52 protein-coding genes and 1 riboswitch (1 of these 53 running past the window's edge) are annotated in these 57,262 nt (G+C 71.6%); of the genes, 30 read left to right on the top strand and 22 right to left on the bottom strand.

The window, feature by feature from the left end; all coding sequences use genetic code 11:
- Positions 1-730, top strand: the 3' portion of a protein-coding gene (tyrS, locus tag H1D24_RS22185; protein WP_181659380.1) for a tyrosine--tRNA ligase. Its footprint begins 539 nt before the window's first position; 730 of the gene's 1,269 nt are visible here — the last part of the coding sequence; the start codon falls outside the window, past its left edge; the stop codon is at positions 728-730.
- Positions 731-888: 158 nt separating this feature from the next.
- Here tyrS and H1D24_RS22180 read toward each other — a convergent pair whose 3' ends face one another.
- Entirely contained in the window at positions 889-1,161 is a 273-nt protein-coding gene (locus tag H1D24_RS22180) for a GlsB/YeaQ/YmgE family stress response membrane protein (protein WP_181659379.1), read from the bottom strand.
- 245 nt (positions 1,162-1,406) lie between these two features.
- Here H1D24_RS22180 and H1D24_RS22175 point away from each other — a divergent pair, with 245 nt between their 5' ends.
- The gene (locus H1D24_RS22175) at positions 1,407-1,838 is read left to right on the top strand and encodes a DUF3099 domain-containing protein (RefSeq protein WP_181659378.1); all 432 of its coding nucleotides are present in this window, start codon (positions 1,407-1,409) and stop codon (positions 1,836-1,838) included.
- A 280-nt stretch (positions 1,839-2,118) separates the two neighbouring features.
- On the top strand, positions 2,119-2,385 hold the full coding sequence (locus tag H1D24_RS22170; protein ID WP_181659377.1) for a hypothetical protein: 267 nt from the start codon (positions 2,119-2,121) through the stop codon (positions 2,383-2,385).
- A 63-nt stretch (positions 2,386-2,448) separates the two neighbouring features.
- Here the strand turns inward: H1D24_RS22170 and moaA are convergent, their stop codons facing one another.
- The 3 genes from moaA to H1D24_RS22155 all read right to left on the bottom strand — a co-directional run bounded on the left by moaA (position 2,449) and on the right by H1D24_RS22155 (position 5,708).
- A complete protein-coding gene (gene moaA, locus H1D24_RS22165; RefSeq protein ID WP_181659376.1) occupies positions 2,449-3,438 on the bottom strand; it encodes a GTP 3',8-cyclase MoaA in 990 nt (329 codons plus the stop codon).
- A 261-nt stretch (positions 3,439-3,699) separates the two neighbouring features.
- Positions 3,700-5,343, bottom strand: coding sequence for a monocarboxylic acid transporter (locus H1D24_RS22160; protein WP_181659375.1), 1,644 nt, complete (start codon positions 5,341-5,343; stop codon positions 3,700-3,702).
- On the bottom strand, positions 5,340-5,708 hold the full coding sequence (locus tag H1D24_RS22155; protein ID WP_181659374.1) for a DUF485 domain-containing protein: 369 nt from the start codon (positions 5,706-5,708) through the stop codon (positions 5,340-5,342). Before H1D24_RS22155 ends, H1D24_RS22160 begins: the two co-directional genes overlap by 4 nt.
- A 358-nt stretch (positions 5,709-6,066) precedes the next feature.
- Here H1D24_RS22155 and H1D24_RS22150 point away from each other — a divergent pair, with 358 nt between their 5' ends.
- From H1D24_RS22150 to H1D24_RS22140, 3 genes are all read left to right on the top strand, one after another.
- Positions 6,067-7,623 (top strand): S8 family peptidase, encoded by a 1,557-nt coding sequence (locus H1D24_RS22150; RefSeq protein ID WP_181659373.1) that lies wholly within the window; start codon positions 6,067-6,069, stop codon positions 7,621-7,623.
- A gap of 80 nt (positions 7,624-7,703) precedes the next feature.
- Positions 7,704-9,185 carry a CoA transferase gene (locus tag H1D24_RS22145; RefSeq protein WP_181659372.1) on the top strand — a complete coding sequence of 494 codons (1,482 nt, stop codon included), beginning with the start codon at positions 7,704-7,706 and terminating at the stop codon, positions 9,183-9,185.
- A gap of 320 nt (positions 9,186-9,505) precedes the next feature.
- Positions 9,506-10,480, top strand: a complete 975-nt coding sequence (locus H1D24_RS22140) for a CopD family protein (RefSeq protein WP_181659371.1) — start codon at positions 9,506-9,508, stop codon at positions 10,478-10,480.
- On the opposite strand, the gene H1D24_RS22135 is transcribed toward H1D24_RS22140, so the two are convergent.
- The 6 genes from H1D24_RS22135 to H1D24_RS22110 all read right to left on the bottom strand — a co-directional run bounded on the left by H1D24_RS22135 (position 10,449) and on the right by H1D24_RS22110 (position 16,835).
- A complete protein-coding gene (locus tag H1D24_RS22135) occupies positions 10,449-11,255 on the bottom strand; it encodes a lysoplasmalogenase (RefSeq protein WP_181659370.1) in 807 nt (268 codons plus the stop codon). The two genes, H1D24_RS22140 and H1D24_RS22135, sit on opposite strands and share 32 nt — an antisense overlap.
- Positions 11,252-12,151 (bottom strand): sterol desaturase family protein, encoded by a 900-nt coding sequence (locus H1D24_RS22130; protein ID WP_181659369.1) that lies wholly within the window; start codon positions 12,149-12,151, stop codon positions 11,252-11,254. Before H1D24_RS22130 ends, H1D24_RS22135 begins: the two co-directional genes overlap by 4 nt.
- 314 nt (positions 12,152-12,465) lie before the next feature.
- Positions 12,466-13,701: an amidohydrolase family protein gene (locus tag H1D24_RS22125; RefSeq protein ID WP_181659423.1), complete on the bottom strand. Its 1,236-nt coding sequence runs from the start codon at positions 13,699-13,701 to the stop codon at positions 12,466-12,468.
- A gap of 74 nt (positions 13,702-13,775) precedes the next feature.
- Positions 13,776-15,125 (bottom strand): amidohydrolase family protein, encoded by a 1,350-nt coding sequence (locus H1D24_RS22120; RefSeq protein ID WP_258564230.1) that lies wholly within the window; start codon positions 15,123-15,125, stop codon positions 13,776-13,778.
- A 13-nt stretch (positions 15,126-15,138) separates the two neighbouring features.
- A complete protein-coding gene (locus tag H1D24_RS22115) occupies positions 15,139-16,023 on the bottom strand; it encodes an SDR family NAD(P)-dependent oxidoreductase (RefSeq protein WP_181659368.1) in 885 nt (294 codons plus the stop codon).
- Positions 16,023-16,835: an acetoacetate decarboxylase family protein gene (locus tag H1D24_RS22110; protein ID WP_181659367.1), complete on the bottom strand. Its 813-nt coding sequence runs from the start codon at positions 16,833-16,835 to the stop codon at positions 16,023-16,025. Before H1D24_RS22110 ends, H1D24_RS22115 begins: the two co-directional genes overlap by 1 nt.
- 184 nt (positions 16,836-17,019) lie before the next feature.
- On the opposite strand from H1D24_RS22110, the gene H1D24_RS22105 reads away from it, so the two are divergent.
- From H1D24_RS22105 to H1D24_RS22080, 6 genes are all read left to right on the top strand, one after another.
- A complete protein-coding gene (locus H1D24_RS22105) occupies positions 17,020-17,673 on the top strand; it encodes a TetR/AcrR family transcriptional regulator (protein WP_181659366.1) in 654 nt (217 codons plus the stop codon).
- A 165-nt stretch (positions 17,674-17,838) separates the two neighbouring features.
- Positions 17,839-18,825 carry a DEDDh family exonuclease gene (locus tag H1D24_RS22100; protein WP_181659365.1) on the top strand — a complete coding sequence of 329 codons (987 nt, stop codon included), beginning with the start codon at positions 17,839-17,841 and terminating at the stop codon, positions 18,823-18,825.
- Positions 18,826-18,907: 82 nt separating this feature from the next.
- Positions 18,908-19,141: a metallothionein gene (locus H1D24_RS22095; RefSeq protein WP_181659364.1), complete on the top strand. Its 234-nt coding sequence runs from the start codon at positions 18,908-18,910 to the stop codon at positions 19,139-19,141.
- A gap of 77 nt (positions 19,142-19,218) precedes the next feature.
- The gene (locus tag H1D24_RS22090; protein WP_181659363.1) at positions 19,219-20,010 is read left to right on the top strand and encodes an SURF1 family cytochrome oxidase biogenesis protein; all 792 of its coding nucleotides are present in this window, start codon (positions 19,219-19,221) and stop codon (positions 20,008-20,010) included.
- A gap of 238 nt (positions 20,011-20,248) precedes the next feature.
- Positions 20,249-22,036, top strand: coding sequence for a glycoside hydrolase family 15 protein (locus H1D24_RS22085; protein WP_181659362.1), 1,788 nt, complete (start codon positions 20,249-20,251; stop codon positions 22,034-22,036).
- Between the two features lie 4 nt (positions 22,037-22,040).
- Positions 22,041-22,796 carry an SDR family oxidoreductase gene (locus tag H1D24_RS22080; RefSeq protein ID WP_181659361.1) on the top strand — a complete coding sequence of 252 codons (756 nt, stop codon included), beginning with the start codon at positions 22,041-22,043 and terminating at the stop codon, positions 22,794-22,796.
- A gap of 86 nt (positions 22,797-22,882) precedes the next feature.
- Here H1D24_RS22080 and amaP read toward each other — a convergent pair whose 3' ends face one another.
- The 5 genes from amaP to H1D24_RS22055 form a co-directional block, all read right to left on the bottom strand.
- Positions 22,883-23,470, bottom strand: a complete 588-nt coding sequence (amaP, locus tag H1D24_RS22075) for an alkaline shock response membrane anchor protein AmaP (protein ID WP_181659360.1) — start codon at positions 23,468-23,470, stop codon at positions 22,883-22,885.
- A complete protein-coding gene (locus tag H1D24_RS22070; RefSeq protein WP_181659359.1) occupies positions 23,467-24,165 on the bottom strand; it encodes a DUF6286 domain-containing protein in 699 nt (232 codons plus the stop codon). Before H1D24_RS22070 ends, amaP begins: the two co-directional genes overlap by 4 nt.
- Positions 24,162-24,533 carry an Asp23/Gls24 family envelope stress response protein gene (locus H1D24_RS22065; protein ID WP_181659358.1) on the bottom strand — a complete coding sequence of 124 codons (372 nt, stop codon included), beginning with the start codon at positions 24,531-24,533 and terminating at the stop codon, positions 24,162-24,164. Before H1D24_RS22065 ends, H1D24_RS22070 begins: the two co-directional genes overlap by 4 nt.
- A complete protein-coding gene (locus tag H1D24_RS22060; RefSeq protein ID WP_181659357.1) occupies positions 24,530-24,715 on the bottom strand; it encodes a hypothetical protein in 186 nt (61 codons plus the stop codon). Before H1D24_RS22060 ends, H1D24_RS22065 begins: the two co-directional genes overlap by 4 nt.
- A gap of 90 nt (positions 24,716-24,805) precedes the next feature.
- A complete protein-coding gene (locus tag H1D24_RS22055; RefSeq protein WP_181659356.1) occupies positions 24,806-25,297 on the bottom strand; it encodes an Asp23/Gls24 family envelope stress response protein in 492 nt (163 codons plus the stop codon).
- Between the two features lie 103 nt (positions 25,298-25,400).
- Here H1D24_RS22055 and H1D24_RS44110 point away from each other — a divergent pair, with 103 nt between their 5' ends.
- Positions 25,401-26,531 (top strand): hypothetical protein, encoded by a 1,131-nt coding sequence (locus tag H1D24_RS44110; RefSeq protein ID WP_181659355.1) that lies wholly within the window; start codon positions 25,401-25,403, stop codon positions 26,529-26,531.
- A gap of 259 nt (positions 26,532-26,790) precedes the next feature.
- Here H1D24_RS44110 and H1D24_RS22045 read toward each other — a convergent pair whose 3' ends face one another.
- The 4 genes from H1D24_RS22045 to H1D24_RS22030 form a co-directional block, all read right to left on the bottom strand.
- Entirely contained in the window at positions 26,791-27,582 is a 792-nt protein-coding gene (locus H1D24_RS22045) for an enoyl-CoA hydratase/isomerase family protein (RefSeq protein ID WP_181659354.1), read from the bottom strand.
- Positions 27,583-27,747: 165 nt separating this feature from the next.
- Positions 27,748-27,969, bottom strand: coding sequence for a helix-turn-helix domain-containing protein (locus H1D24_RS22040; protein WP_018533414.1), 222 nt, complete (start codon positions 27,967-27,969; stop codon positions 27,748-27,750).
- Positions 27,970-28,408: 439 nt separating this feature from the next.
- On the bottom strand, positions 28,409-30,007 hold the full coding sequence (locus H1D24_RS22035; RefSeq protein ID WP_181659353.1) for an ABC-F family ATP-binding cassette domain-containing protein: 1,599 nt from the start codon (positions 30,005-30,007) through the stop codon (positions 28,409-28,411).
- A 130-nt stretch (positions 30,008-30,137) separates the two neighbouring features.
- Positions 30,138-30,887: a hypothetical protein gene (locus H1D24_RS22030; protein WP_181659352.1), complete on the bottom strand. Its 750-nt coding sequence runs from the start codon at positions 30,885-30,887 to the stop codon at positions 30,138-30,140.
- Between the two features lie 500 nt (positions 30,888-31,387).
- On the opposite strand from H1D24_RS22030, the gene H1D24_RS22025 reads away from it, so the two are divergent.
- Positions 31,388-31,807, top strand: coding sequence for a VOC family protein (locus H1D24_RS22025; protein ID WP_181659351.1), 420 nt, complete (start codon positions 31,388-31,390; stop codon positions 31,805-31,807).
- 25 nt (positions 31,808-31,832) lie between these two features.
- On the opposite strand, the gene H1D24_RS22020 is transcribed toward H1D24_RS22025, so the two are convergent.
- The 3 genes from H1D24_RS22020 to H1D24_RS22010 form a co-directional block, all read right to left on the bottom strand.
- Complete coding sequence (locus tag H1D24_RS22020) at positions 31,833-33,269, bottom strand: hypothetical protein (RefSeq protein ID WP_258564240.1); 1,437 nt, start codon at positions 33,267-33,269, stop codon at positions 31,833-31,835.
- A 652-nt stretch (positions 33,270-33,921) separates the two neighbouring features.
- Positions 33,922-35,049, bottom strand: a complete 1,128-nt coding sequence (locus H1D24_RS22015) for an alpha/beta hydrolase (protein ID WP_181659349.1) — start codon at positions 35,047-35,049, stop codon at positions 33,922-33,924.
- 163 nt (positions 35,050-35,212) lie between these two features.
- On the bottom strand, positions 35,213-35,998 hold the full coding sequence (locus tag H1D24_RS22010) for a class II aldolase/adducin family protein (protein WP_258564229.1): 786 nt from the start codon (positions 35,996-35,998) through the stop codon (positions 35,213-35,215).
- A gap of 270 nt (positions 35,999-36,268) precedes the next feature.
- Between H1D24_RS22010 and H1D24_RS22005 the strand changes: the two genes are divergently transcribed.
- The 16 genes from H1D24_RS22005 (at position 36,269) to cobC (ending at position 56,921) form a co-directional block, all read left to right on the top strand.
- Positions 36,269-37,006, top strand: coding sequence for a lysozyme (locus H1D24_RS22005; protein WP_181659348.1), 738 nt, complete (start codon positions 36,269-36,271; stop codon positions 37,004-37,006).
- A 201-nt stretch (positions 37,007-37,207) separates the two neighbouring features.
- A complete protein-coding gene (locus H1D24_RS22000; protein ID WP_181659347.1) occupies positions 37,208-38,449 on the top strand; it encodes an inorganic phosphate transporter in 1,242 nt (413 codons plus the stop codon).
- 12 nt (positions 38,450-38,461) lie between these two features.
- Positions 38,462-38,683, top strand: a complete 222-nt coding sequence (locus H1D24_RS21995) for a hypothetical protein (RefSeq protein ID WP_181659346.1) — start codon at positions 38,462-38,464, stop codon at positions 38,681-38,683.
- A gap of 189 nt (positions 38,684-38,872) precedes the next feature.
- A riboswitch (cobalamin riboswitch) is annotated at positions 38,873-39,002 on the top strand.
- A 145-nt stretch (positions 39,003-39,147) separates the two neighbouring features.
- Positions 39,148-40,209, top strand: coding sequence for a cobalamin biosynthesis protein (locus H1D24_RS21990; RefSeq protein WP_181659345.1), 1,062 nt, complete (start codon positions 39,148-39,150; stop codon positions 40,207-40,209).
- Positions 40,206-41,717, top strand: a complete 1,512-nt coding sequence (locus H1D24_RS21985) for a cobyric acid synthase (RefSeq protein WP_181659344.1) — start codon at positions 40,206-40,208, stop codon at positions 41,715-41,717. Before H1D24_RS21990 ends, H1D24_RS21985 begins: the two co-directional genes overlap by 4 nt.
- Positions 41,714-45,391, top strand: a complete 3,678-nt coding sequence (gene cobN / locus H1D24_RS21980) for a cobaltochelatase subunit CobN (RefSeq protein ID WP_181659343.1) — start codon at positions 41,714-41,716, stop codon at positions 45,389-45,391. The genes H1D24_RS21985 and cobN overlap by 4 nt, the downstream gene beginning before the upstream one ends.
- Positions 45,388-47,478, top strand: a complete 2,091-nt coding sequence (locus tag H1D24_RS21975; RefSeq protein WP_181659342.1) for a putative cobaltochelatase — start codon at positions 45,388-45,390, stop codon at positions 47,476-47,478. Before cobN ends, H1D24_RS21975 begins: the two co-directional genes overlap by 4 nt.
- Positions 47,478-48,086, top strand: coding sequence for a cob(I)yrinic acid a,c-diamide adenosyltransferase (gene cobO / locus H1D24_RS21970; protein WP_181659341.1), 609 nt, complete (start codon positions 47,478-47,480; stop codon positions 48,084-48,086). Before H1D24_RS21975 ends, cobO begins: the two co-directional genes overlap by 1 nt.
- A gap of 5 nt (positions 48,087-48,091) precedes the next feature.
- Positions 48,092-49,672: a cobyrinic acid a,c-diamide synthase CobB gene (locus H1D24_RS21965; RefSeq protein WP_181659420.1), complete on the top strand. Its 1,581-nt coding sequence runs from the start codon at positions 48,092-48,094 to the stop codon at positions 49,670-49,672.
- Complete coding sequence (cobI, locus tag H1D24_RS21960) at positions 49,669-50,421, top strand: precorrin-2 C(20)-methyltransferase (protein WP_181659340.1); 753 nt, start codon at positions 49,669-49,671, stop codon at positions 50,419-50,421. The genes H1D24_RS21965 and cobI overlap by 4 nt, the downstream gene beginning before the upstream one ends.
- Positions 50,422-50,489: 68 nt before the next feature.
- On the top strand, positions 50,490-51,323 hold the full coding sequence (gene cobM, locus H1D24_RS21955; RefSeq protein ID WP_181659418.1) for a precorrin-4 C(11)-methyltransferase: 834 nt from the start codon (positions 50,490-50,492) through the stop codon (positions 51,321-51,323).
- A 2-nt stretch (positions 51,324-51,325) separates the two neighbouring features.
- Positions 51,326-52,615, top strand: a complete 1,290-nt coding sequence (gene cbiE / locus H1D24_RS21950) for a precorrin-6y C5,15-methyltransferase (decarboxylating) subunit CbiE (RefSeq protein ID WP_181659419.1) — start codon at positions 51,326-51,328, stop codon at positions 52,613-52,615.
- Positions 52,612-54,333, top strand: coding sequence for a precorrin-3B C(17)-methyltransferase (gene cobJ / locus H1D24_RS21945; protein WP_181659339.1), 1,722 nt, complete (start codon positions 52,612-52,614; stop codon positions 54,331-54,333). Before cbiE ends, cobJ begins: the two co-directional genes overlap by 4 nt.
- Positions 54,330-54,944, top strand: a complete 615-nt coding sequence (locus tag H1D24_RS21940) for a precorrin-8X methylmutase (protein WP_181659338.1) — start codon at positions 54,330-54,332, stop codon at positions 54,942-54,944. Before cobJ ends, H1D24_RS21940 begins: the two co-directional genes overlap by 4 nt.
- Positions 54,941-55,879, top strand: coding sequence for a sirohydrochlorin chelatase (locus H1D24_RS21935; RefSeq protein ID WP_181659337.1), 939 nt, complete (start codon positions 54,941-54,943; stop codon positions 55,877-55,879). Before H1D24_RS21940 ends, H1D24_RS21935 begins: the two co-directional genes overlap by 4 nt.
- Positions 55,854-56,921 (top strand): Rv2231c family histidinol phosphate aminotransferase CobC, encoded by a 1,068-nt coding sequence (gene cobC / locus H1D24_RS21930; protein WP_181659336.1) that lies wholly within the window; start codon positions 55,854-55,856, stop codon positions 56,919-56,921. The genes H1D24_RS21935 and cobC overlap by 26 nt, the downstream gene beginning before the upstream one ends.
- The last annotated feature ends 341 nt before the right edge of the window (positions 56,922-57,262 follow it).

The following is a 57,262-nucleotide window of genomic DNA, read 5'->3' as shown; positions in this document are numbered from 1 at the left end:
GCTGTACCGGCGCTACGGCTGCACGCTGCAGCAGGGCGGCAGCGACCAGTGGGGCAACCTGACCGCCGGTCTGGACCTGATCCACCGCCTGGAGCCGCACGCCAGTGTCCATGCGCTGGCTACGCCGCTGATGACCAAGGCGGACGGCACCAAGTTCGGCAAGACCGAGGGCGGCGCCATCTGGCTCGACCCGGAGATGACCACGCCGTACGCGTTCTACCAGTTCTGGTTGAACGTGGACGACCGGGACATCTCGACGTACATGCGCATCCTCAGCTTCAAGAGCCGTGAGGAGCTCGAGGAGCTGGAGAAGGTCACGCAGGAGCGCCCGCAGGCGCGCACGGCCCAGCGCGCGCTGGCCGAGGAGCTGACGACGCTCGTGCACGGCGCCGACCAGACGGCGGCGGTCATCGCGGCGTCCAAGGCCCTCTTCGGCCAGGGTGAGCTGGGCGAGCTGGACGAGGCCACGCTGAGCGCGGCCCTCGCCGAGGTGCCGCACGCGAAGGTCGCCGAGCTCGGCCCGGTCGTGGACCTGCTCGCGGAGACCGGCCTCGCGCCGAGCAAGTCCGCCGCGCGCCGCACGGTCAAGGAGGGCGGGGCGTACGTGAACAATGTCAAGGTCGTCGGCGAGGACGCCGTACCGGCGGCCGAGGACCTGCTGCACGGCCGCTGGCTCGTGCTGCGCCGGGGCAAGAAGAACCTGGCGGCTGTCGAGGTCGCGGCAGGCTGATCATCCGTGTGTCGCCCGGGCACTCGTCCGGGCGGCGCACGGGCAAGCATGCCGAGCATGAGCAAGCATGCCGAAGGGGGCGGTTCCGCCATCACGCGGAGCCGCCCCCTTCCGTTCGCAGGTTCAGAGGTCTGTGCGCAGGTTCAGCAGTCGGTATCTCACGCTCTCCGTCTGCCTCGGACCGACAGGTACAGCATGTCGCCGAGTCCTACGATCACCAGCGCCGCGACAAGTTGCAGCGCGTGTCGGCCCCAGTCGATGCCCCTGGTCTCGGCGATACCGAAGGACGACGCCAGCGCGTTACCGATGACGGCGCCGATGATGCCGAAGACAGTCGTCAGCCACAGTGGGCTGTGCTGCTTGCCGGGGAGGATCGCCTTGGCCAGCAGACCGAGTACAAAACCAACGATAATCGCCCACAACCAGCCCATGACTGCCTCCTAGTACGGCTTGACGCGAGCTTGATCCCAGTCTCGGGCCGTCGGCCATACGGCGCATGTCGGCGACGCCCGTACGACGGACGGCGCAGTGGGTACGCCCAGGTCGGACGGGGGCCTGGTGTCGAACCCGGCGCAGCCGCGGCGTACCGTGGGGGGTGTTCGGACCGGGCTCCTGCCGGATCGGTCAGGTTCGGGCCGGGGGAGAGTCCGACACGGCAGTCAGGTGGTGGAACACGATGCGGAAGCACAGCGGGGGCGAGGTCTTCCGGATCACAGCGGCCAGGCAGGGCCTCGAGGCCGATGTACGGGCGCGCCAGCGCCGCTACGTCATCTCGATGTCGGTCCGCACGGTCTCGGTGATCCTCGCCGCGGTGCTGTGGAACGTGGAGCGGCATGTCGCCATCGTGGCGCTTGTGCTCGGTGCTGTTCTCCCCTATATCTCCGTCGTGATCGCCAACGCCGGGCGGGAGAACGCCCCTTCGCTTCCGTCGTCTCTCATCATGGCGCCCACCCGGCCGATGATCGAGCCGCCGCAGCGAGACGGCGGCTCCGCGGAATCCGTCCCGGAAGACGTCGCCGACACAGGCGACACCGCCGCCGAAGCCTCCACCGGAGTCGCCGGGGACAGACGCGACCGGTCCGGCGACGAGGTGCCGGACCAGAGCTGATCACCAGAATTCCGCAAAGCTCAAGAAAAGCTCAGATCAATCATGACGTTCCGCTGCCAGTCGCCGGGTCCTCCGTGACATACTTCCTACGCGCTCCGCATCCCCCGTCGGAGCGACGGACCGACGCCGGGCAGCTCCCCCCGTGGCTGCTCGGCGTCGCCTTTTGTCCCCCCTCCTTTTGACCCGCCGGTCAGCGAGCCGGACAAGGGCATCCGTATCCCATGACCGCAGCTGGGGGCACCGCCCAGGGGTAGCTGGGGGGAGCGTTAGGGTCGGGGGCGTGAACGTCCCCGACTTCTCCTTCCCGCTCCCCTCCTCGCCGGAGTCCCCGATCTGCTCCGCCAAGGGCTGCCGCGCCGCCGCGGTATGGGTCCTCGCCTGGAACAACCCGAAGCTTCATGCGCCGGAGCGCCGCAAGACCTGGCTTGCGTGCGAGGAGCACCGCGAGCATCTGTCGAAGTTCCTCGGGGTGCGCGGTTTCCTCAAGGACGTGGTGAAGCTCGAGGAGTGGGAAGCGCCGGAGGACACGGAGGAACAGGGCGGCTGAGGCGCACTGTCCGGCACCGCGCAGGCCGAGCAGGGCTGCGGTGGCCGGCCCGGGTCAGCCCGGTCAGCCGCCGATCGCCGACATCGGCCGCTCCGGTTGCAGGAACGACGGGTCGTCGAGCCCCGAGCCCGCCTTCTTGCCCCACATCGCCAGCTTCCATATGCGGGCGATCTCCTCGTCGGAGGCGTCTGCGCGGAGCGCTCCGCGCAGGTCCGTCTCCTCGGTGGCGAACAGGCACGTGCGGACCTGGCCGTCGGCGGTGAGCCGGGTGCGGTCGCAGGCCGCGCAGAACGGACGGGTGACGGAGGCGATGACGCCGACGCGGTGCGGGCCGCCGTCGACGATCCAGCGCTCGGCAGGTGCCGAGCCGCGCTCCTCGGCGCCTTCGGGGGTGAGCTCGAAGCGCGTCCGCAGCGACTGCAGGATGTCCCCCGCGGTGATCATGCCCTCGCGCTTCCAGCCGTGCTGGGCGTCCAGCGGCATCTGCTCGATGAACCGCAGCTCGTAGTCGTTCTCGACGGCCCAGGCGAGCAGCTCCGGGGCCTCGTCGTCGTTGAGCCCGGGCATCAGCACCGTGTTGACCTTGACCGGATCGAGGCCGGCCGCGCGGGCGGCCTCAAGACCCGCAACGACGTCGTGGTGGCGGTCGCGGCGGGTGAGGGTCTTGAAGACGTCCGGGCGGAGGGTGTCCAGCGAGACGTTGACCCGGTCCAGGCCCGCCTCCTTCAGGGCCTTCGCCGTGCGACCCAGGCCGATGCCGTTCGTCGTGAGGGACATCTGGGGGCGCGGCTCCAGGCGTGCGACCTGGTCGACGATGCCGACGAGGCCGGGGCGCAGCAGGGGCTCCCCGCCGGTGAAGCGGACCTCGGTGATGCCGAGCCGGGTGACGGCGATACGGATGAGGCGGACGATCTCGTCGTCCGTGAGCAGGGTGGACTTCGACAGCCACTGCAGGCCCTCTTCCGGCATGCAGTAGGCGCAGCGCAGATTGCACCGGTCGGTCAACGACACGCGAAGGTCGGTGGCCACTCGGCCATAGGTGTCGATGAGCACGTCGGCCCCCTCCCTGGTCCGGATCACTCAGTCACTTGCGAGCCTACGCGACGTGACTGACATCGACACCGGCCTGATCCGACGAGACTCCGGCCGGATCTCATGAGAAACCGGCCTGATCCCACAAGAAACGGCACGGCCGCGCCGTAGAACCCATCACGGGATCCACGACGCGGCCGTACGCAGGCTCCGCACGGCCGCTGGCGCGAGGGGTGAGGCGGCCGCGTGGAGCTGTGCGGGGCAATTCGGCAGCGCTCGGGCTCAGTGCGCCCCGGTGCCCGTCAGGGATCGCACCTCCAGCTCGGCGTACTTCGCGGAGTCCGCCGCCTCCTTGGACAGGACGGTGCCCAGCCAGCCCAGCAGGAAGCCCACCGGGATCGAGATGATGCCGGGGTTCTCCAGCGGGAACCAGTGGAAGTCGGCGTCGGGGAACATCGACGTGGGCTTGCCCGAGACCACCGGTGAGAAGAGCACCAGCACGACGGCCGTGGTCAGACCTCCGTAGATCGACCACAGGGCGCCCTGGGTGGTGAACCGCTTCCAGAAGAGGCTGTACAGGATCGTCGGCAGGTTGGCGGACGCGGCGACCGCGAAGGCGAGGGCGACAAGGCCGGCCACGTTCAGGTCGCGGGCGAGCGCGCCCAGGCCGATGGAGACGACACCGATCGCGACCGTCGCGTAGCGGGCGGCGTTGACCTCCTCCTTCTCGGTGGCCTGGCCCTTCCTGATCACGTTCGCGTAGATGTCGTGGGCGAACGACGAGGACGAGGCCAGCGTCAGACCGGCGACCACCGCGAGGATCGTGGCGAACGCGACCGCCGAGATGGTGGCCAGCAGGATCGCGCCCCACGCCGAGTCCACGCCGCCGAGGTGGAGGGCGAGAAGAGGGGCCGCCGTGTTGCCCGCCTTGTTGGAGGCGATGATCTCGTCCGGCTTGATCAGGGCCGCCGCGCCGAAGCCGAGCGCGATGGTCATCAGGTAGAAGCCGCCGATGATGCCGATCGCCCAGATCACGGACTTACGCGCCGCCTTGGCGGTCGGCACCGTGTAGAAGCGGATCAGGATGTGCGGCAGGCCCGCCGTGCCCAGGACCAGCGCGATGCCCAGCGAGAGGAAGTCCAGCTTGGACGTGGCCGTGGCGCCGTACTTGAGGCCGGGCTCCAGGAAGGCCGCGCCCTTGCCGCTGTTCTCGGCGGCCGAGCCGAGCAGGTCGGAGACGTTGAAGTTGAACTTGAGGAGCACCAGGAACGTGATGAGCAGGGTGCCGCCGATGAGGAGGACGGCCTTGACCATCTGGACCCATGTGGTGCCCTTCATGCCGCCGATGGTGACGTACACGATCATCAGGACGCCGACCAGCGCGACGATGGCCACCTTGCCCGCGTCGCTGGTGATGCCGAGCAGCAGCGATACGAGAACGCCGGCGCCCGCCATCTGGGCCAGCAGGTAGAAGATCGAGACGACGATCGTGGAGGTGCCGGCGGCGGTGCGCACCGGGCGCTGGCGCATCCGGTAGGCGAGCACGTCGCCCATGGTGTAGCGGCCGGAGTTGCGCAGCGGCTCGGCGACCAGCAGCAGCGCCACCAGCCAGGCGACGAGGAAGCCGATCGAGTAGAGGAAGCCGTCGTAGCCGAAGAGGGCGATGGCGCCGGCGATGCCGAGGAACGACGCTGCGGACATGTAGTCGCCGGAGACGGCCAGTCCGTTCTGGAAGCCGGTGAACTGGCGGCCCCCCGCGTAGAAGTCGGCGGCATCCTTTGTCTGCCGTCCCGCCCACACGGTGATGAAGAGGGTCGCGACGACGAAGAGCGCGAACAGGGTGATGATCAGCGGCCGGTGCTCGCTCGCCTCACCGGCGGCCAGCGGGACCTGTGCGAGCTGGACCTGTGCGACTGCGGAGTTCATGCGCCGCCCTCCATCCGGGACTTGATGGCCTCGGCCTGCGGGTCGAGCTTGGCCGCGGCGTGGCGGGCGTACCACCAGGCGATCAGGAATGTGGTGAGGAACTGGGCGAGACCGAGCACGAAGGCGACGTTGATGTTGCCGAAGAGCTTGGTGCCCATGAAGCCGCCCGCGTAGTTGGACAGCAGGACGTACAACAGGTACCAGGTGATGAACGCGACGGTGAGCGGGAAGGCGAAGGAGCGGTACGAGCGGCGCAGTTCGCCGAACTCCGCACTCTCCTGCACCTCGATGAAGTCCTCCGTCGAGGGTGTTGCGGGACTGGTCGCCTGGCCGCCCTTGGAAGGCGGCGGAGCATCGGTAGCCACGGAGTCTCCTCGCGATGCGGGTGCGGTGGTGTTCTGGGACATGGACGCATTCGGGGCTATATGTACTGTTTTTACGTTCTTGCCGGATTGTGATCCGGCGTTATGTGGATCAGGACCGAGTTGCGGACATGCGTCCGCGGCCCGGAACGTGATCCGGCCAGGGGTTCGATGGTGCTGGCGCCCCCTGTCCAACGTCACGGCGGCGCGCACGGCTCGGTTCAACGGTCTTTATTTCTTTCGGAACTCGTTGCTGGCCAGGGATGACGGGATATAGCTTCACCCTGAACCACCGTCATGTACCTGCCCGAGCGGCATCCGCGTTCGGGCAGTTCACGTTTCCGGATGATGTGGAGACCCCATGGCTCATCTGCCTTCCAGACGCACCGGACGCCCAGGACGGCGAAAAGCCGCTCTGGCCGTGCCGATCGGCATCGCACTGACGGCGTCCCTCTCGCTGATGCCGGGCGTCGCGACGGCCGCAGCGCCCGACACCCCGACTGCCGCGGCCGCGGAGAGCTCGACCTATCCGTACGTCGTCAACACCTCGACCGATCACAAGACGATCGAGTCGGTGAAGAAGGCGATCACGAAGGCCGGCGGCTCGATCGTCATCGCGTACGAGAAGATCGGCGTCATCGTCGTCCACTCGTCCAACCCGGACTTCGGCAAGCAGATTCGTGCGGTGCGCGGGGTGCAGTCGGCGGGGGCGACGCGGACGGCGCCGCTCACGGCGGCGGGAACCACGGAGGCCGGTGCCCCTCAGTACATATCGGCGGCCGATGCGGCCAAGGCCAAGGCGCAGGCCGCGGACGCAGACGCGGACGCCGAGCCGCTCGAGGCCGAGCAGTGGGATCTCCGGGCGATCGGCGCCGACAAGGCAGCGAAGATCAACCCGGGCAGCAAGGACGTCACCGTCGCCGTGATCGACACCGGCGTCGACGACACCCACCCGGATCTCGCCCCGAACTTCTCCGCGTCGCAGTCCGCGGACTGCGTGAGCGGCAAGCCCGACACCACGTACGGCTCCTGGCGTCCTGTGGACGCCGACCACTACCACGGCACGCATGTGGCGGGCGAGATCGCCGCAGCCCGCAACGGCGTCGGCGTTGCGGGCGTCGCACCCGGCGTCAAGGTCGCGGGCATCACGGTGGCCCAGCCGGACGAGAACCAGCTGTTCTTCGCGGAGAGCGTCGTCTGCGCCTTCGTGTTCGCCGCCGACCACGGCGTCGAGATCACCAACAACAGCTACTACATGGACCCGTGGCTGTACAACTGCATGGACGACCCCGACCAGCGGGCTCTCGTCGACGCGGTCAACCGGGCCCAGATGTACGCCCAGAAGAAGGGCACACTGCACCTCGCCTCGGCGGGCAACTCCAACCACGACCTCGCCTCGGACGCGATCGTCGACGAGTCCAGCCCCGACGACTCGACGCCGGTGACCCGCACCATCGACCCGAGCGAGTGCTTCGACGTGCCGACGCAGCTGCCGGGCGTAGTCACGGTCAGCGCCACGGGCGTCCAGAACCTCAAGTCGTACTACTCCACCTACGGCAAGGGCGTCATCGACATCGCCGCGCCGGGTGGCGACCGGTACCAGATCCCGGACACCCCGTCGAAGAACGGCCGCATCCTCTCCACGATGCCGAACGGCGAGTACGCCTATCTGCAGGGCACCTCGATGGCGTCGCCGCACGCCGCCGGTGTCGCCGCGCTGCTCAAGTCGACGCACCCCAACGCCACCCCGTCGCAGCTCCAGTGGCTGCTCAAGGCGCAGGCCGACAACCCGGGCTGCCCGACCGAGCCGTACGACCCGGACGGCAACGGCGTCGTGGACTCCACCTGCGAGGGTGGCGACCGTGTGAACGGCTTCTACGGCTTCGGGATCGTCAACGCTCTGAAGGCCGTCAAGTAACAGGAGCCGGCGAGGGAGTTGAGGGCCGTTCGGGGGGTGCCCCGGACGGCCCTCGCTGCTGTGTGCGGGATAGTGCACGCATGACGCAGTCACCTTTGGACGGGCCGGACGGGCTGGACGGCTTGGGCGGTACGCGGACGGCGTGGGCCGCGCTCGGCGGGGACCCGGCTCTGCTCGACCGTGTGTCGTACGTCGTCCGCGAGGGGGCGTTGCCTGCGCGGCTGCCGGTCGTCGAGCTGGCCCGCGCCTGCGTCGGGGCATGCGCGCTGGCCGCCGCCGAGCTCGCCGCGCGCCGTACCGGGCGACCCGTACCTGAGGTGCGGGTCGACGACGGCGCGGTGGCCACGGCGTTCGTGAGCGAGCGGCATCTGCTCGTGGACGGCAGGGCGCCGGTCAACTTCGCACCGTTGTCGCGCTTCTGGCGGACGGCGGACGGGTGGGTGCGGACGCACGCGAACTATCCGCATCACCGGGCGCGGTTGCTCACCGCGCTGGGGCTGGAGGAAGGCGACGGCGAGAGCGTCGGCGATGCCTCGGTCGAGCGGGTGGCTGCGGCTCTCGCGGAGCGGCGGGCCACGGAAGTGGAGGACGCCGCATACGCGGCCGAGGGCCTTGCCGTCGCGCTGCGCACCCCCGAGCAATGGTCCGCGCATCCGCAGGGCGTCGCCGTGGCCGGGCAGCCGTTGCTCAGCCGGGAGCAGATTGGGCCGCCGGACTCCTCCGCGAACCGTGGGCCAGGGCCCCGTCGGCTGCCGGAGCTCTCCGGAGATCCACTGCTGCCTGCGGCCGGACTGCGCGTCCTCGACCTCACTCGCGTCATCGCGGGCCCGGTGGGCACCCGCACACTCGCCCTGCTGGGCGCCGACGTACTGCGCGTGGATCCCCCACATCTGCCCGAACTCCCGGACCAGCACGCGGACACCGGCTTCGGTAAGCGCTCCAGCACACTTGATCTGACCGCGCACGCCGACCGCCGCACGTTCGAGGAGCTGCTCGCCGAGGCCGATGTCGTCGTCACCGGCTACCGGCCCGGCGGGCTGGCCCGGCTCGGGCTCACACCGGAGGCACTGGCCGGCCGCCGACCGGGCGTTGTGGTCGCCCAGGTGTCGGCCTGGGGTGACTACGGGCCGTGGGGCGAACGGCGGGGCTTCGACAGCCTGGTGCAGGTCGCCTCGGGCATCGCGGCCGTCGAGGGGTCCGTCGAGCGGCCGGGGGCGCTGCCCGCCCAGGCGCTGGACCACGGCACCGGCTATCTGCTGGCCACGGCGGTGCTCCGCTCGCTCACCGAGCAGCTGGACGGAGGCGGCGCCACGCTCGTCCGGCTGGCCCTCGCTCAGACGGCGCACTGGCTGGTGCACCGGATCGCCGCCGACGAGGCGGGGCAGGACACCGCCGTGGAAGCCGTGTACGACCCGGAGAACCCCACCCCGTGGCTCGCCGTCACGCAGGGCCCACTGGGGCGGCTGCGGCATGCGCTGCCGCCGGTCTGCTTCCGCGGCGGCCCGGACAACTGGGCACACGCGCCGAGCCCTTGGGGCGAGGACGCTCCCAAGTGGCGCTGATCTCCGAACCACCAAAGCGCCGAGGTCCGCCGACGTTACCGGAATGCTCCGAACCAGTTGTCCTGCCGGAGTTGCCCCGGTCGACGGCCACTGGCGAAGCTCTTGCGGTGAGTTCCATACGACCGGACGCCGGCCCCAACGGCGAAAGACCTGTCCGAGAGGCACCCGCGCCCGCCTCTGTCCCTCCCGCCTCTGTCCCTCCCGCCTCTGTCCCTCCCGCCTCTGTCCCTCCCGCCTCTGTCCCTCCCGCCTCTGTCCCTCCCGCCTCTGTCCCTCCCGCCTCTGTCCCTGCTGCGTCCGTTCCTGCTCCCGCCGCTCTCGTGCGGCGGGAGGCCGCAGGGCGAGCCGTCGCGGTGCTCGTTCTCGTGGCCGTCGCGGCGCTCGTGCCGCTTCTCGGCCCGTCGGCAGCCCTGCACGGCACCGGGGAGGCCGCGGCGCCGGGGGTCGGCGGGGTCGGAGTGCTGCGTATGGTCCTGTTCGCCGCCCTGTGTGTGCAGCTCGGTGAGGCGTTCGCCGCATGGCTGGCCCGGCGGGTGCCGGGGGTCTCGCAGGAGCCGTCTCCGCGCAATTGGGCGCCGTACGCGGCGGGTGCGGGATGTGTGGCGGCGCTGGGGCTCGCCTCGGTCGTGTCCACCGGAAACCTGGTGCCGCAGCAGCTCTCCGACATGGACATCGGCGGGCTTTACCAGACCCGTGACGGTGCGGTGGCGCTGCTGGAGTTCAACGCCTTCCTCGTCGCCGGACTGTGCGCACGCTCGCGCCGGCCCGCGACACAGCTGCTGCCGCTGGCCGCGATCATTGTCGCCGAGGCGCTGCGCGCCCACCCCCCGACGGAGGACACCCCGCTCATCGGGGCCGGCCTGACCCTCGTCCATCTCACGTGCGCCGCCCTGTGGGCCGGCGGGCTGCTGCACGTGCTGCGCCGGATGCGGCTGTGGCGTCAGATCGCGCCCCAGGCCGGTGCGGCGCTTCTCGGGCTGTACGCGCGCGTGGCGATCGTTCTGCTCGCCGCGATCACGACGACGGGGCTGTGCAGCACGCTGCGGCGGATGCCGCCCTCCACGGTCCTCGACCAGCTGGTGACGACGGCCTACGGGCGCGCGCTGCTGGCGAAGGTCCTCCTCGTCGCCGTCGTCACCGCCCTCGCACTGGCCGCGAGGCGCCGCCTGGGGCGGTCGACCCCGGCCGACCGGTACAGCGCGTACGTCCCCGCGCGCGTGGAGGTGGCCGTACTGGGCCTGGTGGTGGCCGTGTCGGCGCTGCTCACGGCGTTGCCGTTGCCCATCCGCTGGTAGCGGCCGGGCACCGCCTGCCGTGGGCGTCGAGCACCCCGCGGGTGAGCAGGTACTGGGCCGCGAGATAGGTGCCCATGATCCACAGATCGGGGAGCGGAAGCTGCGGCCACTCGGCAACGCCGGTCGCGATGAGCGTGTCGGACAAGAGGAAGAGCGCTCCCCCGATGCCCGCCGCGAGCCCCAGCCGACCCGCTCCGTACGCCATGGCCGTCAGCAGCAGGCTGTACGCGGCGACGGGCCCGCGCAGCTCCTCCGGCAGATCCGGCCACAGCAGCGTGACGGTGCCGATGAGCACAACGCCGTATGCGACCGGGAGCCAGACGGCACGCGCGCGTGCGGCGCGGTTCGGCTCCGACTCCGGCTCCACCGCCACCTCCAGCCCCCGCTCCGGCTCCGACTCCGGCTCCGGCTCCGGCTCCGGCTCTGAGATCGCAGGCCGTTTGAACGGCACGAGCCTCGCGAAAGGCACGAGCCTCCCGAAAAGCACCAGGTAGCAGACGTGCCCTACCGCGAACGCCGCCATCCCGGCGAGGAACGCCGGATCGGCCTCGAACAGCAGCAGCGTGTCGCCTGCCCACCCGCACAGCAGCGCCCCGACCAGGAGCCGCGGCCCGCCTCGCGCGGCCGCATGGGCGGCGAGCAGCGGCATGAGCAGCGGCTTGACGACGGTGTGGACCGTATCGGCCCCGGCTGCCAGGGCGACGAGATCGGAGACCGCCGCGAGCGCGAAAGCCCACAACAGCGCGCGGGCGGGCCCCTCGCGGCGGCCGTTCACGCAGCGCCCTCCCCGACCGCAGCGCCATCCCCGACCGTCTGCCGCGCTGCTGCGGACGGTACGGGCTCCGCCGGCTGCCACCCCGGTCCGCGGAACACGCGCCCCGCCCGCTCACGCCAACTACCCGCCGTGCGGAGGTCCTTGGCGATGGCGACGTACTCGTGCGTGGCCACGCGCAACGGGTTGTAGGTCGCGATGTTCTTGGTCAGTCCGTAGGCGGGCCGCTCGGTCTCCGGTACGAAGCTGCCGAACAGCCGGTCCCAGACGATCAGGATGCCGCCGAAGTTGCGGTCCAGGTAGCCGCCTTGGGAGGCGTGGTGGACACGGTGGTGCGACGGCGTGTTGAAGACGAACTCGAAGGCGCGGGGCAGCCTGCCGATGCGTTCGGTGTGGATCCAGAACTGGTACACGAGGTTCACCGACGAGCAGAACGCGAGCGCCGCCGGGTGCACGCCGAGCGCGATGACCGGCAGGTAGAAGGGCCAGACCGTCCATGACGTCCAGGGCTGCCGCAGCGCGGTGGTGAGATTGAACCTGCGGCTGGAGTGGTGGACGACGTGGCAGGCCCACAGGATCCGTACGACGTGGTGGCCGCGGTGCGACCAGTAGTAGAAGAAGTCCTGCCCGAGCAGCATCAGCGGGACCGTCCACCACAGCACGGGCACCCGCAGGGGCGTGAGCTCGTACACCGCCGTGTAGATCGCGACGATCGGGATCTTCCACAGGAAGTCGAAGACGAGACTGCCGAGCCCCATCGTGACACTGGTGGCGGCGTCCTTCGCCTCGTATATGGCGGCGTCCTCGTCGGGATGGAGGCGGACACTCACCATCTCGACGACGGTGAGCAGGACGAAGGCCGGTATGGACCACAGCACGGCATCGGGCAGGTTCGGCATGGGTGCACCGTAGAGGCCTGGGCGTGCGGCGGCCAGACCGTGTTACCGACAAGTATTACCGGCGGTACGGCCCACTTCTTGGTGGCTTCGGCCATTGATCTTCAGGCTGATCTCCGGCCGGCCCTCCCGGCACGGAGGCGGTCGTCCTCTCCGGCATGAAGCCGGCCGAGGCGCTCGCCCGGCGCACCCGTGTGGGTCTCGCCGTGCGGAGTACCGCTGCCGGGCGTAGCGTCACTTTCGGGTGCCTGGTCGCTCACCCGGGGAAACTCTCTTGCCCCCGGGTGAGCGATCGGCCATGTACAGGGCCGTCACCTTCACCAGACGCGGACCGATCCCCCGGGTGCGAAAACCGGACTGGTGGCGTCCGCCGGCGGTTCCTTCAGGGGTTCGTCCAGCTCCTCCACGGTCGGGCCGACCCTCGCCGCGATCGGCTGGAGGAGGGCCAGGTCGAAACCGTAGACGCGGGCCGCGTTGCCGCCCACCATCGCCGCGATCTCATCCCGCGGCAGACCCGCGTACGCGATCCGCAGGCCCTCCCTGGAGTACGGATACGTCCCTTCGTCGTGCGGGTAGTCGCTGCCCCACATGATCTTGTCGAGGCCGATGCGGTCGCGCAGCGGTACCTCGTGCGGGCGCATGAAGCTGGCGCCCACGAAGCAGTTCTCGCGCCAGACCTCGCTCGGGCCCTTGCCCATCGAAGCGGCCAGGCCCGCACCGAACTTGGACTCGGCGGTGGACGCGCGCGTGGCCGCCGCCACCAGCCGCCCGTGGTAGTAGTCCAGCATGTCGAGCACGCCCGGGATCCAGCCCGAGCCCTGCTCGGTGAGGACGAGTTTCAGCTCCGGGTGGCGGCGGAACGCTCCGCCGAACACCAGATGCCACAGCGCCCGGTGCGAGAACCACGTCGTCTCCACCATGAAGACGGCGCGCGCGGCAGGTTCGTCGCCGAGCGGTGGTGAGGCGGAGCCGGCGTGGTGGTTGACGGGTACGCCGAGCTCGGCGCAGGTCGCCCAGATCGGGTCGTACGCCGAGGAGTACAGCTCGGGCAGGCCCGATCCCGGCGGGGTGCCGGGCAGGAGCAGACCGCCCTTGAGGCCCGCGGCCGCCGCCCAGCGGATCTCCTTCACCGCCTCGTCGACGTCGCCCAGGAGGATCTGGAAGACGCCCGCGCGGCGGCCTGGCGCCGCCGCGCAGAAGTCGGCGAGCCAGCGGTTGTGGGCGCGCAGGCCCGCCCAGCGCTGGTCGAACTCCTCGCGGGTCGGCGCGGGGGCCATCAGCGATGCGGACGGGAAGAACGGCGGGATGGTGTTGGGGAAGACGACCTCGGCGACGATGCCGTCCTGCTCCAGCTCGTCGAGGCGCCGGTCGGAGTTCCAGTTCTTGTCGGCGGAGTCGGCGAGCAGGTCCTCGTACGGATTGACGTAGGTGGCCGCCCAGGCGTCGAACGCGTCGTGGTGCCGGGACTCCAGGTACGGCTTGTAGTCGAGGAGGTCGGCGCCCGCGTGGCAGTCGGCGGAGATGACCGTGTAGCGGTCGGTCGTGGGCGGCACGGGGGCTCGATCGGTCGTGGCCGTCTCGGGGGCTCGATCGGTCGTGGCTGTCACGGGGTCTCGGTCGGTCGTCGTCACGGGGTCACCCCCAGGGCCGGGAAGTCGTGGTCGGTCAGCCAGTGGCGGCCCACCTCGCGGGAGCGCGCCCAGGACGCCTCGACGGCCGTCTGGTCTGCGGGCTGGCCCAGTTCGGCCGGTGTCGGGCCGATACGGCCGGCCAGCGGCGTCAGCTTCTCCACGTCGAAGCCGAAGACCTCGGCCGCCGCCAGGCCGAGCATCCGGCGGGTCTCCACGACGGGGATGTCGTGGAAGGTTTTCGCGAGCCACGCGCGCGTGTCGGGCCACGTCCCCTCGGGGTGCGGGAAGTCGCTGCCCCACAGGATGTTGTCGACACCGATCTCGTAGCGCTGGGCGAGTTCGCGGCGCTTGGTGTTGGTGGCGCAGATGAAGACCTGCCGGTCCAGGTACTGGTGCGGGGGCCGCTTCAGCTCGGCGAACGGCGAGAGCTTCTTGCCGCCGTGCGCGCCGAGGTAGAGGCGGTCCATGAACCACAGTAGGTTCGGCAGCCACCAGCAGCCCGACTCGGCAACCCCGAACTTCAGCCCGGGATGCCGCTCGAAGACGCCCGACCAGAGCAGGAACCACAGCGGCCGGGCGGGCCACCAGGTCACCTCGCTCACATAGATGCCCAGGTGGTCGCCGTACTCGTGGCGCGGCGCCGCTCCCGAGTGGGTGACCACCGGCATCCCGCAGTCGGCCGCCGCGGCCCATACGGGGTCGTAACGGCGGTTGTGGTAGGGCTCCTTGTCGACCCACATGGAGGGGATCATGAGGGCGCCGAGTCCGGACTCCTTGGCGCGGTGGATCTCGGCGACGACCTTGCCGGGCTCGGCTGTGACCGGCAGCAGGGCCACACCGCAGTGCCGCTCCGGGTTCTCGGAGACGAAGTCGGCGAGCCACCGGTTGTGGGCCTGCGCGCCCGCCATGCCCAGCTCGGGGTCCTGGTCGCCGGAGAGGCCGAGGCCCACGCCGAAGGGGGCGGCGGTCTGGCTGTCGACGGCGTCGGCGTCCGGGAAGACGACCTCCGCCGCCACTCCGTCGCCGTCGAGTTCCTTGAGCCGCTGAGCGGTGTCCCAACCGCCGCGCAGCCCTTCCTCGTTGTCCTGGAACCACTTGTGCGCGAACGCCTCGTTCCGTATGCCGAGGCGTGTCGCCTCCTCGCGGCGCGCGTCCCGGCCCGCGAGAAAGTCGTCGAAGGCACGATGGAAGCGGGCGTCCAGATAGGGCCGGTACTCCTCGGTGGGGAGCCCGGCGTGGCAGTCGGAGGAGATGATCAGGTACGGGTCGTCGGACCGGTCCTGTGCGTCCTGTGCCTGTCGGGCCGGGTCTGCGTTCCCGTACGTGCCTGTGCCCGCGTCGGTCATGGCGGCTCCCTAGTCAGTCCAGGATGAAGCTCTCGAGATACGAGGGGTTGGCGCGGTCGAGCATGGACTGCGACCTCGCCCGGATCTGCTGATCGCTGTGCTCGCTCGCCGGCAGCAGCCAGAAGCGGTCGTCCCTGATGCCGTCGGCCACCAGGTCCGCCACGTCCTCGACCGGCGTGAACCGCACCTCCTGCCCCGCTTCCCGCATCGCCGTCTCCCACTGGTCGAGGCTGCGGTAGGGGGTCCGGCGGGGCTTCTGCTTGGCGTACCGGGCGGGCCGGTTGCGGTGCGACTCCCACAGGCCGGTGCGCAGCATGTGCGGGCCGGGGAAGAGCACGGAGGCCCCCACGCGCGCGTGCTCCGCCTTCAGATGCGCGTACAGCGACTCGGTCATCGTCACGACGGCCGCCTTGGTGACGGCGTACACGGAGGCGGTGGGCAGCGGGGCGATGCCGCCGTCGCCCGATGAGGTGTTGACGACGTGTCCCGGCTCGCCCGCCGCCAGCATGCGCGGCACGAACGCCTGGATGCCGTGGAAGACGCCCCAAACATTGACGGCGAAGGCCCACTTCCAGTCGTTCGGGTCGTGCTCCCACATGCGGCCCTCGGCGCCCGAGCCGACGCCCGCGTTGTTGCACAGCACATGGACGGTGCCGAAGGTCTCGTACGCCGCGTCCGCCAGGGCGACCACCTGCTCGCGCTCGCCGACGTCGACCACGCGCGCGTGCACCTGCGCCCCGTCCTCGCGCAGCCCCGCGGCCGCCTTCTCCAGGGCGCTCTCCTCCACGTCCGCGAGGACCACCTTGAGGCCGTCCGCCGCGAACCGGCGTGCCATGGCCAGCCCGATACCGCTCGCCGCGCCCGTGACGACCGCGACCTGCCCTGCCCTCAGCTCCATCAGGCCCTCCTCCCTTGTGCCGATCCCTCCGGCGGGCCGTCGAGGACCTGCTGCGGATCGTCGTAGCGCTGATGGATGTACGGCAGCAGCGCCTGCGCGCTCACCCGCTCGGCGACCCTGCCCTTCTGGTCGCTGGTCTTCTCGCCGATGGTGATCTCGACCAGCCGGCGTACGGGCAGATCGGCGACGGGGTCGTACATCGACTCACGCAGCACGACGTCGCCCGTGATCTGCTCCAGCCTGCGTACCTTCTCGTTGCGCACGCAGTGCACCAGCACCGGATCGCCCTCGAGACCCGAACCGTCCACCGCGGGAAGGAACTTGAAGTAGAAGTCGGTCTTCTGCGTCGGCTCCGGAACCGGCAGTTCCCCGCTCACCGCGCCGCGCACCTCGACGAACGCGATGCCGTGCCGCGCCAGCGACGCCCGTACGACGAGGCCGTCCCGCTCGACCGTCACCTCGCCCAGCTTCTTCGGCTCGCCGAAGACCTCGCGGCCGCCGATGAGGGCTCGCTCGTGGGTCATCGGCATGACCAGCGGATACCAGCCCTCGGTACCGTCGTGCGCGGCCGCGACGGCGACCGAGCCCGCACCCAGCGGATAGCCGGGCAGCTCGACCTTGCTGATGTTCGCCCGCACCAGAGGGCGCCCGGTGGGCTTGAGGGGCGGCGGCAGCACGGCCGCCACCGCGTCGGGGTCGCTCTCCCAGACGGCCACCACGCCGGTGGACCAGATGTCGGGCAGTGCGGAGTTCGCGGTGCGCGCGGCGGCGATCTCCGCCTCCGTCCGCGCGCCATACCGTACGCGTGCCATGGGGTACCACCCTTCGTCGACTCTGACGTGCCGGGGGCCCGGCGGCTCGGCCGCTGATGTCACCAGTCGGACGGCCGCCTGTAACACAGTTACAGCGACGCGCGATGAAGGTAAAGAGGCGTGCACGCCGACGACTTGGCCTGACGACTTGGCCGACCGGCGCGCCGGGAACTTGGGGGGATTCATGCCGAGACCGTCACTCAGCCGCGACGAGATCCTGGACACCGCCGCGAACCTGGTGAAACAGCATGGCCCGGGCGCCCTGACGATGCGTAAGCTCGCGGCCGAACTCGGCACGGCGGTGACCTCGATCTACTGGCACGTGGGCAACCGCGAGTCCCTCCTCGACGCCCTCGTCGAGCGCACCGTCGCCGACCTCGGCGAGCTCCGCCCCACCGGCGGCACCCCGGCCCAGCGCATCGTCTCCGTGGCCCGCGCCCTGCGCCGTCGGCTGCGCGACCACCCTCACCTCGTGGCGATGGTGCACGAACGCGGTCTGACCGAGCAGATGTTCCTGCCCGCCCAGGAGGTGCTGGTGCGCGAGGTGCACGCGGCGGGCCTCCACGGTCCTCGGGCCGCCGAGGTGGTACGGGCCGTTCAGTTCCATGTCGTCGGCCACGTCCTCGTCGAGCGCAACCGCGAGCGCGCACCCGTGCAGCGGCCCGGCGAGGAGGAGCTGTGGGGTGCGCGCACGGCGGACGGCGATCCTGCGCTGGCACGCGCGCTGGCCGCGCCCATCGACACGGAGAAGGTGTTCACCACGTCCATACGGGCACTGGTGACCGGGCTGCTCGAAGCGCCGCCCCGCGGAGCCGGAACTGGAGCGACCGTCAATTGAGCCGCCACCTAGCGCAAATGAGACAGATCCGGAGAACCAGGGGCGTCCGGGTCCGTCCACAGGCGAGCCGGGTCCGTCAACAGGGCAATGGGATACGCCCCGTCGAGGGCCGCTGGTGACGACCCGTACGAGGGCTGTCAGTCAGGGCCCGTATCCTCAGTGACCATGCTCGAAGACCGCCACCGCACGACCGCAGCGCCCGCGGCACCATGGCCGGCCGCGTATCCGAAGGGGTACGCGGTCGTCGACGTGGAGACCACCGGCCTCGCCCGGGACGACCGGATAGTGTCGGCCGCCGTCTACCGGCTGGATGCGCGCGGCGGGGTCGAGGACCACTGGTACACGACGGTCAATCCCGAGCGCGACCCGGGGCCCGTATGGATCCACGGTCTGACGAGTGACGTGCTGTCGGACTCACCTCTCTTCGGCGACATCGCCGAGGAGTTCGCGGACCGGCTCGCCGACCGCGTCCTCGTCGCGCACAACGCCGCCTTCGACTGGTCGATGATCGCCCGGGAGTACGCGCGCGCTGAGCGCACTGCTCCGGTGCGTCAGCGCCTGTGCACCATCGCGCTCTCCAAGGAGCTGGGCCTGCCCCTGCCCAACTACAAGCTGGAGACGCTGGCCTCGCACTTCGGCGTCGTACAGCAGCGCGCCCACCATGCACTGGACGACGCGCGCGTGCTCGCCGAGGCTTTCCGGCCGAGCCTGCACGCCGCCGCGCGGGACGGGGTGCGGCTGCCGCTGCTGGAGTGCCGGCCGCTCACCGAGTGGGCGGACCGGCCGGCCACGCCCCGGATCGGCCGTCAGGCCTCGTACCAGCCGGGCGGTTGGCGGCCCTCGCGAAAGCGGCCGCCGTGCCCTTATCCCAACCCCGGGCGTTACGAACCAGGCAAGCCACTCAAACAGGGCATGCGTGTGGCGTTCTCGGGCGACACCTCCGTCGAGCGCGAGCTGCTCGAGGACCGGGCGGTCGAGGCCGGGCTGCACGTCGCGACGAGCCTGTCCCGGCTGACCAGCCTGCTCGTCACGAACGACCCGGACTCCGGCACCTCCAAGACCACGAAGGCGAAGCAGTTCGGCACGCCGGTCGTGGACGAGGCCGCCTTCGGGCAGCTCCTCCACGACGTCGCCCCGGCGTCGGACGGCTGATTGCCGGGCGACCGGGTGATTGCCGGGCGACTCGCCTCCGGATGGCTCGCCGCCTCCGCCCCCGCACTCCACGCTGTGGCGCATGGCACGTTGTGAGGTCTGCGGAAACGACTACGGGATGTCGTTCGAGGTGCACGCGCAGGGCGCGGTGCACGTCTTCGACTGCTTCGCGTGCGCCATCCACCGCATGGCGCCCCTCTGTGAACACTGCCGGGTCCAGATCATCGGCCAGGGAGTCGAGGTCGACGGCCACTGGTTCTGCGGGGCGCACTGTTCCCGCGCGGAGGGGAAGGTGGGAATCGTCGACAAGGTGTGAGCCCGCGCCGGGGTACGTGGCCCCCTACGGGAGACCCTCCCGTAGGGGGCCGATCGGTGCCAGGTACCGTCAATGGGGTGTACCGCTTCCTGTTGTCCCGGCAGTGGGTGATCCTCACCCTTGTGACCCTGGCGCTCATCCCCACGATGATCCAGCTGGGCTTCTGGCAGCTGCACCGGCACGAACACCGTGTCGCGCAGAACAAGCTGATCTCCGACGCGCTGTCCGCGCAGCCGGTGCCCGTGGAGCAGCTCACCTCGCCGGGGCACACCGTGCCCCACTCCGAGCTGTACCGGACGGTGACCGCGACCGGGACGTACGACACCGCCCACGAGGTCGTCGTGCGGCGCCGCACCAACTCCGACGACGAGGTCGGCTTCCACGTCCTGACGCCGTTCGTCCTCAAGGACGGCCGGATGCTCCTCGTCAACCGCGGCTGGATCCCCGCGAACGGTCCGCAGACCGCCTTCCCGAAGATCCCCGCGCCCGTGAAGGGCGAGGTCACCGTCACCGGGCGGCTCATGGCCGACGAGACGACCGCCGAGAGCGGCATCAAGAACGTCCAGGGGCTGCCCGACCGGCAGATCATGCTGATCAACAGTGAGCAGGTGGCGAAGAGCCTCGGCGGCGGGCAGGTGCTCGGTGGCTATGTCGCACAGGTGTCGCCCGAGCCCAAGGGGGACAGTCCCGAGCTGATCTCGGAGCCCGACCACAGCAGTATCGGACCGCATATGGCTTATGCGATTCAGTGGTGGCTGTTCGCGGCCGGGGTGCCCGTCGGGTGGGTGGTTCTGGTTCGCCGTGAGCGGCGGGACAGGGCTGAGGCGGCCGCGGAGTCGGCGGAGGCGCCGGAGCCGGCCGCCGTTTAGCTCGTGCGGTTTTCCCCACCCGCCCCTGCCCGCAGCATCCGATATGCGGCTCCGCCGCGTGGCATGGGCTCCGCCCCTGGACCCCGCTGCGGGCTCCGCCCCCAGACCCCCCTGATCGCCCTGACGGGCTCGTCCTCAACATGCCGCCGTGCGGTCGGGGCGCGCTCCAGCCGGGTTCGGTCACCCGGCCAGACGCCCGTTCGGGTTGGCATCGGTCCCCGCCGGGAACCCGCCAGACGTGCACCGACCCATCGAGGACTACGCGTTGATCGGCGACCAGCAGACGTCCGCTCTTGTGAGCAGGGACGGCTCCATCGACTGGCTGTGTCTGCCCCGCTTCGACTCGCCCGCCTGTTTCGCCGCGCTGCTCGGCGACGAGGAGAACGGGCACTGGCGTATCGCGCCGAAGGACGCGGGCCCCTGCACCCGCCGTGCCTACCGCCCGCGCACACTGGTCCTGGACTCGGTCTGGGAGACCGACAGCGGCACGGTCCGCGTCACCGATCTGATGCCGCAGCGCGACCGCTGCCCCGATGTCGTACGCGTCGTCGAGGGCCTCTCCGGCGAGGTCACGATGCGCAGCACCCTCCGGCTGCGCTTCGAGTACGGCTCGGTCATCCCGTGGATGCGCAGGTCCGACGGCCATCGCGTGGCGGTGGCGGGCCCCGACTCGATGTGGCTGCGCAGCGACCCCGAAGTGCGCACCTGGGGCAAGGACTTCGGCACGCACTCGGAGTTCACGGTCGCCGAGGGCGCGAAGGTGGCGTTCGTACTCACCTGGCACCCCTCCCACGAGCCGCGCCCACCGCAGTGCGAGCCGCACAAGGCGCTGGCGGACAGCGTCGAGGACTGGCAGGCCTGGGCGGACCGGTGCCGGTACAAGGGCCCGCACGCGGATGCGGTCGTCCGCTCCCTCATCACCCTCAAGGCCCTCACGTACGCACCGACCGGCGGCATCGTCGCCGCGGCCACCACCTCGCTCCCCGAGGAGATCGGCGGCGTCCGCAACTGGGACTACCGCTACTGCTGGCTGCGCGACTCGACGCTCACCCTGGGGGTGCTGCTGGCGGCCGGCTACCAGGAGGAGGCCAAGGCGTGGCGGGACTGGCTGCTGCGCGCGGTCGCGGGCAGCCCCGGGGACCTGCAGATCATGTACGGCCTGGCAGGCGAGCGCAGGATCCCGGAGTTCGAACTGCCGTGGCTGCCGGGCTATGCGGACTCGGTCCCCGTGCGCATCGGCAATGAAGCGGTGCAGCAGCTGCAGCTCGACGTGTACGGCGAGGTCGTCGACTCGTTCATGCTGGCGCGCCAAGCGGGCCTGCCGGCCATGCCGCACGCGTGGCAGGTGCAGCGCCGCCTGCTGGAGTTCCTGGAGTCCGTCTGGCAGCAGCCCGACTCCGGGCTGTGGGAGGTCCGCGGCCCCCGCCGCCACTTCGTGCACTCCAAGATCATGGTGTGGGTGGCCGCCGACCGGACCGTACGCGCGCTGGAGGCGGACCCGAGGCTGCGTGGTGACATCAACCGCTGGCGCGCGATGCGGGACGCCGTGCACCGCGAGGTGTGCGAGCGCGGCTACGACCCGGACCGGAACACGTTCACGCAGTTCTACGGCTCCCGCGAACTGGACGCCGCGCTGCTGCTCATTCCGCGCGTCGGATTCCTGCCGCCCGAGGACCCTCGGGTGACAGGCACCATCGAGGCGGTACGCAAGGAGCTCAGCCACGACGGTTTTCTGCGCCGCTACAGCACGGATGACCAGACGGACATCGACGGACTGCCCGGCAGCGAGGGCGCGTTCCTCGCCTGCTCCTTCTGGCTTGCGGACGCGCTGCATCTGACGGGGCGCCCGCAGGAGGCCCAGGAGCTGTTCGAACGGCTGGTGGGGCTCTGCAACGATGTGGGCCTGCTCGCGGAGGAGTACGACCCCGTGAACCGCAGGCAGCTCGGGAACTTCCCGCAGGCGTTCAGCCATATCGGCCTGGTGGGGGCCGCTTTCACCCTGTTCGGGACGGAGGAGGCAGGATAGGGCCATGGATCTTGGACTGAAGGACCGTGTCTACGTCGTCACCGGAGCCACCCGGGGCCTGGGCAACGCGGCGGCGCGCGAGCTCGTCGCGGACGGCGCGAAGGTCGTCATCACCGGCCGGGACGAGAAGCGCGTCGCCGATGCCGCCGCCGAACTGGGCCCGAACGCCGTCGGTGTGGCCGCCGACAACGCGGACTCCGCCTCCGCCGGACGCCTCGTGGCGGCCGCGCGCGAGCGCTTCGGGGGCTTCGACGGCGTACTGATCAGCGTCGGCGGACCGGCTCCCGGTTCCGCCGCCGACAACACCGACGAGCAGTGGCAGGCGGCGTTCGAGTCCGTCTTCCTCGGGGCGGTGCGACTGGCCCGGGCGGCCGCGGCGGAGCTCGGCGAGGGCGGCGTCATCGGCTTCGTGCTCTCCGGATCGGTGCACGAGCCGATCCCCGGGCTGACGATCTCCAACGGCCTGCGCCCCGGCCTCGCAGGCTTCGCCAAGTCGCTCGCCAACGAGCTCGGCCCTCGCGGCATCCGCGTCATAGGCCTGCTGCCGTCCCGTATCGACACGGACCGCGTCCGGGAGCTGGACGCCCTCTCCCCCGACCCGGAGGCCGCCCGCGCGGCCAACGAGGCGAACATCCCGCTGCGCCGTTACGGCACCCCGGAGGAGTTCGGCCGCACGGCGGCGTTCCTGCTGTCGCCGGCGGCGTCGTATCTGACGGGGATCATGCTGCCGGTGGACGGCGGAGCCCGGCACGGGTTCTGACACACGCCCCTTTTGAGGCTCGGTTCGCGTCCGGAGCGGCAAAGCCCGGCTCATCGCCACAGTGGTACGGGGTGCCGAGCGGCTTCTCACGTGACCCGCTCCGCGCGGTGCCTGACCGCGCGGAGCTGGACCTCGGCAGGCAGCCGGTCCAGCCCTGCCGAGCCGCGCGCGTGCGCCAGTACCTCGCCGGCCAGCCTCCGCAGCGCCTCTCCGGGCGCGGCGAACGGCTCCAGTACCATCCGCACCCGTGCCTCGGGCGCGTTGCGCCGTCCGGTCAGGGTGGCGTGCGCCCGCTCCACCCCGTCGAGCGCTCCGGCCTCGCTCGCCAGCACGGACTCCAGGGCCTTGCCCCGCAGCAGCGCCCCCTCGCCGTCGCCGGTGTCGACCAGCACCTCGGCCAGCCGGCGCCGACGCAGCTGGACCGACAGCCACCACAGCGCGAGCAGCACCGACACCGCGAGCACGGCAATGACGGTGGGCCACCACCAGCCTTCGTCCCGCCATCTCGTCTGGTCGGCTTCGCTCAGCAGCACGTCGCGCTTCCCGTCGTGGATCCACCACGACGGCGGGGTGACGCCGAGACCGACGGCGAGCACCGAACCACCCAGCACGAGCAGCACGAGACCGGCGAGCCCCAGCAGCACACGGTTGACCGTCCCCAGCACGGCACTCACCCCTTCTTACCGGGCCGGCGGACGTGCACGGAGAGGGCGGGCGCCCGGCCGAGCCCCAGCTCTCTGATGCCGTCCGCGAGTACGGTGTCCAAGTCGCCCCGTACCTCGTCGAGTTCACGGAAGTGCGACACCGCGCGGACGTCGACCTTCCTGCGCCTCACGCGCACCCGCGCCGACTGCACTCCGGAGACCTCCATGGCCCGGTCGCGCAGCACCATGGCGGCGGCGTCGCGGTGCAGTCCGGACCGTACGTCCGGGTGCACACGCCGCATGGGCAGGACCGCCCTCCGGCCCGGTGTGGTGGCGAGCACCAGCAGCCACAGACCCAGGGCCGCTGCCACCCCGGCACCGATCAGCACCCAGAGGTTGTCGAGGGGACGCTGGGCGAGCTCGCGGGCGAGGGTCTTGCGCCACTGCATCGCGGGCCGGTCCGCGCGCACGGCCGCGATGTCGTACAGCATCAGCCCCGCACCGGCGAAGACCAGCAGCGCGAGCAGCGCCGCGGGGATGCGGCGGGCCGACCAGAAGCGTCGGGGCCTGCCGTCGTCGCCCTCGGCGGTGGGCAGCGGCTCGTACGCGGCCGCGGATGCGGACTGGTCGAGGTCGCTCGGCGCCGCGCCGGGCTCCCGCTCCACGACCGGAAGACGCTGGGTGCTGCCGCCGGCGGAGCCCGACGGGCCCTGGGACTCGCTCACCGTGTCCTCCCCTGTGCGGCGCTGCGCGCATGTGCCGAGTGCAGCCGCTCCACCTGGACGGCCACCTCGGGCACCTCCATCCCCGCCAACGTTTTTACCCGCTCGGCGACGTGCCGACGCACAGCGCCGCACTGGCGTCCGATGTCGGACGGATAGTCGAGCTCGAGGCTGATCCGGACGCGGGCGGTCCGGACGCGGCCGGTCTCCTGGTGCACGGTGACCGTCGCATGCGGCGGCTCACCGCCCTGGGGCACGGCGTCCAGCGCCTCACGTGCCGCCCACGCGGCGATCTTGGCCACGACCCGGTCGGCGATCCGGGTCGCGCCGCGCTCTGCAGGCTCGACGGACTGACCGGGCAACGGCGTCACCGCCGCCGTTCGCCGCGGGTACGGAAGAATTCACCGGGTTCCAGGTCCCCCTCCGCGAACCGCCCGGCGACGAATCCGACAGCGCCGAGCGCCGCCACCAGGAGGAAGGCTCCGAAACCGCCGAAGTATCCGGCGAACCCCAGCGCCATTCCGGCGATCAAGCCGATCATGGCCATGTTCATTGTGCGCTCCTCTGCGAGAGCCTCGAGAGCGTGCGGCAGGGGGGACGCCCGCGTCGACGGCGGGCGTCGCTCACTGACCAGGAACGCTCGCTACTGCAGCCTCGTCTCGGGCTCTTCTTCCTCTTCCTCCGGGAGCTTCACATCGCTGACGGCGATGTTGACCTCCACAACCTCAAGCCCCGTCATGCGCTCGACAGCCGCGATCACGTTCTCCCGTACGTCGCGGGCGACGTCCTCGATCGATACGCCGTAGACGACGACGATCTCCAGGTCGAGCGCCGTCTGCACCTCGCCGACCTCTGCCTTCACCCCGCGCGTGACGGACTTGTCACCCCCGCCGGGCACCCGCTCGCGCATGGCGCCGAAGGTCCGGGAGAGACCGCTGCCCATCGCATGGACGCCGAAGACGTCGCGCGCCGCGAGCCCTGCGATCTTCTCGACGACGCCGTCGGCGATGGTCGTACGTCCCCGGGTGCCGGGGTCGCCGCCCCCGCGCCGCACCGGGCCGCCCGTCCTGCCCCGCTCATCCGGCGATGCCTTCTCGCGAGGCTCCGGGCCTTTCTGCTGTGTCGTCTCAGTCATCGCCGCTCATCCTTTTAGGAAACTTTTGGGAGGGGATGTACTCCCTTGTCCACACTAAGCGCGGTTTCCCTACTGCGCGCCAGAGATGCGGCAGGCTGGAGCAATGACGGCGGACCGATGGACACAGGCGGTGCGGCGGCAGCTGGGCCTGGGCAGACTGCTGCCCCTCGGTGGGCCGCGCGACGGGGCTTGGCTCGCTGAATCGGCGGCGGACTCCGTACTGCGCGCGGCGGCGGACGAACAGCCGGGTATCCGCCTCGGCGTCCTCCGCATCGCACCGGCGGACCCCGACGCCGGACAGACACCGGCCGTACCGCCGCCCCCGAGCGCCCTGCCGCCCGGCCCACTCCGTATCACGGCGGAGTTCGCCGCGACACCGACCGACCCCCTCCCGACCACGGCCGACCGCCTGCGCGGGACGCTGTTCACCACGGCAACAGAGGCGATCGGCCTGACCGTCACGGACGTGGACCTACGGGTGACGACGCTCCTCGACGCGGAACCATCGGCCCCGGAACCCTCCGGCCCGGAACCCTCGGCGGCGGAACCCTCGGCGGCGGAACCTTCCGCTGCGGAATCTTCCGCCAGGGAGGCGCGCGGGGGCGAAGGGGTCGCGCCACCCGCGGACGGGCGCGCGGGCGAAGACGCGGGGGCCGGCCCTGAGCAGCTCGGAGACGCGCGGTCCCCCGCTGGGCCCGGCCATGCGGGCGCGGGCGAGGCCACGGGGGCGGGTCCCGAGCAGCCCGGGCAAACGCGGTCCCCCGGCGCGCCGGGCCATGCGGGCGAGGGCCCCGAAGGCGCTGCGGACGCGCAAGCGGAAGGGCACCCTGCTGGCGGAGAGCGGGCCGCGGAGTCGGGGCAACCTTCGGGTGCCGCCGAGGGGCAGGCCACGGAGTCGCGGCCACCTTCAGGTGCCGCCGAGGGGCAGGCCGCCGAGGCGGCGGAGACGTCGGATGCCGGCGGTGACGAGGCCCAGGTGTCTGCGGCGGTGCTGGCGGTGCCCGGTGTGGTCCGGCTGACGGGCACGCTCGGCGGCCGCGGGCGCGCGGTCCATATCGACGAGCATCCGAGGGCGACGTCCGGGGCGGCCCTACCGCGCCGGCACGTACGCGTGGAGCTGGCGGCGTCACGCGACCACCGCACTCTGGACGTGGCGCTCGCGGTCCGCGCGGCCGTCAGCGAGGCCCTGCCGAACCACCCCACGGTTGCGGTACTGGTGACAGAACTGACGTGACCACGTGCAGGGGTACCGACGCACCAAGCACCGAGGATTCTCGGCCCTCACCAGTGACAGCCTGACCCACCCGAAGCCGGGCACACGCCGCCCGCCGGTCCCGCCGGCGGGCAAGCAGGCGTCGCCAAACAGGCGTCACCACCGACGACGGCACCCTCCGGCGGGCGGCGGAGGCGCTGGTCGGCAGGCACGTGGACGGCAGCCGACACGACCCGCAGGCGACGCGCCGACCATCAGCGCGGCGAGCTGGCGGCAGGGCTCAGTCGCCCATCCCCGCCAGGTCCCGCAGTCGGCGGGCCTGGGCGGCGCGCTCGGCGGCGCGCTGGGTGTCGTAGTCGCGCACCGTCGCGCCCTGGAGCAGCGCCTTCGTCTCGATCACCGCGTCCCGGGGCGCCGCGAGCAGCGCGGCCGCGAGGTCACCCGCCGCGTCGTCGAGCTGGTCGCCGGGCACGACAAGGTTGGCGAGGCCGATGCGCTCGGCCTCGTCGGCGTGGACGTAGCGGCCCGTGGCGCAGATCTCCAGCGCCCGGGCGTAGCCCACGAGCCCGACGAGCGGATGCGTCCCGGTGAGGTCGGGGACCAGTCCGAGGCTGGTCTCGCGCATGGCGAACTGCACATCGTCGGCGACGATCCGCAGATCGCAGGCGAGAGCAAGCTGAAAACCCGCTCCGATGGCATGGCCCTGCACAGCGGCGATGGTCACGATGTCGCTGCGCCGCCACCAGGTGAACGCGTCCTGGTACTCGGCGATCGCCGCGTCCAGCTGCTCGTCCGAGCCCCGCGCCAGATCGATGAACGACGGCTCCCCGTCGAACCCTTCGGGCGTGAAGGCCTGCCGGTCGAGGCCCGCGGAGAAGGACTTGCCCTCGCCACGCAGCACGACGACCCGGACACTGCCCGGCAACGACCGTCCGGCCTCGGCCAACGCCCGCCACAGCGCGAAGTTCTGGGCATTGCGCTTGGCTGGATTGGCCAACGTCACCGTGGCGATCGCCTCGTCGACGGTGAGCCGCACGCCGTCCTTGTCGAGAACCGGGTCGAGCGAAACCATGGGGCGCCTCCGATGGAATGCAGTCGGACAGGGTGCCGTACCCGGTCACCCATAAGTGACTGCACAGTAACCACCCGGTCGATCAGCCAACCGACCGGGTGGCCACCACCGAAGCCTGGAACCCCCGGAGCGAGGGGGATTCCGCGAGCCGGGAGGCCTCCGTCGTCAGGACGCGGCGGCCTTCTTGCCTCGCGTTGCCCCGCCGCGTCCCCGCAGCGTGACCCCGGACTCGCTCAGCATCCGGTGTACGAAGCCATACGAGCGGCCGGTCTCCTCGGCCAGTGCCCGAATGCTTGCACCGGAGTCGTACTTCTTCTTCAGGTCTGCCGCGAGCTTGTCGCGCGCGGCGCCGGTCACCCGGCTGCCCTTCTTCAGAGTCTCGGCCACCCGTGCCTCCTCATGGGAAGTGCGCTCTGGACTCTCATGATCACCCCTCCGGAGCTTCCTGGCCACCCATTCGGCAAGGTCCGTGCGACAAGGTTTGGGCCCACGGAACAGATCACCACGAGCGGAATTTCAGATTCCGGGAACCGTTTCGGCCCGCGCTTCCCGAATTCACGAGCTAAGCGGCAGGTCAGAGCCGCGTTACGGCGCGGCTGCGCCCCATGCCTGATCCGGCCCCAAAATCGATGTACGACACACCGCTGTATGAGGAGATCTCACACAGATGATGGATCACGGATCGGCCGAATGATCCATAGCCAGTGGATCAGCGAATTCGATCAAGCAGGGCTCGGCGGCGCCTGACCGAAAACCGAGCAGGAAACGGCGAGGAAAATGATCATGTAGGGCCCTGGAAACCACTCAAACACGGGCCCGCAGCCGGTCAGGCCAGCGCGACGAGGTCCGCGTAGTCGGCGCCCCACAGGTCCTCGACGCCGTCCGGCAGCAGAATGATCCGCTCGGGCTGGAGCGCGTCGACGGCTCCCTCGTCGTGCGTGACGAGGACGACCGCGCCCTTGTACGTACGCAGCGCGCCGAGGATCTCCTCGCGGCTGGCCGGGTCGAGGTTGTTGGTCGGCTCGTCGAGCAGCAGGACGTTGGCCGAGGAGACCACCAGCGTGGCGAGCGCAAGGCGGGTCTTCTCGCCGCCGGACAGCACACCGGCCGGCTTGTCGACGTCGTCGCCGGAGAAGAGGAAGGAACCGAGGACCTTCCGCACCTCGACCAGGTCCATGTCGGGCGCGGCCGAGCGCATGTTCTCCAGCACCGTGCGGTCCGCGTCGAGCGTCTCGTGCTCCTGCGCGTAGTACCCGATCTTCAGGCCGTGGCCCGGTACGACCTGGCCGGTGTCGGGCTTCTCGACCCCGCCGAGCAGCCTGAGGAGCGTGGTCTTTCCGGCGCCGTTGAGGCCGAGGATGACGACCCGGGAGCCCTTGTCGATGGCCAGATCGACGTCGGTGAAGATCTCCAGCGAGCCGTACGACTTGGACAGGCCCTCGGCCGTGAGCGGCGTCTTGCCGCACGGTGCGGGCTCCGGGAAGCGCAGCTTGGCGACCTTGTCCGCCTTCCGCTCCGCCTCGAGACCTGCGAGCAGCTTGTCCGCGCGGCGGGCCATGTTCTGGGCGGCGACGGTCTTGGTGGCCTTGGCCCGCATCTTGTCGGCCTGGGCGTTCAGCGCGGAGGCCTTCTTCTCGGCGTTCTGGCGCTCGCGCTTTCGGCGCTTCTCGTCGGCCTCGCGCTGCTGCTGGTAGAGCTTCCAGCCCATGTTGTAGACGTCGATCTGCGAGCGGTTGGCGTCCAGGTAGAACACCTTGTTGACGACCGTCTCCACGAGGTCGACGTCGTGGGAGATGACGATGAAGCCGCCGCGGTAGGTCTTCAGGTAGTCGCGCAGCCAGACGATCGAGTCGGCGTCGAGATGGTTCGTCGGCTCGTCGAGCAGGAGGGTGTCCGCGTCCGAGAAGAGGATGCGGGCCAGCTCGATACGGCGCCGCTGACCGCCGGAGAGCGTGTGCAGCGGCTGGCCGAGCACCCGGTCGGGCAGGTTCAGCGCGGCGGCGATGGTGGCGGCCTCGGCCTCGGCGGCATACCCGCCCTTGGTGAGGAACTCCGTCTCCTGCCGCTCGTACTGCTTCATCGCCTTGTCGCGGGTGGAGCCCTTGCCGGTGGCGATGCGCTGCTCGTTCTCGCGCATCTTGCGGATCAGGGTGTCGAGGCCGCGGGCCGAGAGGATGCGGTCGCGCGCGAGTATGTCGAGGTCACCCGTGCGCGGGTCCTGCGGCAGATAGCCGACCTCTCCGGAGCGGGCCACGGTGCCGGCGGCCGGGATGCCCTCTCCCGCGAGGACCTTGGTGAGCGTCGTCTTGCCGGCGCCGTTGCGGCCGACCAGGCCGATGCGGTCGCCCTTGGCGATACGGAAGGTGGCGGACTCGATGAGGACGCGGGCACCGGCGCGCAGCTCGATACCGGAGGCGGTGATCACGGACAGACTCCTGGGCAGGGTGGACGGCGGGATGGGCGGCTGAGGCGGATCACGCCGTCTAATGCGTGAGGAGAATGGCCATGCGGCGATTCTAACGGGACCGTGCAACCGGTTTTTCTGTGCGCCGCGATTATCCGTCGCCGGCCGCTGTGTTGTTGCGCACTGTGCCGGTGGTCCGTCGTGCGCCTGTGACGTCCGGGCCTGCGGCGGCGTTGCTCCTGTCATCGCTGCCGCCGGGCAGCTCGTTGGCGAGGGGTGCGCGCCGCGGCACGATCCTGCCGAGCTCGTCGACCGCCACGACCTCCGCCGTCCAGGAGGCGCCGGGGCTGCGGCACGGCTGCGCCACGAGAAGCGCGCGGCCGTGCCGCATCGTGCGTGCGGGCTCGAAGGCGCAGCCCCGGCGGGCGGGCAGCACCCACCGCAGATCACCGTCCGCGAGGCGGTACGCGGCGATGCGGTACGGCGTGACGACGGCGAGCATGCGGGAGCTGGGCGCAAGCCGTTGCAGCACACCGGCGCCGTCACGCGCGCGTGGGGAGCGCAGCCAGGCGGCGGCCGCGGGGGCGGCGCGGTGCCAGCGGACCGCGCGGCCGTCACGGCGGGCCGTGTCGGTGACCAGCCCGTCGCTCCAGAGCGTGACGGCGTGCCCGCGCACGGGAAGCACGGAGAGCGGCCTGCGCCCTTCGCGCGCATAGGCCCATCTGGTCCGTCCCGTTCCGGGGTCGTACGCCTCGACGGCCCGGCCCGTCATACGCAGCCGGGGCTCCGGGGCACCCGGGTTCTCCACGCGCGCGTGCACCGTGAGGTGGTCTCCGTAAGGCTCGGGGCGCGTCAGATGGGCCGCGGTGATGAGAGGCACCGCGAGAAGGCCGAGGACCATGGACACGACGAGGCGGGAAGCACGGCGGGAGCGGCCGGCGGGCAACGGGGCTTCGGGAGCGGGGTGCTGCGGCGCAGGGGGCCGGGGATCAGGATGCCGGGAACCAGGGCGCCGTGGAGCAGGATGCGGGGGAGCAGGATGCTGGGGAGCGAGGGCATGGGCGACCGGCGATTCAGGGGCGGGTGACTTCGGGACGGGCCGCGCCCGATGGCGGACGTAGGCGCTCACTTCAGTCGCGTCGAACGGCAGAGCCGCCACGCAACACCCCCTTCCGCACCGCCATCGTTATGCCCTGGAATGCCCGCGAATCAGGCGGAGAGCGTAGCCGCGGCTTCTGCGGCGCGGCCGCAGAAGCGTGCCGACACGGCGCACGGGCGGGCAGCGGTCCCTCGTTCGGCGTCTTGGCCGCCGCGCCAGGCCGGTCGGCTTCTCCGGGGCGTTGTCAGTGCCCGGTGCAAGACTGTGGAAGGGGGTCACATTCGAGAGAAGGGGTGATCGGTATGGCAGGCAGTGAGGGCGGGCGTCCGAGCATCTGTCCGACGCTGTTGTACGGGGACGCGAAGGCGGCCATCAGGCTGCTCACCGAGGCCTTCGGCTTCACGGAGGTCAGTGTGTACGAGGGCGAGGACGGCTCGGTGCTCCACGCCGAACTGGCCTATGGCAACGGCGTGGTGATGCTCGGTTCGAAGGGCCGCGGCGGCATCTTCGACCAGACGATGAAGGACGCCGGACCAGCCGGGGTGTACATCGTCGTGGACGATGCCGACGCGCACCACCGGCGGGCCGTGGAGCACGGTGTGGAGATCCTGATGCCCCCGACGGACCAGGACTACGGCTCACGGGACTACATGGCCCGGGACGCCGAGGGCAACGTATGGAGCTTCGGGACGTACGCCCCGGAGACAAAGGGCTCCGGCTGACCGCTGCTTGCCGTGCGGCGGGTCGCTACGCCCCTCCCGTGTGCACCTGGAAGGCGGCGCGGCGCACGGCCTTGGCGAGCGCCGGGTCGGGGTGGGCCGCGGCGAGGGCCACCAGCACCTGGACGGTGCGCGGGTGGCCGACGGCGCGCACCTCGTCGAGGAGCGCCGGCACGGTGGGCTGCATCGCCGACTCCAGGTGACGTACGAGGAGTTGGGCCTCGCCGTGGTCGGCGACGGCCGCGGCGGTGTCCACCCACAGCCAGGTCGACTCCTCGCGGGTGAGCACCGCATGGGCGTCCTCGGGGTCCAGACCCTCGTGCTCGGCGAGCCACAGCAGGGCGTAGGGCCGCAGCGACGGTTCCTCCGCCGCCGCCCTGACGTCTGCCTCCGCCGGGGCGCCGACCACGCGCAGGGCCTCGAAGGCCAGTCCGCGCAGCAGGGCGTCCTCGCCGCGGGCGGCGTCGAGGAGTTCGGTGACGGCGCTGCCCACGGTGCGGGCGGCGAGCCAGGCGCGATACTCGGCACGGGCCGCGTTCGGACGCAGCCGCGCACAGCCGCGCAGCATGTCCTCGGCGGGCTGCTCGATGTGCCCGGCGGGGCTCTGCGCGGCCACGCAGATCTGCTCTAGCTTGACCCAGACCGCCCAGCTGCCGAGGGGGGTGAGCGTGGCCTGCCCGGCGGAGCAGGTCAGTGCGCCGACGGCGGCGAGCGCGTCAAGGGCCCAGTCGAGCAGTGCGGCCAGCGGGGCGTCCACATGGCTCACGGCGTCCGGGCCCGTGGACTCGGCTGGGGCGGGCTCGGCGGTGTCTGGGCCGGTGGTTGCGGGCTCGGCGGTTTCGGGCTCGGCGGTTGCGGGCTCGGAGCTGATGGACGCGGGTGTTGCGAGCACGGGTGCCGCGGCCACGGGAGTCGTCAGCGCAGGGATCGTGGGCGCAGGGATCGTGGGCGCAGGGATCGTGGGCGCGGAGTGCGGCCCGTAGGGGATCTCGCAGCGCTCGGTGCGCAGTTCCGTGACGCGCTGCTCGAGGAGATCGAGCAGCTGCGACACGGGAACGGGCCCGGCCGACAGCTGGAGCAGGGACAGCACCTGCGGCATCGCCTCGACGACCTCGGCGACCGCGGCGGGCAAGAGATCGTCCGGCGCCGGGTGGGCCAGCGACCAGGCGTCGAACAGCGCGACCCAGCCGCGAAGTACGGCGGAGTCGTCCCGGTCCCAGGCGCGCAGCCGCCAGCCGGGGCGGGCGCTGTCGCCGTGCACCTCGACCAGTCCGGCGAGTCGCGCGGTGTCCCAGTCGGCGCGTACCTGTTCGGGCGTCAGGTCCAGGTCGGCCGCGGCCCGTTCGGCAGTGGCGTCGGAGAGGGTGCCGCCGCCGTCGGGGGTCGCGCCGTCGCGGCCGGGGCGCAGCGCGGCGTCGGCCCAGCGCGCGACACGGACGGCGCCGGCCAGTCCGCCGCGCGCCATGCGGGCCAGTTCCGCGGGTGGCGGGGTGCCCTCGGGAGGCCTGGGGGCGGGGCGGCGGGAACGCCGCTCGGACACCGCTCGCGGGGCGGCGGCAAGGGATCGTGGGCGGACGAGTCTGAGCCTGGAGTCGCGCGGGATACGGGACGTCACGGGAGCAGTCTTCCGGTTGACGGTCCGAAAACCCAAACGGAATGCCACGCGAGTAGAAAGGGAGGCCGCATTGGCCGGTTAAGTGCGCATGAGCAGCAGCAAAACGGAAGATACGGCCAAGGGGCGCGGAGGTGCTCCGGCGGGTGAGTCCCCCCGCGGACCCCGGGCGGGCCGGGCCGGCCGCGGTGCCACAGCCGCAGTGCCGCAGCCGCGGTGCCACGCACACCATGGCGCCGCGGCGGCTGCGGCTGCGGCGGCTGCGGAAGTGGGCGGGCGCACACGGCCACGATGACTTCCGAAGGCTGCGGCTGCGGCGGCTGCGGAAGTGGGCGGGCGCACACGGCCACGATGACTTCCGAAGGCCCACGGGCGCGCTCGCACGGTCCACGGAGGCGCTCGCACAGTCCGGGGCCGCGATGGCCGGGCGACCGCCCCAGCCGCAATGGCCGGTGGGGGTTGCGGCAACCCGGGACAGCTCCTCCAGAAGGAAGGCCGAGGACGGCTACATCAGCGGCGTGAGGAAGCGGCGCAAGGTCTCTTCGTAGCCCCGGGGATCGGCGTTCCACATGGCGCTGTGCGGGGCGTTCTGAACGGCGTGGAGGGTGACCGTGTCGCGGCGGCGGTCGGCCAGTCGGCGGCTCAGGCCCCAGGGGGCGACGGCGTCGTCGGGGCCGTGCAGCAGCAGGGTCGGCAGCTTCAGCTTCTCGGGGTCAAGGGCCTCCTCGATGGCGCCGCCGTGCAGGCCCGCACGGCCCTGTGCCGCGCGGACGGCGAGCGGCAGCAGCGGCCCCGGCGTGCGACGGGCGGCGGCGAGGGCGCGCAGCGTGGCCTCCCAGCTGAGCACCGGCGAGTCCAGCACGAGCCCGGCGATCCGGTCGCGCAGCGACGAGCGTGCGGCGGCGTGCAGGGCCATCGCACCGCCGGTGGACCAGCCGTGCACGACGACGCGTTCCGCGCCGTACCGCAGGGCGTAGCGGATGGCGGCGTCGAGGTCGCGCCACTCCGTGTCGCCGAGGTGGCCGAGCCCGTCCGGGGGCCGGGGCGCGCCCGGATCCCCGCGGTACGCGATGTCGAGCACCGGGTAGCGGAGCCGGTGCATGAACTCCATGAGGACCATGGGGTGCTCACGCGTGGCGCCGAGGCCGTGCACGGTGATCACCCAGCTGTCGCGGGCACCGGGCACGAACCAGGCGGGCAGCGGACCGAGTTCGCCGGGGATGTCGACATCGGTGTATTCGAGGCCGAGAGCCGTCTTGGGGTTGCCGATATGCACCTGCGGAGTCAGCCAGACGCGCGCGCCAGGGCTCAACTCGCCGTGGGTGACGCGTTCGAGGCGGCGTACGACGGTGTCGGCGGGGTGCGGCGCTGCTTCCAGCACTTCGCCGACGATCGCATGGCAGCCTTCGCCGGCCAGGCCGTAGACACCCGGACGCAGTGAGGCGAGGTCCCGGGTCAGGGTGACCTGTCCCGCGGCGGTGCCGTGGACGGTGAGCCGCGGCTCGGTGGGGAGCGGCCGCCCGGGCGGCGCCTTCAGAGCGGCATCGCTGGCGTACCTGCCGGCGGCGACCACGGCCGCACCGGCACCGATCACAGTGGTGACGGCGACTGCCGTCGCTTTGGCGGTGCGCACGGCTCCAGTGTCGGTGCGCGGGCCTCCGGTGGCCAGCCGAAGGCAGGGCTGGGGTGACACGTCCGTTCCTGCCACGCCCCGGCCGGACCTCGGCCATCACCCGCGCACACCGCGACAGGGGCGGGAATTGCGGGCGATACGGGCGCCGCGGACCGGTCACCGTTCAGCTTCGCGGCTGGCCGTACCCGCGTAGTTTCTCCTCCACTTCGCGGAGCTGATCGCGGGACAGGAGGGTGGGAGACCGGCCCGGCAGGGCGCTCGCCGTCAGCCAGACTCTGCACATCCACTCGAGCTGTGCCGTTCGGTCGTATGCCTGGTCGAGGGTGGCGCCGTATGTGACGGTGCCGTGGTTCTGGAGTAGGCAACCTGTGCGGTCCTCCAGGGCGCGGAGCATGTTCTCGGCCAACTCGTCCGTGCCGTACAGGGCATAGCGGGCGACTCGCACGGGCCCGCCCAGCGCTGCCGCCATGTAGTGGATCAGGGGCAGCTCCGGCACGAGGGTCGAGACGGCGGTGGCGTGCACGGCGTGGGTGTGGACCACGGCCCCGGCGCCGGTGCTGCGGTATATCGCGAGATGCATGGGCAGCTCGCTGGTGGGGGCCAGGTCGCCGAGGAGCTGCTTGCCGTTCAGGTCGACGGCGACGGCATCCTGCGCGGTCAGCCGGTCGTACGGGACCCCGCTCGGAGTGACCAGTACGGTCCCGCCGACGCGCACCGACACATTGCCCGAGGTACCGACGACCAGCCCGTCCGTCACGGTGCGCCGGGCCGTGGCCACAAGTTCGTTCCACGCCCGCCCCAGCGCGTCCCGCGGCCGCCCCACGCCAGGCTCCCGCTCGTGCTCCTGCTCCTGCTCCTGCTCCTGCTCCTGCTCCTGCTCCAGCGCCTGCTCCCGCTTCGGCCCCTGATCGCCCGCCTCGGCACAACCGCCCATGTCATCCCTCGCCATCCGCCGTTCCGAATCCGCCGCCCCGTCTCGGCCGCCACGCCACCCACCCTGCCAGCCGCCCCGCGGGCCGTCCCACGGGGCCGCCCTCCCCAGCACGCACTGTGCCGACAAGGCCGCGCCGTGTAACGCCGCTCCCGGGCTCCCGTTAGGCCGCATATGCACCCCCACACGCCCTCACGGAAGCGGACTGGCCGGAGATCGACGGTCCCGAAAGAGCCCTCCGATACCCTCTGGTGGATTTGTCATGCACGTCGCCATCCGGGGGGAAATATGGCTCGTGATCACAAACCGTCTCTTCGCCGTGCCCGCATCGCCGCGGTCTCCGCGGCGACGCTCGCGCTCGGGGCCACCGCACTCGCCGAGATTCCGGTTTCCGCGGCCGGCAAGCCGAAGGGGCACGACGTCTCCTCGCACCAGAAGAACGTCGACTGGCAGAAGGCGAAGAGCAAGGGCGCGAGGTTCGTCTACGTCAAGGCGACCGAGTCCCACACCTACCGCAACCCGTACTACAGCCAGCAGTACAACGGGGCCCGCAACGCGGGCATCATCCGCGGCGCGTACCACTTCGCGCTGCCCAACAAGTCGTCCGGCAAGACTCAGGCGCAGTACTTCGTGCGCAACGGCGGATCATGGAAGGCGGACGGCTGGACTCTGCCGCCCGCCCTCGACATCGAGTTCAACCCGTACAGCTCGAAGACGTGCCACGGCATGAGCAAGACGAAGATGATCTCCTGGATAAGGTCCTTCAGCAGCGAGGTGAAACGGCTGACCGGCCGCCGGCCCGTGATCTACACGAACACGAACTGGTGGAAGAAGTGCACCGGCAACAGCGCCGCTTTCGCCAACCACGCCCTGTGGCTGGCCCGCTACAGTTCGTCGGCCGGGACCCTGCCTGCGGGCTGGCAGTATTGGACCTTCTGGCAGTACGACAACAGCGGCAGCCTGCCGGGTGACCAGAATCTCTTCAACGGCTCGACGACCGCACTGAGGAAGTTCGCGCGGGGGTAGGCCCGCAGCGGCGGAACCCGCGCTTCCGCCCAATTCCGGGCCTCTGGCCGTCGCCATGATCGATTGTGCCGCCACTTCGAACGCAACCGGAGTGGCGGCACACCAGTTCGGGCCACCCTGCGGCCCCACCTAGTTCATCTTCCGTTCACTCAGATTGCCTACGGTCCACGAGCCAATGACGTCCAACAGAAGCCTGGGTAAATGGAACACATCACGCTTCTCCTCGGGATCGTGATCGTCACCGCTCTCGTGTTCGATTTCACGAACGGTTTCCACGACACAGCCAACGCGATGGCGACAACCATCTCGACAGGCGCTCTGCGACCAAAGACGGCGGTGGCGATGTCCGCCGTGCTGAACCTCGTCGGAGCCTTCCTCTCCGTGGAGGTCGCCAAGACGATCTCCGGCGGCATCATCAACGAGGAGGGCATCAGAACCGAGGTGATCTTCGCAGCGCTCGTCGGCGCCATCCTCTGGAATTTGCTGACCTGGCTTCTGGGACTTCCCTCCAGCTCGTCGCACGCCCTCTTCGGCGGCCTGATCGGCGCCGCCGTGATGTCCGCGGGCTGGTCCTCGGTCAACGGCAGCACCGTCGTCACCAAGGTGCTGATCCCCGCGGTCGCCGCGCCCCTCGTCGCCGGTCTCGCCGCGGCGCTGGCCACCCGCCTGACGTACCGGATAGGCAGCCGCGCCGACGACAAGGCGACGGCCCCCGGCTACCGCGCCGGTCAGATCGCCTCCGCGGGCCTCGTCTCCCTCGCCCACGGCACCAACGACGCGCAGAAGACCATGGGCATCATCACGCTGGCCCTGGTCACGGGCGGCGTCCTCGCGCCCGGCTCCAACCCGCCGGTCTGGGTCATCGCCTCCGCCGGCATCGCCATCGCGCTCGGCACCTACCTGGGCGGCTGGCGCATCATCCGCACCATGGGCAAGGGCCTGACGGATCTCGCGCCGCCGCAGGGCTTCGCCGCGCAGACCAGCGCCGCGACGGTCATCCTGGCCTCCTCCCACCTGGGCTTCTCCCTCTCCACCACCCAGTCCTGCTCGGGTGCCGTGATGGGCGCGGGCCTCGGCCGCAAGGGCGGCGTGGTCCGCTGGTCGACCGCGACGCGGATGTTCGTCGCCTGGGGTCTGACGCTGCCGGCCGCCGGTCTCGTCGGCGCGGGCGCCGAACTCCTGACCAAGCAGGGCACGTGGGGCGTCATCCTCACCGGTGCGCTGCTGGTCGTCGGGTCCGCCGTGATCTGGGGGCTGTCGCGCCGCCAGCCCGTCACCCACGACAACGTCAACGACGTCGGTGAGGTAGACGGCGGCTCCGACGCCGGCCTCGACGCCGTGCCCGCGGACGCCGTCACCGCCGCGATCACGGACGACCTGAAGGCCACCATCCCGGCACAGCCCGGCGCCTCGCCGGAGCCCGCCAAGACCGCTTCGGTGTAAGGAAAGACCAGAATGAAGATCGACTGGGCAGCTCTCGGCTCCGTCTTCGGAGTCAGCCTCGTGGTCACGGTGGCCCTCGTGGGCCTGTTCACCCTGGGCATCGTCGGCCTCTCGAAGCGGGAGCGGGCGACGGCACAGGGCGGCTCCGCGGCCCTCGCGGTCAGCGGCGCGTACGCGTGCTTCGCGCTCTGCGCGGCGGCCGTCGGTTACGGGATCTATCTGATCGTCGCCTGAGGACTGATCGTGCTGTGACGGAAGCAGCCTCAGGCTTTTCGTGGGGTGCGGGACGTATGGACGTCCCGCACCCCACGCGCGTACCCAGGGTGTGTGGGCCTTCGCACACTCCCCCGTCGCAGGTCAACAGCGAGTTGACGGGCCTTCGCGGGGCGTGGTGGACTGCCGGAGCCATATACGGCGGCAGGAGAGGAAGCCGGTGCGAATCCGGCGCGGTCCCGCCACTGTCACCGGGGAGCGCTCCCCCACACGGAAGTCACGGCCCGTACGCACGGGTTGGAAGGCCGGGGGAAGCGTAGATCCGGGAGCCAGGAGACTCTCACCGCCGGTCACGTCGAACCAGGGCGCGGACCCTGAGTGAGGACATATCGCCATGCGCGGCTGCCCGTTGCCCGACGAGTTGAGCAGTACGAGGGATCTTCCAGGCGTATCGGCGGGCTGATCCCATGCATCCGGCTGATCCGATGCGTTCCGCTGGTCCCGTCTATCCGGCTGCTCCCCTCCATGCCGAACGTGCCGGGCGCGGACGTGTCTTCGCCTACGGTGCCGCCGCCGGCCTCCTCGGCGATCTGCTCATCGGCGATCCGCGCCGGGGCCATCCGGTCGCCGCGTTCGGGCGTGCCGCGGCCGCCGTGGAGCGTGCGCTGTGGCGGGACCACCGCGGGTGGGGCGCGCTGCACACCGCGGTGTGCGCCGGGGGTGCGACCGCTCTTGCCGCACTGGCTGCCCGTTCCGTACGCACTTCCCGTACCGCCTCCGTCACGCTGACCGCGGCCGCGACCTGGGCCGTGGTCGGCGGCACCTCGCTCGGCCGCGAGGCGCGGGCCGTGGGCGGGGCGCTGGCCGCCGGGGACATCGAGGCCGCGCGGGAGCGGCTGCCCCATCTGTGCGGGCGCGATCCGCAGGCGCTGGATGCGGACGGCATCGCGCGGGCCGTGGTCGAGTCCGTCGCCGAGAACACGTCCGACGCTGTCGTGGGCGCCCTCGTGTGGGGCGCGGTGGGCGGCGTGCCGGGGCTTGTGGGGTTCCGGGCGGTCAACACGCTGGACGCCATGGTGGGGCACAAGTCGCCCCGGTACCGGCGGTACGGATGGGCTTCCGCGCGGCTCGACGATGTCGCGGGGTGGCCGGGGGCGCGGCTCACGGCTGTGCTTGCCGCCGTGGCCGGGGGCAATCCGCGCGGGGCCCTGCGGGCTTGGCGGGCGGATGCCGGGAAGCATCCGAGTCCCAACGCCGGGGTCGTTGAGGCCTCGTTTGCGGGGGCGCTCGGAGTACGGCTCGGGGGGCCCCTGTCGTACGGGGGGAGGGTTGAGCACCGGCCTGTGCTCAACGGCTCCGGCCGCCCTGTCGAGGTCGCGGACATCGAGCGGGCCGTACGGCTTTCTCGGCGCGTTGGTTGGCTTGCCCTTGGAGTGGGTGCCCTCTGTGCCGTTCTGCGGGACTTGGCTTCGGGGCGCCCGACAAGGAGTGCTGTGCCCACCCGGCCACAGCGTTACCAGCAGGACCAACCGGGAGGGAACTCATGAGCGGTGGCGGGCTGTTGGTGGCTGGTACCACCTCCGATGCCGGGAAGAGCGTTGTCACCGCCGGTATCTGTCGGTGGCTCGTGCGGCAGGGGGTCAAGGTCGCGCCCTTCAAGGGGCAGAACATGTCCCTGAACTCGTTCGTGACGCGCGAGGGTGCCGAGATCGGGCGGGCGCAGGCCATGCAGGCGCAGGCGGCGCGCGTCGAGCCGAGGGCGCTCATGAACCCCGTACTGCTCAAGCCCGGCAGCGACCGCAGCAGTCAGGTCGTCCTCATGGGCAAGCCCGTGGGCGAGCTGAGTGCCCGGGGCTACCACGGTGGGCGTCAGGAGTCCCTGCTCGGCACCGTCCTGGAGTGCCTCGAGGAGTTGCGGGGCACGTATGACGCGGTGATCTGTGAGGGGGCGGGCAGCCCTGCCGAGATCAATCTGCGGCGGACGGACATCGTCAACATGGGCATCGCGCGGGCCGCGCGGCTGCCGGTCGTCGTCGTGGGCGACATCGACCGGGGCGGGGTCTTCGCGTCGTTCTTCGGTACGGTCGCGCTGCTCAGCCCCGAGGACCAGGCGCTGATCGCCGGCTTCCTGGTCAACAAGTTCCGCGGGGACGTGTCCCTCCTCGAGCCGGGGCTCGACATGCTGGAACAGCTCACCGGCCGCCGTACGTTCGGTGTGCTGCCGTACCGGCACGGGCTCGGGATCGACGAGGAGGACGGGCTGCGGGTCTCGCTCCGCGGGGCGGTCCGGGAGTCCACGGTCGCTCCGCCCGTCGGCGAGGACGTGCTGCGGGTCGCCGTGTGCGCGGTCCCGCTGATGTCCAACTTCACGGACGTGGACGCGCTCGCCGCCGAACCGGGCGTCGTCGTGCGGTTCGTGGACCGTGCGGAGGAGCTCGTCGACGCGGACCTCGTCGTCGTGCCCGGCACCCGAGGCACCGTACGCGCCCTCGAGTGGCTGCGCGAGCGCGGCCTCGCGGCCGCGATCGCGCGCAGGGCCGCCGAGGGGCGTCCGGTCCTCGGTATCTGCGGCGGGTTCCAGGTGCTCGGCGAGCACATCGACGACGAGGTGGAGTCCCGCGCGGGCCATGTGCAGGGGCTCGGACTGCTGCCCGTGCGCGTGCGGTTCGCGAAGGAGAAGACCCTCACGCGGCCGTCCGGCACCGCGCTCGGCGAACACGTCGAGGGGTACGAGATCCATCACGGCGTCGCCGACGTCATGGGCGGTGAACCGTTCCTGGACGGCTGCCGGGTCGGCGATGTCTGGGGCACCCACTGGCACGGCTCGCTGGAGTCGGACGGCTTCCGCCGCGCGTTCCTGCGTGAGGTCGCGCGGGCCGCCGGCCGCCGCTTCACACCCGCGCCCGACACCAGCTTCTCGGCGCTGCGCGAGGAGCAGCTCGACCTGCTCGGCGATCTGATCGAAGAGCACGCGGACACAAGTGCGCTGCTCCGCCTGATCGAGACCGGTGCACCCTCCGGTCTCCCCTTCCTTGCTCCGGGGGCACCCTCATGACCGTCCTGCTTCTGTCCACCGCCGACACGGATCTGCTGGCGGCCCGTGCCTCCGGCGCGCCGTACCGGATCGGCAACCCCGCGCGCGTCGACGCGGCGACCGAGCTGCCCGCGCTCATCGACGGCTGCGACATCGCGGTCGTACGTCTCCTCGGCGGCAGACGCGCCTGGGAGGACGGGCTCGCCGTACTCAAGTCGTCCGGCATCCCGACCGTGCTGCTGGGCGGCGAGGCGGTACCGGACGCCGAGTTGATGGCCGAGTCCACCGTTCACGCGGGTGCCGTGGCCGAGGCTCTGCGCTATCTCGTCGAGGGTGGCACCGCCAATCTGGCGGAGCTGGCGCGCTTCCTCAGCCAGGACGTGCTGCTCGCCGGGCATGGTCGTGCCGGAGGCGCGCAGAACAGGCACAGCGCCGAGCCGCAGAAGATGCCCGAATACGGCGTCCACGGCGCCCCCACGCGTCATGAAGGGCGCCCGACGGTCGGCGTGCTCTTCTACCGCGCCCACGAGCTGTCCGGGAACACCGCGTTCGTGGACACCCTGTGCAACGCGATCGAGGCACGGGGCGCCAACGCGTTGCCCGTCTACTGCGGTTCGCTGCGCGGCGCGGACGAGGGCCTGTACGAGATCCTCGGGCAGGCCGACGCGCTCGTCGCCACGGTGCTCGCGGCGGGCGGTACGCACGCGTCGGAGGCCTCCGCGGGCGGCGACGAGGAGGCATGGGACATCGGCGCGCTCGCCGACCTGAACATCCCCGTCCTGCAAGGGCTCTGCCTCACCTCCTCACGCGCCGCCTGGGACGAGTCGGACGCCGCCCTCTCCCCCATGGACGCGGCGATGCAGGTCGCGATTCCCGAGTTCGACGGACGGCTGATCACCGTCCCGTTCTCCTTCAAGGAGCAGGGGCCGGACGACGTTCCGGTGTACGTCGCCGACCCCGAGCGGGCCGCGCGGGTCGCCGGAATCGCCGTACGACACGCCCAGCTCAAGCACAAGCCGAACGCCGAGAAGAAGCTCGCGCTGGTCTTCACCGCGTACCCGACCAAGCACTCCCGGGTCGGCAACGCGGTCGGACTCGACACCCCGGCATCGGCGGTCCGCGTCCTCGACGCGCTGCGCGACGCGGGCTATGTGGTCGAGGGCCACCCTGACAACGGCGACGAGCTGATCCACCGGCTCATCGAGGCGGGCGGCCACGACGTGGAGTGGCTCACCGAAGAGCAACTGGCCGTGGCCCCCGCGCGCGTGCCGCTCGCCGACTATCGGGCGTGGTTCGACAAGCTCGAACCGGAGCTGCGGGACGGCATGCTGGAGGCGTGGGGCGAGCCGCCGGGCAGCCTGTACGTGGACGGCGACGACATCGTGCTGGCGTCCCTGCAGTTCGGGAACATCGTCGTGATGATCCAGCCGCCGCGCGGCTTCGGCGAGAACCCCATCGCGATCTACCACGACCCGGACATGCCGCCGTCGCACCACTACATGGCCGCGTACCGCTGGCTGGACAACACCTTCCAGGCCGACGCCATCGTGCACATGGGCAAGCACGGCACGATGGAGTGGCTGCCGGGCAAGGGACTCGGCCTGAGCGGCGGTTGCGCCCCGGACGCGGTCCTCGGCGACCTCCCGCTGATCTACCCCTTCATCGTCAACGACCCCGGCGAGGGCACCCAGGCCAAGCGCCGCGGACACGCCACGGTCGTCGACCACCTCGTACCGCCCATGGCGCGCGCCGACACCTACGGCGACCTGGCCAAGCTGGAGCAGCTGCTCGACGAGTACGCGCTGGTCAGCGATCTGGACCCGGCGAAGGCGCCGGCAGTGCGCGCCCAGATCTGGACTCTCGTGAAGGCCGCGGAGCTCCACCACGACCTGCATGTGGACGAGCAGCCGGACGACGACGCGTTCGACGAGTTCGTCATGCACATCGACGGCTATCTGTGCGAGATCAAGGATGTGCAGATCCGCGACGGCCTGCACATCCTGGGCGGCGGTCCGGTGGGCGAGCCCCGGGTCAACCTCGTACTGGCCGTGCTGCGGGCCTCGCAGGTGTGGGGCGGGCAGGCGAACGCGCTGCCGGGTCTGCGGGCGGCGCTGGCCGAGCACTTCGGGCTTGTGGAGAAGGAGCTTCTGGGCGAGCCGGGCGCGGCGGTGAAGGTGCCGGTGGAGCTGTCGGACTTGGTGGAGGGGCCGTCGCGTACGGCCGCCGACGCGATCGACCTGCTGGAGCAGCTGTGCCGGCGGGTCGCGGAGGGCATGGAGGAGCGTGCCTGGGCGGCCGCGGAGGCTCGCGGTCTCGTACGGGACGTGCTGGGCGGCGTCGAACTCGCGGACGCCGTCGCGGTGCTGGAGTTCGCGTGCCGCGAGGTCGTGCCCCGGCTGGCCCGGACGACGGACGAGATCGATCACATCCTGCGAGCCCTGGACGGCGGTTACGTCCCGGCGGGCCCGTCGGGCTCGCCGACCCGCGGGCTGGTGAACGTCCTGCCGACGGGCCGGAACTTCTACTCCGTCGACCCGAAGGCGATCCCGTCCCGCCTGTCCTGGGAGGTCGGGCAGTCGCTGGCCGACTCCCTGGTGGCGCGGTATCTGGCCGATACGGGCGAGTACCCGAAGTCCGTCGGCCTGACCGTCTGGGGCACGTCGGCGATGCGTACGCAGGGTGACGACATCGCGGAGATCCTGGCGCTGCTCGGCTGCCGCCCGGTGTGGGACGACGCGTCACGGCGTGTCACGGGATTCGAGGTGGTGGGCCTGGAGGAGCTGGGCCGTCCGCGCATCGATGTGACGGTCCGCATCTCCGGCTTCTTCCGGGACGCGTTCCCGCACGTTGTCGGGCTGATCGACGACGCGGTACGGGCGGTCGCGGAGCTCGACGAGCCCGCGGACCGGAACTACGTACGGGCGCACGCGGACGAGGACACTGCCACCCATGGCGACCGGCGGCGCGCGACGGCCCGTATCTTCGGCTCGAAGCCGGGCGCGTACGGGGCGGGTCTGCTGCCGCTGATCGACGCCCGCAACTGGCGCAGCGATGCGGATCTGGCCGAGGTGTACGCGGTGTGGGGCGGCTACGCGTACGGCCGCGGGCTCGAGGGGCGGGCGGCGCGCGGGGACATGGAGACGGCGTTCCGGCGGATCGCGGTGGCGGCGAAGAACGTCGACACGAGGGAACACGACCTGGTCGACGCCGACGACTATTTCCAGTACCACGGCGGGATGGTCGCGATGGTGCGGCATCTGACGGGCACGAGCCCCGAGGCGTACGTGGGCGACTCGGCGGTCCCGGACCAGATCAAGACGCGCACGCTCGGCGAGGAGACGCACCGCGTGTTCCGCGCGCGCGTCGTCAACCCGCGCTGGATGGCGGCGATGCGCCGCCACGGCTACAAGGGCGCCTTCGAGATGGCCGCGACCGTCGACTACCTCTTCGGGTACGACGCGACGGCGGGCGTGGTGGACGACTGGATGTACGAGAAGCTCAGCGCGGAGTACGTCTTCGACCCGGAGAACCGGGACTTCATGAAGAAGTCCAACCCCTGGGCGCTGCGCGGCATCACGGAACGGCTGCTGGAGGCGGCCGAGCGCGGCCTGTGGGCCGAGCCGGACGCCGACACGCTGGAACGGCTGCGGGCGACGTATCTGGAGCTCGAGGGCGATCTGGAGGGCGACGAGTGAATACACCCTATCCGTTCACCGCGATCGTCGGGCAGGGCGATCTACGGCTGGCGCTACTGCTCAACGCGGTTTCGCCGGCCGTGGGAGGGGTGCTCGTGCGCGGTGAGAAGGGCACCGCCAAGTCCACCGCCGTGCGCGCCCTGTCCTCCCTCATGCCCGGCGTCGAGGTCGTCGCCGGATGCCGGTTCTCGTGCGACCCCGCCGCGCCCGACCCGGGGTGCCCGGACGGGCCGCACGAGCCGGGCGGCGGCACCGCGCGGCCCGCGCGGACAGTCGAGCTCCCCGTCGGCGCGTCGGAGGACCGGCTCGTGGGCGCGCTCGACATCGAGCGGGCGCTCGCGGAGGGCGTGAAGGCGTTCGAGCCAGGTCTGCTCGCCGACGCCCATCGCGGGATCCTGTACGTCGACGAGGTCAACCTGCTCCACGATCACCTGGTCGACCTGCTGCTCGACGCCGCCGCCATGGGTGCCTCGTATGTCGAGCGTGAGGGTGTGTCCGTGCGGCATGCCGCCCGCTTCCTGCTCGTCGGCACGATGAATCCCGAAGAGGGCGAGCTGCGGCCGCAGTTGCTGGACCGGTTCGGCCTGACGGTGGAGGTCGCGGCCTCGCGGGAGCCCGATCAGCGGGTGGAGGTGGTCAGGAGGCGGCTCGCGTACGACGACGCTCCAGAGGCCTTCGCCGCGCGCTGGGCCGACGAGGAGGCCGCGGTGCGGGCACGCATCGTGGCGGCGCGGAAGCTGCTGGCTTCGGTGCGGCTCGGGGACGGTGCGCTGCGGCAGATCGCGGCGACCTGTGCGGCGTTCGAGGTCGACGGGATGCGCGCCGACATCGTGATGGCGCGGACGGCGACGGCGCTGGCCGCGTGGGCGGGGCGTACGGATGTGCTCGCCGAGGACGTGCGTCAGGCGGCGCTGCTCGCGCTGCCGCACCGGCGTCGGCGTAACCCCTTCGACGCCCCCGGCCTCGACGAGGACAAGCTCGACGAGACGCTGCAGGAGTTCGGCGGGAACGACGACCCCGATCCCGACGGGCCGGGTGGTGGTGGCGGGCAACCGCCGCAGGACAGCGGGCCGGACGCCCCGCCTCCGGCGCGCGCGGACGACGCCCCGGAGTCGGAGGGCGGCAGCACCGGGCAGCCAGAGGCCGGGGATGCTCCCGCCACCGGATCCGCCGTGGACCGCCCCGGCGACGCCTCCGACGGCGACGAGGGCCGCGGCGGCCCCGGCCGCGAGCAGACCCCCGTACGCGCCGCCGAGCCGTTCCGTACGAAGACGCTGACCGTGCCAGGCCTCGGTGAGGGCGCCGCGGGGCGACGGTCGCGGGCGCGCACCGAGCACGGCCGTACGACCGGGGCGCGGCGGCCCCAAGGGGCACTCACCAAGCTGCACTTGGCGGCGACCGTGCAGGCCGCGGCGCCGCATCAGCGGGCGCGCGGACGCAGCGGTCCGGGGCTGGTCGTCCGGCGGGACGATCTGCGGCAGGCGACGCGGGAGGGCCGCGAGGGGAACCTCGTGCTCTTCGTCGTGGACGCATCGGGATCGATGGCGGCCCGGCAGCGGATGAGCGCCGTGAAGGGCGCCGTGCTGTCGCTCCTGCTGGATGCGTACCAGCGGCGGGACAAGGTGGGGCTGATCACCTTCCGCGGGTCGGCGGCCGATGTCGCGCTGCCGCCCACCTCGTCGGTGGACGCGGCCGCGGCACGGCTCGAGTCGCTGCCGACGGGCGGCCGTACACCGCTCGCGACCGGGCTGCTCAAGGCGCACGACGTGCTGCGGGTGGAACGGTTGCGGGATCCGGCGCGGCGGCCGCTGCTGGTCGTGGTGACCGATGGGAGGGCCACGGGCGGCCCCCAGCCTGTGGAGCTGGCCCGGCGCGCGGCGCGGCTGCACGCGGCCGAGGGCACCGCGTCCGTGGTCGTCGACTGCGAGTCGGGGCCGGTACGACTCGGGCTCGCCGCGCAGCTCGCGGGTGATCTCGGCGGTGCGGCCGTGACGCTCGACGAACTGCGGGCCGACGCCATCGCCGGACTTGTACGGGACGTCCAGCACGCTCGGGACGTTCAGGGAACCAAGAGGAGGGCCGCGTAATGCCGCAGGGACAGCCTGCCGTCGTACCGGACGACGGACTCACCACCCGCCAGCGCCGCAACCGGCCGCTCGTCGTGGTGCACACCGGCATCGGCAAGGGAAAGTCGACGGCCGCCTTCGGTCTCGCGCTGCGCGCCTGGAACCAGGGGTGGCCCATCGGGGTGTTCCAGTTCGTCAAGTCGGCGAAGTGGAAGGTCGGCGAGGAGAACGCGCTCAAGGTGCTGGGTGCCTCCGGCGAGGGCGGGCCCGTCGCCTGGCACAAGATGGGCGAGGGCTGGTCGTGGATCCAGCGCGCCCCTGCCGACGGCGAACTCAGCAACGAGGACAAGGCCCGCGAGGGCTGGGAGCAGGTCAAGCGTGACCTGGCCGCCGAGACGTACCGCCTGTATGTGCTGGACGAGTTCGCGTACCCCATGCACTGGGGTTGGATCGACACCGACGAGGTGATCTCCGTGCTGCGCGACCGGCCGGGCACTCAGCACGTGGTCATCACCGGGCGCAACGCTCCCGAGAAGCTGGTGGACTTCGCGGACCTCGTGACCGACATGTCCAAGGTCAAGCATCCGATGGACGCCGGTCAGAAGGGGCAGAGGGGCATCGAGTGGTGAGCGGCGTGGGGAGCGGCTCGGGCTGCCGTGTGCCCCGGCTTGTCGTCGCCGCTCCCTCGTCCGGCAGCGGCAAGACCACCGTGGCCACGGGGCTGATGGCGGCGTTCGCGGAACGCGGTCTCGCCGTGTCGCCGCACAAGGTCGGGCCCGACTACATCGATCCCGGGTACCACGCGCTGGCGACGGGGCGGCCTGGGCGGAATCTTGATGCGTATCTGTGCGGGCCCGAGCTGATCGCGCCCCTGTTCGCGCATGGGGCGCGTGGGTGCGATCTCGCTGTTGTCGAGGGTGTGATGGGGCTGTACGACGGGGCGTCCGGGTGTGGTGAGCTTGCCTCGACCGCCCAGGTAGCCAAGTTGTTGCGGGCGCCTGTCGTGCTCGTCGTCGACGCGTCGTCTCAGTCGCGATCGGTTGCCGCGCTTGTGCACGGGTTCGCCTCGTGGGATCCGGAGGTGCGGATCGGGGGCGTGATCCTCAACAAGGTGGGGTCTGAGCGGCACGAGGAGCTTCTGCGGGAGGCGTTGGACGGGGCGGGGGTGCCGGTGCTGGGGGCGCTGCGGCGTGCCCGCCAGGTGCGGACGCCTTCTCGGCATCTGGGGCTCGTGCCGGTTGCCGAGCGGCACGGCGAAGCCGTGGACTCTGTGCGGGCCCTTGCCGAACAGGTTCGGCAAGGGTGTGATCTGGAGGGGTTGTTCGCGTTGGCGTGCAGTGCGCCGGCGTTGTCGGGTGCGGCTTGGGATCCGGCTGAGGTTGTGGCCTGCGGCGGCTCTCTCCCCGCTGTGCCCATTGAGCGCGCTCCGCGCGCGGGCGCCCCTTCCCGTAACCGGGACTCCGCCCCGGACCCCGTTTCGCGGGCCAAGGCCGGTCTGTCGGGTGCGGATCGTGGGCCGGTTGTGCCCACTCTCCCCCATTGCCTTAAGGGCATGGGAGGTACCCCCATCGCCCTGCGGAACGCCTGCCCACAACCGGTGCAACCGCCTCGTGTCGCCGTCGCCGCCGGGGCCGCCTTCACCTTCTCCTACGTCGAGCACTCCGAGTTGCTCGCCGCCGCCGGCGCCGAAGTCGTCACCTTCGACCCCCTTCGTGATGAGCAACTGCCCGAGGGCACCGACGGGCTTGTCATCGGGGGCGGCTTCCCCGAGGTGTACGCGCCCGAGCTGTCCGCCAACGAGGCGTTGCGGAAGGCCGTTGCCGAGTTGGCGCGGTCGGGGGCGCCCATCGCCGCCGAGTGTGCCGGGCTGCTGTATCTCGCCCGATCCCTGGACGGGAAGCCGATGTGCGGTGTCCTGGACGCCGATGCCCGGATGTCCGAGCGGCTGACGCTCGGCTACCGGGAGGCCGTGGCGGTGTCCGACAGTGTGCTCGCGGCCGCCGGTACGCGGATGCGCGGGCACGAGTTCCACCGCACGGTGCTGGAGCCGGGGGCCGGAGCGGCTCCCGCCTGGGGGTTCACCGCCCCCGCGGCGGCCGAACGCCGCGTCGAAGGCTTCGTCCAGCAGGGCGTCCACGCCAGTTATCTGCATACGCACTGGGCCGCCGAGCCCGGTGTCGCCCGTCGGTTCGTCGAGAGGTGCGTTGGCTCATGAGCAGCAGGCTGATCGGAGTGGGGGTCGGTCCCGGCGACCCCGAGCTGGTGACCGTCAAGGGGGTCAACGCCCTGCGCGCCGCCGACGCCGTCGTCGTACCCGTGATGGCCGCGCCCGACGGGCGGGACGGCGGCGAGCCGGGGCGCGCCGAGGCGACCGTGCTCCACTACGTCCCCGAGGAGAAGGTCGTACGCGTCGTCTTCGCCCTCAACGAGCGCACCGACCGGGCCCGCCGCGAGGCCGCCTGGGACGCGGCGGGCGAACAGGTGGCCGCGCTGCTGCGGCGGCACGGCACGGTCGCATTCGCCACGATCGGCGATCCGAACGTGTACTCCACCTTCACGTATCTCGCGCAGACCATCACCGAGTCGGTGCCGGGGACGGTGATCGAGACGGTGCCCGGGATCACCGCCATGCAGGACCTCGCGGCACGGTCGGGCGCGGTGCTCACGGAGGGCACGGAGCCGCTGACGCTCGTGCCCGTCACGGCCGGTTCGGCTGTTCTCAAGGACGCGTTGTCCGGGCCCGGCACCGTCGTGGCGTACAAGTTCGGGCGGCTCGCCGGCGAGGTGGCGGCCGCGCTGCGCGAGACCGGACGGATCGACGACGCGGTGTGGGGGTCCTCGCTGGGGCTGCCCGAGGAGTCCATCAGGAAGGCCTCCGAGCTGGACGCCGACGCGGTCCTGCCGTACCTCTCGACGCTCATCGCGCCCGCGCGGCGCGACGGCGGCCGCGGCGGAAAGCTGTGACCTCGCCACGCTCCCTGCTTCACCTGAACAACCCGAGAGGACGACATCCCATGGCCGATGTGGCCGATGTGGCCGATGCCAACGCCGGCAAGGTGACCTTCGTCGGTGCCGGACCCGGCGCCGCCGATCTGCTCACGATCCGTGCCGCGCGCGCCATCGCGGACGCCGATGTCGTCATCTGGGCGGCGAGCCTCGTACAGGCCGAGGTCCTCGAGCACGCGCGCGTGGACGCCGAGATCCTCGACTCGGCGACGATGTCCCTCGAAGACGTCGTCGCCGTCTACGAGCGGGCCGCCGCCGAGGGCCTGAAGGTGGCGCGGATCCACTCGGGCGACCCGGCACTGTGGGGCGGCACGCAGGAGCAGGTGGACCGGTGTGCGGAGATCGGCATCGACACGGAGATCGTGCCGGGTGTCTCGTCGTTCTCGGCGGTCGCCGCGATCGCGCAGCGCGAGCTGACGATCCCCGAGGTGGCCCAGTCCGTGATCCTCACGCGCCTCGGCGGAGGCAAGACGCCGATGCCCCCGGGCGAGGAGGTACGGGAGTTCGCGCGGCACGGCACGACCATGGCGCTGTTCCTGTCGGCCGCGCGCAGCGGCCAGCTGGTGCGGGAGCTGCTGGAGGGCGGCTATCCGACGACCACGCCGGTCGTCGTCGCGTACCAGGCGACCTGGCCGGAGGAGCTCGTCCTCACGTGCACCATCGGCACGCTGGAGGAGACGGTCAAGGAGCACAAGCTGTGGAAGCACACGCTGTTCCTGGTGGGCCCGGCACTGGACGCGCACGGCACCCGCTCGCACCTCTACCACCCCGGCCACTTCCACGGCTTCCGCAAGGCTGATCCGGAGGCCCGCAAGGCCCTTCGGGCACAGGACCGTCGTACGCAGGGTGCGACGCCATGAGTGTGATCACGGTCGTCGGTACGGGCACGGGGGCGCCGCTGCCGCCGGACGCCGAGGCGGCCCTGGCCGGCGCCGCTCTGGTGGTCGGCGCGCGCCGTCATCTCGACGCGGCCTCGGACTCGCTGCCGGACGGGGCGCAGCGCATCGTGCTGGGTCCGCTGGCGCCGGCCCTGGATACGGTCGAGCAGTGCCTGAAGGGGTACCGGGAGCGGCCCGGAGCCGCCGGCCGCGTCGTCGTGCTGGCCTCGGGCGATCCGGGGTTCTTCGGGATCGTACGGGCGCTGGCGGAGCGGTTCGGGTCCGCGGCGCTCGACGTACGGCCGGGGGTTTCGTCGGTGGCGGCCGCGTTCGCGCGGAACGGGCTGCCGTGGGACGACGCGGTGGTCGTGAGCGCGCACGGTCGCGATCTGCGGACGGCGGTGAACGTCTGCCGGGCGCATCCGAAGGTGGCGGTGCTGACCGGTCCGGGCGCGGGACCTGCCGAGCTGGGCGCCGCGCTCGCCCGCTCCTCGTCTCGCTCCTCGCGGGGGCGGACCCTCGTCGTCGCGACCGCGCTCGGTGACCCCGGGCACGAATGGATCGAGCGGGTCACGCCCGCCGAGGCCGCCGCGCGCGACTGGGGTCCGGCGGTGAACGTGGTCCTGTGCCTGGACCAGTCCCGCGCCCTCGCGCCCATGCGAAGTGTCGCGGGGCCTCGGCCCGGACCCGTGCGATGGGCGCTGGACGAGGACGAGTTCGAGCACCGCGACTCGATGATCAGCAAGTTCGAGGTACGGGCGCTGGCGCTGGCCAGGCTGGGGCCGCGCGTCGGCGACCTGGTCTGGGACGTGGGGGCCGGCTCGGGCTCGGTCGCCGTGGAGTGCGCGCGGTTCGGCGCGGCCGTCGTCGCCGTGGAGAAGACGGTCGACGGCATCGCGCGTATCGAGGCCAACGCCGCGGCGCACGGCGTCGATGTGCAGGCGGTGCACGGCGCGGCGCCCACCGTACTGTCCGATCTCCCGGATCCCGACGCCGTGTTCGTCGGCGGCGGGGGCCGGGAGCTGCCCGCGATCGTCACCGCGTGCGCGCGGCGGGCGCGGCGCGCGGTGGTCGTGGCGATGGCCGCGCTGGACCGGGTGCCGGCGGCGCGGGCCGCCCTGACCGGGGCCGGGTTCGTCTGCGACGGGGTGCTGCTGTCCTCGTCCCGGCTTGTGCCGCTGCCGGGTGATGTGACCCGGCTCGCGGCGACCAATCCAGTTTTTCTGCTGTGGGGCACGCATCCTGCAGCGCGTGCTGAAGGAGTGTCCCAGTGATCGGCCTGATCTCCGCGACGGCGGCTGGTGCCGTGGGCTGTGAGCGGCTGGCGGCCGCGTGGCCCGGACGGACCCGGGTGTACGAGGGGGCCGTTGGGGACGCCGTGCGGCGGGCCTTCGGTGAGTGTGAGCAGCTTGTGTGCTTCCTTGCCACGGGGGCCGTGGTTCGGCTTGTCGCCCCTTTGCTGGGCGACAAGGCGTCCGACCCCGGGGTCGTGTGTGTCGACGAGGCGGGGCGGTTTGCCGTGTCCCTCGTGGGGGGACACGGCGGTAGCGCCAACCGACTCGCCCAGGAAGTGGGCGAGGTTCTTGGTGCGCACCCCGTCGTGACCACCGCGACCGACTCCGTCGGGGTGCCTGGCCTCGACACCCTTGGGTGCCCCGTTGAGGGGGACGTTGCGGGCGTTTCTCGGGCCATGCTCGACGGGGAGCCCGTTGCCCTTCAGGCGGAGGTGACGTGGCCTCTGCCTGCCCTGCCGTCCAACGTGACACTGCCCACAGCGGTGGGGGACGAGCGCCCACCACGGTCAGCGATTCGCGTCACCGATCGGCTCCGCGATCCGGGCGACCGTGAAGTCGTCCTCCGGCCCCCCACCCTCGTCGTCGGAGTCGGCGCGTCCAAAGGCGCACCCGCCGACGAGATCCTCGACCTGATCCACACCGCCCTCCGTGACGCCGGACTCTCCCCCCTCTCCATCGCCGAGCTGGCCACCGTCGATGCCAAGGCCGGCGAGCCCGGGGTCGTCGAGGCGGCCCGGCGGCTCGGGGTGCCCGTCCTGACGTACGGCGCCGACGAGTTGGCGGCCGTCGACGTGCCGAATCCGTCGGGGGCGCCCCTCGCCGCCATCGGCACCCCGTCCGTGGCGGAGGCCGCAGCCCTCGTACGCGGGGGTGAACTCCTTGTGCCCAAGCGGAAGTCCACGCGATCCGACGGTCGGCCCGCCATGGCCACCTGTGCCGTCGTGCGCAGGCCGGCGCGCGGGCGGCTCGCGGTCGTCGGGCTGGGGCCCGGTGCGCGGGATCTGCTCACACCCCGCGCGAAGGACGAGCTGCGCAGGGCGTCCGTCCTCGTCGGACTCGACCAGTACGTGGACCAGATCCGCGATCTGCTGCGGCCCGGCACCCGGATCCTGGAATCGGGTCTCGGCGCGGAGGAGGAGCGGGCGCGTACCGCCGTGGCGGAGGCGCGGCGCGGGCAGGCCGTCGCGCTGATCGGCAGCGGTGACGCGGGCGTGTACGCGATGGCGTCGCCCGCACTCGCCGAGGCGTCCGACGACATCGACGTGGTGGGCGTACCGGGCGTGACAGCGGCGCTCGCTGCCGCGGCGATCCTTGGTGCCCCCCTCGGGCACGACCACGCCTCCATCAGCCTCTCCGACCTGCACACTCCCTGGGAGGTCATCGAGCGGCGGGTGCGGGCGGCGGCCGAGGCGGACATCGTCGTCACCTTCTACAACCCGCGCAGCCGCAGCCGCGACTGGCAACTGCCGAAGGCGCTCGCGATCCTCGCCGAGCACCGGGAGCCGACGACGCCCGTCGGTGTCGTACGCAACGCCTCGCGCACCGACGAGTCGAGCCGGCTGACCACCCTGGCCGAACTCGACCCGGCGACGGTCGACATGATGACCGTGGTGACCGTCGGCAACACGGCGACCCGTGAGATCGCGGGCCGCATGGTCACGCCGCGCGGATACCGCTGGCAGGAGGGGACCGAGTGAACCGCGTCGTCCATCCCATCGAGCAGGAGTCGTTCCGGCGGCTGCGCGCCCGGCTCGACACCTCGCACTTCCCGCCGTTGACGCGGGCGGTCGTGGAGCGGGTCATCCACTCCGCCGCCGACCTCGACTACGCGACCGACCTCGTCACCGACGAGAGCGCACTGGAGAAGGCGCACGCCGCGCTGCACGCCGGAGCGCCGGTCGTGGTCGACGTGGAGATGGTCGCGGCGGGCATCACGCGCCGCGAGACGGTGTGCCGGCTGAAGGACGCCAGGGCGACACCGTCGCTGACGCGTTCGGCGCACGCCGTCCGGCTCGCGTACGAGCAGGTCGGTCCGGGTGCGCTGTGGGTGATCGGCTGCGCGCCGACCGCCCTGGAGGAGCTGCTCACCCTCGATGCCGCGCCCGCGCTGGTCATCGGCCTGCCGGTCGGGTTCGTCGGCGCGGCGGAGTCCAAGGCGGCGCTGCGCGAGAGCGGTCTGCCCGCCGTCAGCAACATCTCCGAGAAGGGCGGATCGGCGGTCGCCGCTGCGGCGCTCAACGCCCTGCTGTACCACCCTGTTACACCAGTTTCACTCGCTTCACCCGAGGCTTCGAAGGAGAACTCGTGACCACCCCGCCCGCTCTGCTCATCGCCGGCCACGGCACCCGGGACGAGGCAGGCGCCGAAGCCTTCCGCGACTTCGTACGGGAACTGGGCCGCCGCCACCCCGAACTGCCCGTCGCGGGCGGATTCATCGAGCTGTCGCCGCCCCCGCTCACGGAGGCGGTGGGCGAGCTCGTGGAGCAGGGGGTACGCCGGTTCGCGGCCGTACCGCTGATGCTGGTGTCGGCCGGGCACGCCAAGGGCGACATCCCGGCGGCCCTGGCCCGCGAGAAGGAGCGGCACCCCGGCATCTCGTACACCTACGGGCGCCCGCTCGGCCCGCACCCCTCCCTGCTCGCCGTCCTCGAGCGGCGGCTCGACGAGGCTCTGGGCGGTACGGCCCGTACGCCCGCGGACCGCGCCGACGTGACCGTACTGCTGGTCGGCCGCGGTTCGACCGACCCGGACGCCAACGCCGAGGTGCACAAGGCGGCGCGGCTTCTGTGGGAGGGCCGCGGGTACGCGGGCGTGGAGACGGCGTTCGTGTCGCTGGCGGCGCCGGACGTGCCGTCGGGCCTGGACCGATGCACGAAGCTGGGCGCACGCCGCATCGTCGTACTTCCCTACTTCCTCTTCACCGGCATCCTGCCGGAGAGGGTGTGGCAGCAGACGGAGGGCTGGGCGGCGGCGCACCCGGAGATCGAGGTGCGCTCGGCCGACGTCATCGGCCCGGAGGAGGAGCTGCTCGACCTGGTGATGGAGCGTTACGAGGAGGCGGTCAAGGGCGATCTGCGGATGAACTGCGACTCGTGCGTGTACCGCATAGCGCTGCCCGGCTTCGAGGACAAGGTGGGCCTGCCCCAGCAGCCGCATTTCCACCCCGACGACGACGGCCACCACCATCACCACCACCAGGGACACGGACATCACCACCATGGCGGCCATGCACACGCCCACTGACGCCGACGGGCCGGATCTGCGGCATCACGGGGACGCGGAGGTACGCGGCGCCTCCGAGCTCACAGACCTCGCGGTGAACGTACGGGCGGGCACCCCGCCGGACTGGCTGAAGGCCCGCATCGCGGCATCCCTCGACTCGCTGGCCGCCTACCCGGACGGCCGGGCCGCGCGCGCCGCGGTGGCGGAGCGGCACGGGCTGCCGGTGGAGCGGGTACTGCTGACGGCGGGCGCCGCGGAGGCCTTCGTACTGCTCGCCCGGGCGCTGAAGCCCCGCCACCCCGTCGTGGTGCACCCGCAGTTCACCGAGCCGGAGGCGGCTCTGCGCGACGCCGGGCACAGCGTCGGCCGGGTACTGCTGCGCGAGGAGGACGGCTTCCGCCTGGACCCGGCGGCCGTCCCCGAGGCCGCCGACCTGGTCGTGATCGGCAACCCGACGAACCCGACATCCGTGCTGCACCCGGCCGCACTCATCGCTGAACTCGCTGGCCCAGGACGGACCTTGGTGGTCGACGAGGCGTTCATGGACGCGGTTCCGGGCGAGCGGGGGGCACTGGCGGGTCGCACGGACGTCCCCGGCCTGGTCGTGCTGCGCAGCCTCACGAAGACGTGGGGCCTCGCGGGCCTGCGCATCGGCTACGTCCTCGCGGACCCGGAGACGATCAGCACCCTGGAGCGCGCCCAGCCGCTGTGGCCCGTCTCGTCCCCCGCGCTCGCGGCCGCCGAGGCGTGCTGCGAGACGGCCGCACTGGCCGAGGCGGAGCGGGCCGCCCGCCGCATCGCCGCTGACCGCGCCCACCTTGTCGCGGGCCTGTGCGAGTTCGACGAGGTACGGCAGGTCGTGGGCCCCGCCGAAGGTCCCTTCGTACTCGTCCGTCTTCCCGGCGCAGACCGGATCAGGGACCGCCTGCGCGACCTCGGCTTCGCCGCCCGCCGGGGCGACACCTTCCCGGGCCTGGGCCCGGACTGGCTCCGCCTGGCGGTCCGGGACCGCGCGACGACGGACGCGTTCTTGCTTGCCTTGGGGAAGGCGCTTCAGGACTGAGCCGGGTGGGCCTATAGCCCCACCTGTCGGGGTGCGCGGGCCGCCGCTGCGGCCGTAGGCCGGCTGCGTGTAGGGAGTCCTTCCGGGCACCCCCAGCGGTAGCTTGGGGAGGAACGACTGCCCACAGAACCGGCGGCGGGCCCCCCTCCAGCCCGCCGCCCGCCTGATAACGGGCCCGACCATCGGACATCGGCCCGCTCCCGGCGATCCAGTTCTCCGGCCGCCGGACGTCAGCGCCGGCACGGCCTGGCACCCGCCGCCCCCGCGACGGGCCCTGGGTGCCGGCGCCGACTGTCCCGCCCGCTCCGCGGGCCGGCCAGGGCCGGCCCGCGGCCCGCGGT

This window comes from Streptomyces himalayensis subsp. himalayensis, from assembly GCF_013778455.1.
Classification (GTDB): domain Bacteria; phylum Actinomycetota; class Actinomycetes; order Streptomycetales; family Streptomycetaceae; genus Streptomyces; species Streptomyces himalayensis.
This window is presented reverse-complemented; position numbering and strand designations above follow the sequence as displayed.

Coding starts and splice junctions, on each gene's coding strand:
- H1D24_RS22180 (WP_181659379.1), bottom strand. CDS start 1,161: ATGGGCTGGTTGTGGGCGATTATCGTTGGTTTTGTACTCGGTCTGCTG.
- H1D24_RS22175 (WP_181659378.1), top strand. CDS start 1,407: ATGCGGAAGCACAGCGGGGGCGAGGTCTTCCGGATCACAGCGGCCAGG.
- H1D24_RS22160 (WP_181659375.1), bottom strand. CDS start 5,343: ATGAACTCCGCAGTCGCACAGGTCCAGCTCGCACAGGTCCCGCTGGCC.
- H1D24_RS22150 (WP_181659373.1), top strand. CDS start 6,067: ATGGCTCATCTGCCTTCCAGACGCACCGGACGCCCAGGACGGCGAAAA.
- H1D24_RS22145 (WP_181659372.1), top strand. CDS start 7,704: ATGACGCAGTCACCTTTGGACGGGCCGGACGGGCTGGACGGCTTGGGC.
- H1D24_RS22130 (WP_181659369.1), bottom strand. CDS start 12,151: ATGCCGAACCTGCCCGATGCCGTGCTGTGGTCCATACCGGCCTTCGTC.
- H1D24_RS22120 (WP_258564230.1), bottom strand. CDS start 15,125: ATGACCGACGCGGGCACAGGCACGTACGGGAACGCAGACCCGGCCCGA.
- H1D24_RS22115 (WP_181659368.1), bottom strand. CDS start 16,023: ATGGAGCTGAGGGCAGGGCAGGTCGCGGTCGTCACGGGCGCGGCGAGC.
- H1D24_RS22110 (WP_181659367.1), bottom strand. CDS start 16,835: ATGGCACGCGTACGGTATGGCGCGCGGACGGAGGCGGAGATCGCCGCC.
- H1D24_RS22105 (WP_181659366.1), top strand. CDS start 17,020: ATGCCGAGACCGTCACTCAGCCGCGACGAGATCCTGGACACCGCCGCG.
- H1D24_RS22100 (WP_181659365.1), top strand. CDS start 17,839: ATGCTCGAAGACCGCCACCGCACGACCGCAGCGCCCGCGGCACCATGG.
- H1D24_RS22095 (WP_181659364.1), top strand. CDS start 18,908: ATGGCACGTTGTGAGGTCTGCGGAAACGACTACGGGATGTCGTTCGAG.
- H1D24_RS22080 (WP_181659361.1), top strand. CDS start 22,041: ATGGATCTTGGACTGAAGGACCGTGTCTACGTCGTCACCGGAGCCACC.
- H1D24_RS22060 (WP_181659357.1), bottom strand. CDS start 24,715: ATGAACATGGCCATGATCGGCTTGATCGCCGGAATGGCGCTGGGGTTC.
- H1D24_RS22055 (WP_181659356.1), bottom strand. CDS start 25,297: ATGACTGAGACGACACAGCAGAAAGGCCCGGAGCCTCGCGAGAAGGCA.
- H1D24_RS44110 (WP_181659355.1), top strand. CDS start 25,401: ATGACGGCGGACCGATGGACACAGGCGGTGCGGCGGCAGCTGGGCCTG.
- H1D24_RS22045 (WP_181659354.1), bottom strand. CDS start 27,582: ATGGTTTCGCTCGACCCGGTTCTCGACAAGGACGGCGTGCGGCTCACC.
- H1D24_RS22030 (WP_181659352.1), bottom strand. CDS start 30,887: ATGGTCCTCGGCCTTCTCGCGGTGCCTCTCATCACCGCGGCCCATCTG.
- H1D24_RS22025 (WP_181659351.1), top strand. CDS start 31,388: ATGGCAGGCAGTGAGGGCGGGCGTCCGAGCATCTGTCCGACGCTGTTG.
- H1D24_RS22020 (WP_258564240.1), bottom strand. CDS start 33,269: ATGGCGCGCGGCGGACTGGCCGGCGCCGTCCGTGTCGCGCGCTGGGCC.
- H1D24_RS22010 (WP_258564229.1), bottom strand. CDS start 35,998: ATGGCGAGGGATGACATGGGCGGTTGTGCCGAGGCGGGCGATCAGGGG.
- H1D24_RS22005 (WP_181659348.1), top strand. CDS start 36,269: ATGGCTCGTGATCACAAACCGTCTCTTCGCCGTGCCCGCATCGCCGCG.
- H1D24_RS22000 (WP_181659347.1), top strand. CDS start 37,208: ATGGAACACATCACGCTTCTCCTCGGGATCGTGATCGTCACCGCTCTC.
- H1D24_RS21995 (WP_181659346.1), top strand. CDS start 38,462: ATGAAGATCGACTGGGCAGCTCTCGGCTCCGTCTTCGGAGTCAGCCTC.
- H1D24_RS21990 (WP_181659345.1), top strand. CDS start 39,148: ATGCGTTCCGCTGGTCCCGTCTATCCGGCTGCTCCCCTCCATGCCGAA.
- H1D24_RS21985 (WP_181659344.1), top strand. CDS start 40,206: ATGAGCGGTGGCGGGCTGTTGGTGGCTGGTACCACCTCCGATGCCGGG.
- cobN (WP_181659343.1), top strand. CDS start 41,714: ATGACCGTCCTGCTTCTGTCCACCGCCGACACGGATCTGCTGGCGGCC.
- cobO (WP_181659341.1), top strand. CDS start 47,478: ATGCCGCAGGGACAGCCTGCCGTCGTACCGGACGACGGACTCACCACC.
- cobI (WP_181659340.1), top strand. CDS start 49,669: ATGAGCAGCAGGCTGATCGGAGTGGGGGTCGGTCCCGGCGACCCCGAG.
- cobC (WP_181659336.1), top strand. CDS start 55,854: ATGGCGGCCATGCACACGCCCACTGACGCCGACGGGCCGGATCTGCGG.